This window comes from Paraburkholderia sp. SSBN10T, assembly GCF_056619545.1.
In genome coordinates this window covers 113,427-167,991 of sequence record NZ_JBWQQI010000012.1, presented here as the reverse complement: position 1 = coordinate 167,991, position 54,565 = coordinate 113,427, and the positions used below count along the sequence as shown (strand labels likewise).

The 54,565-nt window shown below is 63.7% G+C and carries 54 protein-coding genes, 1 other RNA gene and 2 pseudogenes (1 of these 57 running past the window's edge); 27 read left to right on the top strand and 30 right to left on the bottom strand.

What is annotated here, in order from left to right:
• From AC1ECK_RS19840 to AC1ECK_RS19830, 3 genes are all read right to left on the bottom strand, one after another.
• Positions 1-579, bottom strand: a complete 579-nt coding sequence (locus tag AC1ECK_RS19840; protein ID WP_480321862.1) for a YceI family protein — start codon at positions 577-579, stop codon at positions 1-3.
• A gap of 81 nt (positions 580-660) precedes the next feature.
• On the bottom strand, positions 661-1,224 hold the full coding sequence (locus AC1ECK_RS19835; protein WP_480321860.1) for a YceI family protein: 564 nt from the start codon (positions 1,222-1,224) through the stop codon (positions 661-663).
• Positions 1,225-1,232: 8 nt separating this feature from the next.
• On the bottom strand, positions 1,233-1,793 hold the full coding sequence (locus tag AC1ECK_RS19830) for a cytochrome b (protein ID WP_480321858.1): 561 nt from the start codon (positions 1,791-1,793) through the stop codon (positions 1,233-1,235).
• 299 nt (positions 1,794-2,092) lie between these two features.
• Here AC1ECK_RS19830 and AC1ECK_RS19825 point away from each other — a divergent pair, with 299 nt between their 5' ends.
• The 6 genes from AC1ECK_RS19825 (at position 2,093) to AC1ECK_RS19800 (ending at position 9,611) form a co-directional block, all read left to right on the top strand.
• Positions 2,093-2,800 carry a paraquat-inducible protein A gene (locus AC1ECK_RS19825; RefSeq protein WP_480321856.1) on the top strand — a complete coding sequence of 236 codons (708 nt, stop codon included), beginning with the start codon at positions 2,093-2,095 and terminating at the stop codon, positions 2,798-2,800.
• Between the two features lie 7 nt (positions 2,801-2,807).
• Positions 2,808-3,503 (top strand): paraquat-inducible protein A, encoded by a 696-nt coding sequence (locus AC1ECK_RS19820; protein WP_480321854.1) that lies wholly within the window; start codon positions 2,808-2,810, stop codon positions 3,501-3,503.
• On the top strand, positions 3,496-5,154 hold the full coding sequence (locus AC1ECK_RS19815) for a PqiB family protein (RefSeq protein ID WP_480321852.1): 1,659 nt from the start codon (positions 3,496-3,498) through the stop codon (positions 5,152-5,154). Before AC1ECK_RS19820 ends, AC1ECK_RS19815 begins: the two co-directional genes overlap by 8 nt.
• Positions 5,151-5,957 (top strand): PqiC family protein, encoded by an 807-nt coding sequence (locus tag AC1ECK_RS19810; RefSeq protein WP_480321850.1) that lies wholly within the window; start codon positions 5,151-5,153, stop codon positions 5,955-5,957. The genes AC1ECK_RS19815 and AC1ECK_RS19810 overlap by 4 nt, the downstream gene beginning before the upstream one ends.
• 196 nt (positions 5,958-6,153) lie before the next feature.
• Positions 6,154-8,253 (top strand): site-specific recombinase, encoded by a 2,100-nt coding sequence (locus AC1ECK_RS19805; RefSeq protein ID WP_480321848.1) that lies wholly within the window; start codon positions 6,154-6,156, stop codon positions 8,251-8,253.
• A 71-nt stretch (positions 8,254-8,324) separates the two neighbouring features.
• Entirely contained in the window at positions 8,325-9,611 is a 1,287-nt protein-coding gene (locus AC1ECK_RS19800; RefSeq protein WP_480321846.1) for a THUMP domain-containing class I SAM-dependent RNA methyltransferase, read from the top strand.
• Positions 9,612-9,669: 58 nt separating this feature from the next.
• Here AC1ECK_RS19800 and AC1ECK_RS19795 read toward each other — a convergent pair whose 3' ends face one another.
• The 3 genes from AC1ECK_RS19795 to AC1ECK_RS19785 are packed head-to-tail and all read right to left on the bottom strand — an operon-like array spanning position 9,670 to position 10,901.
• The gene (locus tag AC1ECK_RS19795; protein ID WP_480321844.1) at positions 9,670-10,116 is read right to left on the bottom strand and encodes an SRPBCC family protein; all 447 of its coding nucleotides are present in this window, start codon (positions 10,114-10,116) and stop codon (positions 9,670-9,672) included.
• Complete coding sequence (locus tag AC1ECK_RS19790; RefSeq protein ID WP_480321842.1) at positions 10,103-10,591, bottom strand: SRPBCC family protein; 489 nt, start codon at positions 10,589-10,591, stop codon at positions 10,103-10,105. Before AC1ECK_RS19790 ends, AC1ECK_RS19795 begins: the two co-directional genes overlap by 14 nt.
• Positions 10,584-10,901 (bottom strand): ArsR/SmtB family transcription factor, encoded by a 318-nt coding sequence (locus tag AC1ECK_RS19785; protein ID WP_480321840.1) that lies wholly within the window; start codon positions 10,899-10,901, stop codon positions 10,584-10,586. Before AC1ECK_RS19785 ends, AC1ECK_RS19790 begins: the two co-directional genes overlap by 8 nt.
• 202 nt (positions 10,902-11,103) lie before the next feature.
• On the opposite strand from AC1ECK_RS19785, the gene AC1ECK_RS19780 reads away from it, so the two are divergent.
• Both AC1ECK_RS19780 and AC1ECK_RS19775 read left to right on the top strand, forming a co-directional pair.
• The gene (locus AC1ECK_RS19780; RefSeq protein WP_480321838.1) at positions 11,104-11,490 is read left to right on the top strand and encodes a VOC family protein; all 387 of its coding nucleotides are present in this window, start codon (positions 11,104-11,106) and stop codon (positions 11,488-11,490) included.
• A 138-nt stretch (positions 11,491-11,628) separates the two neighbouring features.
• Positions 11,629-12,315, top strand: a complete 687-nt coding sequence (locus AC1ECK_RS19775; RefSeq protein ID WP_480321836.1) for a helix-turn-helix transcriptional regulator — start codon at positions 11,629-11,631, stop codon at positions 12,313-12,315.
• Positions 12,316-12,327: 12 nt separating this feature from the next.
• Here the strand turns inward: AC1ECK_RS19775 and AC1ECK_RS19770 are convergent, their stop codons facing one another.
• From AC1ECK_RS19770 to AC1ECK_RS19760, 3 genes are read right to left on the bottom strand one after another with little or no spacing between them, the layout of a single operon-like run.
• On the bottom strand, positions 12,328-13,782 hold the full coding sequence (locus AC1ECK_RS19770) for an NAD(P)(+) transhydrogenase (Re/Si-specific) subunit beta (protein ID WP_480321834.1): 1,455 nt from the start codon (positions 13,780-13,782) through the stop codon (positions 12,328-12,330).
• Positions 13,779-14,120 carry an NAD(P) transhydrogenase subunit alpha part 2 gene (locus AC1ECK_RS19765; RefSeq protein WP_480321832.1) on the bottom strand — a complete coding sequence of 114 codons (342 nt, stop codon included), beginning with the start codon at positions 14,118-14,120 and terminating at the stop codon, positions 13,779-13,781. Before AC1ECK_RS19765 ends, AC1ECK_RS19770 begins: the two co-directional genes overlap by 4 nt.
• Positions 14,121-14,147: 27 nt before the next feature.
• Complete coding sequence (locus AC1ECK_RS19760) at positions 14,148-15,290, bottom strand: Re/Si-specific NAD(P)(+) transhydrogenase subunit alpha (protein WP_480321830.1); 1,143 nt, start codon at positions 15,288-15,290, stop codon at positions 14,148-14,150.
• A 183-nt stretch (positions 15,291-15,473) separates the two neighbouring features.
• Here AC1ECK_RS19760 and AC1ECK_RS19755 point away from each other — a divergent pair, with 183 nt between their 5' ends.
• The 3 genes from AC1ECK_RS19755 (at position 15,474) to AC1ECK_RS19745 (ending at position 18,853) form a co-directional block, all read left to right on the top strand.
• Positions 15,474-16,004, top strand: a complete 531-nt coding sequence (locus AC1ECK_RS19755; protein ID WP_480321828.1) for an NUDIX hydrolase — start codon at positions 15,474-15,476, stop codon at positions 16,002-16,004.
• The gene (gene mnmA, locus AC1ECK_RS19750; RefSeq protein WP_480321826.1) at positions 16,001-17,152 is read left to right on the top strand and encodes a tRNA 2-thiouridine(34) synthase MnmA; all 1,152 of its coding nucleotides are present in this window, start codon (positions 16,001-16,003) and stop codon (positions 17,150-17,152) included. Before AC1ECK_RS19755 ends, mnmA begins: the two co-directional genes overlap by 4 nt.
• 90 nt (positions 17,153-17,242) lie before the next feature.
• The gene (locus AC1ECK_RS19745; RefSeq protein ID WP_480321824.1) at positions 17,243-18,853 is read left to right on the top strand and encodes an FMN-binding glutamate synthase family protein; all 1,611 of its coding nucleotides are present in this window, start codon (positions 17,243-17,245) and stop codon (positions 18,851-18,853) included.
• Between the two features lie 141 nt (positions 18,854-18,994).
• Here the strand turns inward: AC1ECK_RS19745 and AC1ECK_RS19740 are convergent, their stop codons facing one another.
• The gene (locus AC1ECK_RS19740; protein WP_480321822.1) at positions 18,995-19,609 is read right to left on the bottom strand and encodes a glutathione S-transferase family protein; all 615 of its coding nucleotides are present in this window, start codon (positions 19,607-19,609) and stop codon (positions 18,995-18,997) included.
• Between the two features lie 210 nt (positions 19,610-19,819).
• Here AC1ECK_RS19740 and AC1ECK_RS19735 point away from each other — a divergent pair, with 210 nt between their 5' ends.
• The 8 genes from AC1ECK_RS19735 to ruvB all read left to right on the top strand — a co-directional run bounded on the left by AC1ECK_RS19735 (position 19,820) and on the right by ruvB (position 28,138).
• Positions 19,820-21,229 carry an aminopeptidase P N-terminal domain-containing protein gene (locus tag AC1ECK_RS19735; protein ID WP_480321958.1) on the top strand — a complete coding sequence of 470 codons (1,410 nt, stop codon included), beginning with the start codon at positions 19,820-19,822 and terminating at the stop codon, positions 21,227-21,229.
• A 19-nt stretch (positions 21,230-21,248) separates the two neighbouring features.
• Entirely contained in the window at positions 21,249-22,487 is a 1,239-nt protein-coding gene (locus AC1ECK_RS19730) for a UbiH/UbiF/VisC/COQ6 family ubiquinone biosynthesis hydroxylase (RefSeq protein WP_480321820.1), read from the top strand.
• 276 nt (positions 22,488-22,763) lie between these two features.
• Complete coding sequence (dusB, locus tag AC1ECK_RS19725; RefSeq protein WP_480321818.1) at positions 22,764-23,828, top strand: tRNA dihydrouridine synthase DusB; 1,065 nt, start codon at positions 22,764-22,766, stop codon at positions 23,826-23,828.
• A complete protein-coding gene (locus tag AC1ECK_RS19720; RefSeq protein WP_007180440.1) occupies positions 23,825-24,058 on the top strand; it encodes a Fis family transcriptional regulator in 234 nt (77 codons plus the stop codon). Before dusB ends, AC1ECK_RS19720 begins: the two co-directional genes overlap by 4 nt.
• Before the next feature lie 56 nt (positions 24,059-24,114).
• Positions 24,115-25,680 (top strand): bifunctional phosphoribosylaminoimidazolecarboxamide formyltransferase/IMP cyclohydrolase, encoded by a 1,566-nt coding sequence (purH, locus tag AC1ECK_RS19715; protein ID WP_480321815.1) that lies wholly within the window; start codon positions 24,115-24,117, stop codon positions 25,678-25,680.
• A 173-nt stretch (positions 25,681-25,853) separates the two neighbouring features.
• A complete protein-coding gene (gene ruvC / locus AC1ECK_RS19710) occupies positions 25,854-26,396 on the top strand; it encodes a crossover junction endodeoxyribonuclease RuvC (RefSeq protein WP_480321813.1) in 543 nt (180 codons plus the stop codon).
• A 70-nt stretch (positions 26,397-26,466) separates the two neighbouring features.
• Positions 26,467-27,048 (top strand): Holliday junction branch migration protein RuvA, encoded by a 582-nt coding sequence (ruvA, locus tag AC1ECK_RS19705; RefSeq protein ID WP_137957079.1) that lies wholly within the window; start codon positions 26,467-26,469, stop codon positions 27,046-27,048.
• 25 nt (positions 27,049-27,073) lie between these two features.
• Positions 27,074-28,138 (top strand): Holliday junction branch migration DNA helicase RuvB, encoded by a 1,065-nt coding sequence (gene ruvB, locus AC1ECK_RS19700; RefSeq protein WP_480321811.1) that lies wholly within the window; start codon positions 27,074-27,076, stop codon positions 28,136-28,138.
• 104 nt (positions 28,139-28,242) lie between these two features.
• Here the strand turns inward: ruvB and AC1ECK_RS19695 are convergent, their stop codons facing one another.
• From AC1ECK_RS19695 to tyrS, 3 genes are all read right to left on the bottom strand, one after another.
• On the bottom strand, positions 28,243-28,917 hold the full coding sequence (locus AC1ECK_RS19695) for a histidine phosphatase family protein (protein WP_480321809.1): 675 nt from the start codon (positions 28,915-28,917) through the stop codon (positions 28,243-28,245).
• A 116-nt stretch (positions 28,918-29,033) separates the two neighbouring features.
• A complete protein-coding gene (dtd, locus tag AC1ECK_RS19690; protein WP_480321807.1) occupies positions 29,034-29,492 on the bottom strand; it encodes a D-aminoacyl-tRNA deacylase in 459 nt (152 codons plus the stop codon).
• A gap of 49 nt (positions 29,493-29,541) precedes the next feature.
• Entirely contained in the window at positions 29,542-30,789 is a 1,248-nt protein-coding gene (gene tyrS, locus AC1ECK_RS19685) for a tyrosine--tRNA ligase (protein WP_480321805.1), read from the bottom strand.
• 175 nt (positions 30,790-30,964) lie between these two features.
• Here tyrS and AC1ECK_RS19680 point away from each other — a divergent pair, with 175 nt between their 5' ends.
• Entirely contained in the window at positions 30,965-32,098 is a 1,134-nt protein-coding gene (locus tag AC1ECK_RS19680) for an anhydro-N-acetylmuramic acid kinase (RefSeq protein ID WP_480321803.1), read from the top strand.
• A gap of 161 nt (positions 32,099-32,259) precedes the next feature.
• On the opposite strand, the gene erpA is transcribed toward AC1ECK_RS19680, so the two are convergent.
• The 3 genes from erpA to rplM form a co-directional block, all read right to left on the bottom strand.
• A complete protein-coding gene (erpA, locus tag AC1ECK_RS19675) occupies positions 32,260-32,625 on the bottom strand; it encodes an iron-sulfur cluster insertion protein ErpA (protein ID WP_480321801.1) in 366 nt (121 codons plus the stop codon).
• A 238-nt stretch (positions 32,626-32,863) separates the two neighbouring features.
• Positions 32,864-33,256 carry a 30S ribosomal protein S9 gene (gene rpsI, locus AC1ECK_RS19670; RefSeq protein ID WP_480321799.1) on the bottom strand — a complete coding sequence of 131 codons (393 nt, stop codon included), beginning with the start codon at positions 33,254-33,256 and terminating at the stop codon, positions 32,864-32,866.
• Positions 33,257-33,267: 11 nt separating this feature from the next.
• On the bottom strand, positions 33,268-33,696 hold the full coding sequence (rplM, locus tag AC1ECK_RS19665; protein WP_090686673.1) for a 50S ribosomal protein L13: 429 nt from the start codon (positions 33,694-33,696) through the stop codon (positions 33,268-33,270).
• 648 nt (positions 33,697-34,344) lie between these two features.
• Here rplM and AC1ECK_RS19660 point away from each other — a divergent pair.
• On the top strand, positions 34,345-34,767 hold the full coding sequence (locus AC1ECK_RS19660; RefSeq protein ID WP_105509556.1) for an OsmC family protein: 423 nt from the start codon (positions 34,345-34,347) through the stop codon (positions 34,765-34,767).
• 90 nt (positions 34,768-34,857) lie between these two features.
• On the opposite strand, the gene rnpB is transcribed toward AC1ECK_RS19660, so the two are convergent.
• The 3 genes and pseudogenes from rnpB to pyrC form a co-directional block, all read right to left on the bottom strand.
• Positions 34,858-35,269: RNase P RNA component class A (gene rnpB, locus AC1ECK_RS19655), an RNA gene on the bottom strand.
• A 123-nt stretch (positions 35,270-35,392) separates the two neighbouring features.
• Positions 35,393-36,225: pseudogene (locus tag AC1ECK_RS19650) on the bottom strand (DUF3025 domain-containing protein).
• Between the two features lie 17 nt (positions 36,226-36,242).
• Positions 36,243-37,304 (bottom strand): dihydroorotase, encoded by a 1,062-nt coding sequence (gene pyrC, locus AC1ECK_RS19645; RefSeq protein WP_480321796.1) that lies wholly within the window; start codon positions 37,302-37,304, stop codon positions 36,243-36,245.
• Between the two features lie 174 nt (positions 37,305-37,478).
• On the opposite strand from pyrC, the gene AC1ECK_RS19640 reads away from it, so the two are divergent.
• A complete protein-coding gene (locus AC1ECK_RS19640) occupies positions 37,479-38,414 on the top strand; it encodes a class II glutamine amidotransferase (protein WP_480321794.1) in 936 nt (311 codons plus the stop codon).
• Between the two features lie 120 nt (positions 38,415-38,534).
• On the opposite strand, the gene AC1ECK_RS19635 is transcribed toward AC1ECK_RS19640, so the two are convergent.
• The 5 genes and pseudogenes from AC1ECK_RS19635 to AC1ECK_RS19615 form a co-directional block, all read right to left on the bottom strand.
• On the bottom strand, positions 38,535-39,260 hold the full coding sequence (locus AC1ECK_RS19635) for an amino acid ABC transporter ATP-binding protein (protein ID WP_480321792.1): 726 nt from the start codon (positions 39,258-39,260) through the stop codon (positions 38,535-38,537).
• Positions 39,257-39,397, bottom strand: a pseudogene (locus AC1ECK_RS19630) (amino acid ABC transporter permease); the annotation flags it as partial. The pseudogene AC1ECK_RS19630 and the gene AC1ECK_RS19635, both read right to left, overlap by 4 nt.
• Before the next feature lie 33 nt (positions 39,398-39,430).
• Positions 39,431-40,324, bottom strand: a complete 894-nt coding sequence (locus AC1ECK_RS19625) for a glutamate/aspartate ABC transporter substrate-binding protein (protein WP_480321790.1) — start codon at positions 40,322-40,324, stop codon at positions 39,431-39,433.
• A 258-nt stretch (positions 40,325-40,582) separates the two neighbouring features.
• Positions 40,583-41,887 carry a Glu/Leu/Phe/Val family dehydrogenase gene (locus AC1ECK_RS19620; RefSeq protein WP_480321788.1) on the bottom strand — a complete coding sequence of 435 codons (1,305 nt, stop codon included), beginning with the start codon at positions 41,885-41,887 and terminating at the stop codon, positions 40,583-40,585.
• A gap of 202 nt (positions 41,888-42,089) precedes the next feature.
• Positions 42,090-43,046, bottom strand: a complete 957-nt coding sequence (locus tag AC1ECK_RS19615; RefSeq protein WP_480321786.1) for a LysR family transcriptional regulator — start codon at positions 43,044-43,046, stop codon at positions 42,090-42,092.
• A 199-nt stretch (positions 43,047-43,245) separates the two neighbouring features.
• Between AC1ECK_RS19615 and purB the strand changes: the two genes are divergently transcribed.
• From purB to glnQ, 4 genes are all read left to right on the top strand, one after another.
• A complete protein-coding gene (purB, locus tag AC1ECK_RS19610) occupies positions 43,246-44,634 on the top strand; it encodes an adenylosuccinate lyase (RefSeq protein WP_480321783.1) in 1,389 nt (462 codons plus the stop codon).
• Between the two features lie 370 nt (positions 44,635-45,004).
• Positions 45,005-45,757, top strand: a complete 753-nt coding sequence (gene glnH / locus AC1ECK_RS19605; RefSeq protein ID WP_480321781.1) for a glutamine ABC transporter substrate-binding protein GlnH — start codon at positions 45,005-45,007, stop codon at positions 45,755-45,757.
• Between the two features lie 66 nt (positions 45,758-45,823).
• Positions 45,824-46,480 (top strand): glutamine ABC transporter permease GlnP, encoded by a 657-nt coding sequence (gene glnP, locus AC1ECK_RS19600; RefSeq protein WP_480321779.1) that lies wholly within the window; start codon positions 45,824-45,826, stop codon positions 46,478-46,480.
• Positions 46,477-47,205, top strand: coding sequence for a glutamine ABC transporter ATP-binding protein GlnQ (gene glnQ, locus AC1ECK_RS19595; protein WP_480321777.1), 729 nt, complete (start codon positions 46,477-46,479; stop codon positions 47,203-47,205). The genes glnP and glnQ overlap by 4 nt, the downstream gene beginning before the upstream one ends.
• Positions 47,206-47,282: 77 nt before the next feature.
• On the opposite strand, the gene AC1ECK_RS19590 is transcribed toward glnQ, so the two are convergent.
• The 4 genes from AC1ECK_RS19590 to edd form a co-directional block, all read right to left on the bottom strand.
• Positions 47,283-47,777 (bottom strand): gluconokinase, encoded by a 495-nt coding sequence (locus AC1ECK_RS19590; RefSeq protein ID WP_480321775.1) that lies wholly within the window; start codon positions 47,775-47,777, stop codon positions 47,283-47,285.
• Between the two features lie 10 nt (positions 47,778-47,787).
• Entirely contained in the window at positions 47,788-49,161 is a 1,374-nt protein-coding gene (locus tag AC1ECK_RS19585) for a GntP family permease (RefSeq protein ID WP_480321773.1), read from the bottom strand.
• Between the two features lie 427 nt (positions 49,162-49,588).
• The gene (gene eda, locus AC1ECK_RS19580) at positions 49,589-50,230 is read right to left on the bottom strand and encodes a bifunctional 4-hydroxy-2-oxoglutarate aldolase/2-dehydro-3-deoxy-phosphogluconate aldolase (protein ID WP_480321771.1); all 642 of its coding nucleotides are present in this window, start codon (positions 50,228-50,230) and stop codon (positions 49,589-49,591) included.
• Positions 50,231-50,232: 2 nt separating this feature from the next.
• On the bottom strand, positions 50,233-52,104 hold the full coding sequence (gene edd, locus AC1ECK_RS19575; protein ID WP_480321769.1) for a phosphogluconate dehydratase: 1,872 nt from the start codon (positions 52,102-52,104) through the stop codon (positions 50,233-50,235).
• 293 nt (positions 52,105-52,397) lie between these two features.
• Between edd and AC1ECK_RS19570 the strand changes: the two genes are divergently transcribed.
• On the top strand, positions 52,398-53,243 hold the full coding sequence (locus AC1ECK_RS19570) for a MurR/RpiR family transcriptional regulator (RefSeq protein ID WP_480321767.1): 846 nt from the start codon (positions 52,398-52,400) through the stop codon (positions 53,241-53,243).
• 136 nt (positions 53,244-53,379) lie between these two features.
• Here AC1ECK_RS19570 and AC1ECK_RS19565 read toward each other — a convergent pair whose 3' ends face one another.
• Together AC1ECK_RS19565 and AC1ECK_RS19560 are read right to left on the bottom strand one after the other, a co-directional pair.
• Entirely contained in the window at positions 53,380-53,796 is a 417-nt protein-coding gene (locus tag AC1ECK_RS19565) for a CopD family protein (RefSeq protein WP_480321765.1), read from the bottom strand.
• Positions 53,797-53,857: 61 nt separating this feature from the next.
• Positions 53,858-54,565, bottom strand: partial view of a glutamate-5-semialdehyde dehydrogenase gene (locus AC1ECK_RS19560; protein ID WP_480321763.1) — the 3' portion only. Its footprint extends 564 nt past the window's final position; the window shows 708 of its 1,272 coding nt (coding positions 565-1,272); the start codon falls outside the window, past its right edge — the gene reads right to left on this strand; it ends in the stop codon at positions 53,858-53,860.

Below are 54,565 nucleotides of genomic sequence, written 5' to 3'. Positions count from 1 at the left end.
TTATTGCTTGAGGCCTTCCGCCTGGATGTGCAGCTTGGTATCCATGCTGAATCCATACTTGCTGCCGAAATCCATGCCGTAATCCGCGCGGTCGAAATGGCCGCTGGCCTCCACGCCGCACACTTCGCGCTTGAGCAGCGGATGCGGCATGCACTTGAACGAGTCGATCGTCAGGTTCAGCGGTTTGGTCACGCCGTGCATCGTCAGGCTGCCGATCACTTCAACCGGCTTGTCGCCGTCGAACCTGATCTCCGTGCCTTTATAAGTGACCGACGGATACTTGGCGACATCGAAAAACGCGTCCGATTCCAGATGCTCGTCGAGCTTGGTATTGCCGGTCTGGATCGAAGCCGGGTCGACCGTCACCTCGACCGTGCCGGTTTTGGCGGCGCGGTCGAGCGTCACCGTACCCGAGCTTTTGGTGAACTTGCCGCGCCACACCGACAGGCCGTTCAGGTGATCCGCTTCGAAACTCGGATAGGTGTGGGTCGGATCGAGCAGATAGGTGTCGGCCGCAATTGCGTTGAACGAGACGGAAGCGCTCAGGGCGGCAGCGGCGATCAAAAGGGTTGTCTTCAAGTCAAGCTCCTTTGAGGAAAGCACCGCACGCCTCGCGCCGGTGCAGGTTCGCAGTGCGTATGGTGCGTTTGCGCAGTGCGTTTACTTGTGTGCAGCGACGATATGAAACTTGATGACGACATCGTCGGCCACCACCGAGGTGTCCTTCCACTCGCCGGTGCCGATCTCGAACTGCGAGCGTTTGATCGTCAGCGCTCCGTCGAAGGCCTGGCTCGCGCCCTGCTGCGTCAAGGTGACAGGCACGACCACGGTCTGCGACTTGCCCTTGATGGTCAGCTTGCCGGTCACCTTGAACTGGTTGCTGCCCGCCGGCGCAATCGCGCTCGACACGAAGGTGGCCTGCGGGAACGTCTTGGCATCGAACCAGTCTTTGCCGCGCACCTGGTCGTTGTAGCTCTCGTCGCCCAGATCGTAGCTGCCCACCTCGACGCTGAATTGCGCGCTGCCGTCGCCCGGTTTGGACGGGTCGAACTTCACGTCCGCGCTGAACTTGTTGAACTTGCCCTCGACCGGCACGTTCATCTGTTTGGACGTCGCCGTGATCGTGCTCTTCGTCAGGTCGACCTGGGCGAGCGCACTGCCCGCCGCACTCAGCGACGCGGCAGCAAACGCCGCCAGCATGTAGCGATAAAACGAAACTTTCATGTTGGTCCTTATTTGATGAAAGGGAGCATGCGCGACAGCAGGCCGTCGCGGTCCAACCATTGGTGCTTGAGCGCCGCTGCCACATGCAGCACGAACAGGGCGAGCAACGTGTAATTGAGCGTAATGTGGAGATTCTTCAGCAGGACCTTGAGCATCGGGTCGGGCGCGATCAGACGCGGCAGCGGCACGAGCCCCAGATACACCACCGGCACGTTGGCGGCCGAGCTATACAGGTAGCCGGACAGTGGAATCGCGATCATCAGCACATACAGCAGCAGGTGCGTGAGGTTGGCTGCGGCCCGTTGCCAGGGCGCCATGCGGCGCGGCAGCGGCGGCGCGCCGTGAGTGGCGCGCCACAGGATGCGCAGCAGCGACAGCCCGAACACCGTCACGCCGATCCATTTGTGCCAGGAAAAATAACGCAGTTTGGTGGGCGTAAAGCCGGGGATATCGGTCATCACCCAGCCAAGCGCGAAGCCGCAGACAATCAGCAGCGCGATCAGCCAGTGAAGCGCGATGGCCGTTCGGGTGTACGAGTCGCGCGCACCGAAGTTAGGTTTGGGTGCCATGAAAGGTCAACGCAAGCTGAGTGGTGAGCGGCGCATGCAGGCCGGGGAACCCTGCACGTATCGAGCAGGGCTGCTCTGGCCGCCGCCGCTCGCTGTCCGTCGATCAGGCCGGCCAGCAGCGCAGCACGCCAAGGCCGCCATGCTACCCCAAGCCGAAAAAGCCGGTTGGGGAGTTCGCTGGGGTGACCTAAGCGCGCATGGTGGCGAGCCTTTGGTACTATTGTTCCAGGCTTTCGCCCGACCTTACCGTGCAAGCCTGCGTTGCACGCCCCGCTCACGTCGTTTTGCGCTTCTGCCGTATGGAACATGACAACCTGATCGCGTGCCACGAGTGCGATACGCTTTTCCAGAAACCGCACCTCGCCGGCCGCCACCTCGTGGCGCGTTGCCCGCGCTGCGGCGCGACGCTCTATCAAGCCGTGTCGCGACGGCTGGACATCATCAGCGCGATGACCTTGGCCGCGCTCTTCACCTTCATGATCGCCCAGGGCTATCCGATTCTGGAACTGGACGCCAACGGCATTACCTCGCAAACCACCCTGTTCGGCGCGCTGGTGGCGCTATGGAACGAGGACATGCAGATCGTCGCGGTGATGGTGTTCTGCGCGACCACGCTGTTTCCGTTGACCGAGCTCGTCGCGCTGCTCTACGTGCTGATCCCGCTGCGCTCCGGTTACGTGCCGCCGGGCTTCAACCAGGTGCTGCGCGCCATCCAGTTCGTGCGGCCGTGGGGCATGATCGAGGTGTTCATGCTCGGCGTGCTGATCACCATCGTCAAGATGGTGAGTCTCGCCCGCGTGATCCCCGAAGCAGCACTGTTCGCCTTCGGCGCGCTGACCTTGATGTTCGCCGTGGTCGTCACTTTCGACCCGCGTACCTTGTGGGATCTCGCCGACGAGCTGAACGGACGGCGCGCGCGGCCCATGCCGCGCACCGCGGCCGACAGCGCCGCGGCAGCGGTCACGGCAAGCGCGGCCGGCCAGCCGGCCACGCCGCGTCAGGGATAAGCCCACGATGAAATACGTTACCGCGCTGCGCGCGGGCCTGGTTTCCTGTCACGCGTGCGGCCGCGTCGCCCCGCGTATCCGCTCGATCACCCCGCAGCACTGCGCGCGCTGCGGCGCCGTGCTGCACCGGCGCAATCCGGACAGTCTGATGCGCACGTGGGCGCTACTGATCGCGGCGGCATTACTGTATATTCCGGCCAATCTGCTGCCCGTGATGCACACGGCTTCGTTGCTCGGCTCGGAAGACGACACGATCATGAGCGGTGTCGTCTACTTCTGGACCTCCGGTGACTGGCCGCTCGCCGTGATCGTGTTTGTCGCCAGCATCATGGTGCCGATGCTCAAGCTCTCCGTGCTCGTGCTGCTCACCGTCACAGCCCAGCGCCGTTCGCACTGGCGCCCCACCCAGCGCATGAAGCTATACCGGATGGTGGAGCGGATCGGGCGCTGGTCGATGCTCGACGTGTTCGTCGTGACGCTGACGGTCGCGCTGGTGCGCTTCAAGTCGCTCGCCGTCATCACGGCCGGGCCCGGCGCGATCGCGTTCGGCTCGGTGGTGATTCTGACGATGCTGGCGTCGATGCAGTTCGATCCACGGCTCATCTGGGACAATGTCGAAGGCGAGGACAGCGTGGAATGTGCGAAGCGCGCGAGACGTACGAACGGCAAGACCCAACAATCCCAGGACTTAAAACATGACTAGCCCGCAAGGACCGACGCCCGCCCCCAGCGCGCCGCGCAACGATTCGAACGGACCCACGCTGCCACCCAATCTGCCTGATCCCGCGATCGAGCCGCGCAGCCACTGGCTGCCGTCGCTGGTCTGGGTGATTCCGCTGATCGCCGCGCTGATCGGTGTCGCACTCGTCATCAAGTCGGTAACCGAGAAAGGCCCGGAGATCACCATCAGCTTCAACGATGCGGAAGGGCTCGAGCCCGGCAAGACCGAGGTCAAGTACAAGGACGTCGACATCGGCGTCGTCAAAGCCATCAAGCTGTCGAAAGACCTCTCGCACGTGCTGATCCAGGTTCAGTTGACCAAGGAAGCCGAGAATTTTGCCGTCAAGGACACCCGCTTCTGGGTGGTGCGGCCGCGGGTCGGCGCAAGCGGCGTCTCGGGTCTGAGCACGCTGCTCTCGGGTGCGTATATCGGGGTAGACGCCGGCCGCTCGCAGGATAGCCAGAGGGATTTCGTCGGCCTCGAAACCCCGCCGCCGGTCACCGGTGGACAGAAGGGCCATCAGTTCACGCTGCACGGCGATTCGCTCGGCTCGCTCGATATCGGCTCGCCGGTCTTCTACCGGCGCGTGCAGGTGGGCCAGGTCGTCGGCTTCTCGCTCGACAAGGACGGCACCGGGGTGACGCTGCAGGTGTTCGTGTCGGCGCCGTACGACCAGTACGTCGGCCTCAACACGCGCTGGTGGCATGCCAGCGGCGTCGATCTGCGGCTCGATTCGGGCGGCTTCAAGCTGAACACGCAGTCGCTCGCGACGGTGCTGGTCGGCGGCCTGTCGTTCCAGTCGCCGCCGGGCCAGGCGGTCGGCTCGCAGGCGCCGAACAACATGACCTTCCGGCTCGGCTCGGATGAAGCCGATGCGATGCGCGAGCCGGACGGCGTGCCGCTGCGCGTGGTGATGAACTTCAACCAGTCGCTGCGTGGGCTGTCGGTCGGCGCGCCGGTCGATTTCCGCGGCATCGTGCTCGGTCAGGTGACCAATATCGGCATCGACTACGATCCGAAGACCCGCGACTTCACCATGCCGGTGACCATGAACCTGTACCCCGACCGCCTCGGCAAGCGCTTCCGCGAGAAGGCGCCGGCGCCGGGCACCGTAGCCGGTCAGCAACTGCTCCAGCGCCTGGTCCAGCACGGCCTGCGCGGCCAGTTGCGCACGGGCAACCTGATCACCAGCCAGTTGTATGTGGCGCTCGATATCTTCCCGAAAGCGGCGCCGGCGACGGTCGATGTCAACAGCGATCCGCTCGAGCTGCCGACGATCCCGAACACGCTCGACGAGTTGCAGTTGCAGGTGGCCGACATCGCCAGGAAACTCGATCAGGTGCCGTTCGACCAGATCGGTGCGAACCTGAACAACTCGCTGAAGAACGCCGACCAGTTGTTCACGCGCCTGAACACCGAAGTGGTGCCGCAGGCTCGCGATACGCTGCAGGCGGCCAAGCAAACCTTCGGCTCGGCCGAGGCGACGCTGCAGCAGGACTCGCCGCTGCAGTCCGACGTCCATCAGGCGCTGCAGGAGCTGACCCGCACGCTGCAGTCGTTGAATGCGCTGTCGGACTATCTGGAACGCCATCCGGAATCGCTGTTGCGCGGAAAACCAGGAGATCAACCATGATGTTTGCCCGGCTCCCCCGTGCGCCGCGCGGGCTTGCCCGCGCCGCCGCGTGCCTCGGCGTTGGCGCCGCACTGCTGGCGCTGGCGGCGTGCTCTTCTTCGCCGGCGAGCCGCTTCTACACGCTCGGCGCCGAGGCCGCACCGGCTACGGCGGCCACGGCGCGCAGCGCGGCAACGCCGGCGCTGCTGATCGAAGTCCCGCCGGTCGACGTGCCGTCCCAGGTCGCCAAAAACCAGTTGGTGGTACAGACCGGTCCGACCCAGGTGCAGGTGCTCGAACAGGAACGCTGGGCCTCGTTGCCCGGCGACGAGATCCGCCGCGCGCTGTCGTCCGATCTCACGCAGCAGTTGGGCACCATCGATGTGTACGGCACCGGATATCCGGAAGGCACGCCGGTGTATCGCGTCAGCGTGAACGTGCAGCGCTTCGAATCGTGGCCCGGTTCGCATGCGCTGATCGATGCGGTGTGGAGCGTGCGCGCCGTGCGCAGCGAAACCGTCATGACCTGCCGCAGCGTGATAAGCGAGCCGGTGACGGGCAGCTACGACGCGCTGGTCGAGGGGCACCGCCAGGCGGTGCAGCAGATCTCCACACAGATCGCCGCCGGCATCCAGGCGCTGGCTGCGGCCATGCCACGCGTGCCGGCCAGCGCGCCTGCCAAGAGCGCGTCCGGCGCGCAGGCGCGCACGGCGTCGCCGAAGGTGCCCTGCCCGCTGCCGATCGGACCAGGCGCGGCGCTCGATAGTACGGGTGCTGCGGCCACGGCCTCTGGCAGCCATGCCGGCGCCGGCACGAACGGCTGATTTACCGGCATGGCAGCGGCAGACGCGCTCCGTCCGTCTGCCGCGCTTCCTCTGTCCTTCTGCCAGCTTTCTGCAGCGGCTGCGCCGTCGTCTTCGACGCCCTATCCCATCCGGCCAGCTTGCCGGATCCTTTCCGTTTAGCGATCCTGAGCGCTTCAGGGCGCAGGATCACGCCTCTTCAGGCAACTAACACCTCATGTTTCGTTCCATCAAAACCTTCGTCAAGAAATGGCGCGCGTCACGCAACAGCGGGCATCAGCTCGACGCGCTGCTGGCGATCGCGGACCAGCAGGCGCCCTACGCGGAACGCAGCGAATGGCTGATCGAGCTGGCGCACTGGATTCATCGTGGCGGCACCGTGCAGGCGCTCGCGCAGGATCCGGTGGAAGACGACACGCGCCGCCTGGCCGAGCACACGCGTTTGCGCTATCTGCTGCATGTGCTGGACCGCAACCCGGCCTGGAAGGCCAACGTCGCCGGCATTCTGCGTGGGCTGCTGCGCGAGAGCGACGGCATCTCGTTGCTGTGCGACGCCGGCATGCCGGTGCACTCGGCCTTTTTCGGGGCGCTGTTCGAGCGCTTCGAGTCCTCACTGATTCCGCCCGCACCGAATCGCCGCGATCTCAGTGCAATCTTCACGCTGATGTTCACCTCGGAGCAGGACGCCGAGTGGATCGCCGCGCTCCCCACGGACCTGCTGGTGCGCATCCGCGATCTGTTCGCCTACGAGCTGGAGGCGAGCGACCCGCGCGAAGCCGCGCCGTTCTCGGTAGACCTGCTCGCGGCCCTGCACAACCTGACCTGCCAGATCAGCTCCACCGGGCTGTCGCAAACGGTGCGCAGCCGCCTGGGCGATACGGACGTGCGGGTTGCACTGGAGAAGCAGCCGTTCTACCGGCTCACCCGTGCCATGCTGGCGGTAGAGGCGGCCCACCAGGCGGTCGGGGAAGGCGCGGAGCCGGGCAAGCTGCTGCATGAGGTCAACTATCTGCGCGTGCTGCTCGACGAATGCCGCATGGCGACCGACAACGTCTTTGCCCACCTGTACCGCAACGGCGTGAGCGTCGACATCGTGTTCCAGGTGGAACGCATGCGTATGCGCATCCAGCGCGCCGAGCATCTGCTCGATGCGTGGATGGCGTCCGACGATCTGCATGCCGGCTCGCGCCTCGCCGCCGAACTGGTGAAAGCGAACCACGCGAGCCAGAGCGTCTCCCATCTGATGCGCAGCAATTTCTCGCTGCTGGCGCGCAAGGTGGTCGAATACAGCGCGGATACAGGCGAGCACTACATTGCCCGCGATCGCGCCGAGTACCTGAAAATGCTGCGCATGGCAGCGGGCGGTGGCCTCGTCACGGTGGTGACGGTATGCGTGAAGTTTGCGCTCACCGGCGCGCACCTGCAGTCGATGCTCGAGGGCCTGCTGGCCGGCATCAACTACGCGGCCAGCTTCCTGCTGATGCACTTCCTGCATTTCTCGCTCGCCACCAAGCAACCCGCCATGACGGCGCCGACCATCGCCCGCGAACTCGACGGCGCGGGCACGCCCGAAGGGGTCGACAGCTTCGTGACCTCGGTGATCGCGTTGATCCGCACCCAGGCGGCGGCCGTGTTCGGCAACGTGATGATGGTGTTTCCGGTCTGCCTGGGTGTGCAGTTGCTTTGGCACGCGGTCTTTCACGCGAACCTCATCTCCCCCGAAAAGGCCCATGCCACGCTGCATTCGTTCTCGCTTCTCGGACCGACCCCGCTCTTCGCGGCGCTCACCGGCGTGCTGTTGTGGTCGTCGAGCCTGCTCGCGGGCTGGGCCGACAACTGGTTCGTGCTGCATAAGGTAGCCGACGCGCTCACCTACAACCGCCGCTTGCGGATGACGCTGGGCGCCGCCGGCGCTGCGCGGCTGGCCACGTTCTGCCGCTCGAACGTGGCCGGCGTGGTGGGCAACCTCACGCTGGGCCTGATGCTCGGTCTCGTGCCCGCCATCCTCACCGCGTTCGCTTTCGCCTTCGAGGTCCGGCACGTGACGCTGAGCTCCGGCTCGATCGGCGTGGCGCTCGGCGTGCTCGGCAAGGGCGCGCTGGATCTGCCCGAGTTCTGGTGGGCAGTCGCCGGCACGTTCAGCATGGCCATCCTGAACGTCGCCGTCAGTTTCGCGCTGGCGTTTTATATGGCGGTGCGCTCGCGCGACCTGCGCCGCAACGACGTGCGCTCGCTGCGCGGGGCGGTCTGGCGGCGGATGTTCAAGCGCCCATTGGATCTGGTGTGGCCGGTGAGCCCGCCGCGCGAAGGGCACTGAACCCTGGCGCGCGGGCCGCACACCCCGACCGCGTACAATAGCGCCTTATTCAACGCCTCCCGGCAACCTCAATGTCATTCGATTTTTTCATTCCCTGCCCTCGCGGCCTCGAAGCCGCGCTTGCGGCCGAACTCGCCGAAATCGCCTCGCGCCACCTGAACGGTGCACCGTTCACGGCTGGTGCGCAGGTGCCGGGCGGCGTGCATTTCCGCGGCGGCTGGGCTGCCGGCATGGCGGCCAATCTGCACTCGCGCATCGCCAGCCGCGTGCTGCTGAAAATCGCCCACCGGCCGTATCGCAGCGAACAGGACATCTATGCCCTCGCGCTCGAGCAACGCTGGGAACAGTGGTTTTCCGCGCATGAGACGCTGCGCGTCGACGTCACGGCGATCAAATCGCCGCTGCGCAGCCTCGAATTCGCCACGCTGCGCGTCAAGGACGCGATCTGCGACCGTCTGCGCGAAGTGAGCGGCGCGCGTCCGAACATCGACACCAGCGCGCCGGACGTGCGCGTGTTTGCCTTCCTCACCGCGACCGACTGCACGCTGTACCTCGACACCTCGGGCGAGCCGCTCTTCAAGCGCGGCTGGCGTCTCGACAAGGGCGCGGCGCCGCTGCGCGAGAACCTCGCGGCCGGCATCCTGCGCCTGACCGGCTGGACCGCCGGCACCCCGCTCTACGATCCGATGTGCGGCAGCGGCACGTTCCTCGCGGAAGCCGCCCAGGTCGCGCTGAACATCGCGCCGGGCGTCGAACGCCGTTTCGGCTTCGAGAAGCTCAGGCAGTACGAGGCCAAAACCTGGCAGACGCTGAAAGCGGCTGCATTGGATGCGAAGCATGCCGCCCGTGCGTCGCGCGCCGATCTGCAGATTTTCGGCAGCGACATTTCGGGTGACATGCTGATCAAGGCGCGCGCCAACTTCGAGCGCGCCGGCCTGCCGGCGGTTTCGCTCAAGCAGCTCGACGCACGCGGCATGGCGCCGCCGTCGCCGGAGCCGGGCATTCTGGTCGCCAACCCGCCGTACGGCGAGCGGATCGAAGTGCGTGGCCGCAATGCACGCGGCGAGCTTCGCGAGACAGGGCGTGAAAGCCGCGACGACGACAGCTTCCGCCGGGCCCAGGAAGAGGCGCCGGACAGCGAATTCTTCAAGTCGCTCGGCGACGCGCTCAAGCAGCGTTTCACCGGCTGGCATGCGTTCATCCTTACTTCGGATCGCAAACTGCCGGGTCAGTTGCGGCTGCGCGAATCGACCAAGACGCCGTTGTTCAACGGCGCGCTCGAATGCCGACTGTTCCGCTTCGATCTGATTGCGGGCAGCGTGCGCCAGCGTCCGGCGAACGATACGCCGGCAGCTTGATGATGCTGTCTTGGGCGGGCGGCCGCTGCGTTAGCGCCGCATCGCCCCCGCTCACCCGCTAGCGAGTCCAGCGCTGCTTCGTCATCGGCAACGCATGACCGGTTTCCAGCAGCGACTTCAGACTCGACAATATCGCCGGCCAACCCTGCGCGATCCGCTTCACGGTCTCCGCGTCGTCAAGCTGATCGTGCGTGACGGTCAGACGCACCACGCCAAACACTTCTTCGAGCACGTAAGTCACCCGCGATTCACTGCCGCTGCCTGGCTTCGCCCAGGTCACGGCGAGCTTGCGCGGCGGATCGCACTCCAGCACCCGGCCGGCAACCGCGACGTCCGACGCGTCGTCATAGTGCTGATGCTCCCAGCGCGAGCCGGGCTGCCAGTCGGACACGTTGCGCGCGCGTCCCCAATAGTCCCTGGTCATCTCCGGGTCGCTCAGTGCGCCGAACACTTTTTCGAGCGGCGCATCGATGTAGATCACATAGACGAATTCAGGCTTGCTCATCGCTTTCCTTGCCTGGGTCCGGCGCCTTGTTTGCGACAACCAACTCTCCCGTTTCAAGCAACGACTTGAGGTTGGAGAGAATCAGCGGCCAGCCGCCGGAGACAGCTTCGATAAACTTCGAGCCGCTACGCTCCATGACGTGAGTGATCGTAAGTTTGACTGCGTCGCCCATCGTCTCGAGCACCATCGTGCAGCGTGAAAACCCTTCGGCCTTGAGTTCCGGCTTGAATTCGTTGCGCCATTTGATGACCAGACGCCTGGGCGGATCGACCTCGACGATCTCGCCGGTATCCGCAATCCGGCCATCGGCAAACCTGATTTGCCACGGCGAACCCACTTTCCAGTCGGTCTCCTGCTGTGCGCCGAACCAGTATTTCCTGTTGAATTCCGGACTCGTCAGCGCTGTCCATAGCTGCTCGGGCGTGGTGCGAATGTAGGTGACGTAGACGAATGTGGAAGCGGCTGCATCAGTCATGATCTTCTCCTTCTAAAGATCTCTTGAGGTCCGCGAGCGCGGTAAGGCGTGCGCGCTCGAACTTGCCGATCCAGCGCTCACTGATTTCATGAATCGGCACCGGATTGAGGTAATGCAATTTCTCGCGACCGTGCCGGACCGTGGCGACCAGGTTGGCCGCTTCCAGCAGCGCCAGATGCTTGCTGACGGCCTGGCGGCTCATGGCGAGACCCTCGCATAGTTCACCGAGTGCCTGTCCGTTGCGCGCGTACAGCAGATCGAGCAACTGGCGGCGCGTGGGGTCGGCGAGAGCCTTGAATACGGTATCCATGCAATTGGTGTCGTGGTGTGTTTTATTATGCAACCTTTTGGTTGCATGTCAAGATCATTCAGCAGAACCCGAAGGCTACTGACAGAACGTTGTCAGCAGCCCCGCCGCACACTCCTCATCACGCCAACCGGCGCATCACAAGGGCCACTCCGCGGTCACCCCGTGCGGCCCCGGACCTACCCACCGCCCCAAGGAGAGTGTCATGTCAGCAGCCGCAAACCACGTCGTTTCCTGGTTCGAAATTCCGTCCATCGACTTCGAGCGCGCCGTGCATTTCTACGAGACCGCGCTGGCCACCACGCTGCGGCGTGAAGATTTCGGCGACCAGCCGATCGGGATCTTCCCGTACACCGAACCGGCCACCGGCGGTTGTATCGTCCATAGCCCCACGGCGAAGCCTTCCGCAGACGGCGTGACCGTCTATCTGAACGCGCAGCCGAGCGTCGATGCCGTGCTCGCCCGCGTCGAGAAGGCTGGCGGCAAGGTGCAGGGACCCGTCATCGAGCTGCCGCAGGATATCGGCTATATCGGCTTCTTCATCGATACCGAAGGCAACCGCATCGGACTGCATGCGCCGAAGAACGGCTGACGCAGCGGCCCGCGCGCAGCGTGGTGCCTTTGTCGTGCCCCTCGTGCCCTTATTCGCGCGCATCGGCATCATGCAGCGCTATGATCGCGTGACTCCCCGATCGCGGGCCCGCCCGCTCCTTCCCACCAGACGCCCACGATGACGCGCCGTGCCGACCGCCTGTTCCAGATTGCCGAGCTGCTCCGCGGCCGACGCCTGACTACCGCGCAACAACTCGCTGACTGGCTGCATATCTCGCCGCGCACGGTCTACCGCGACGTGCGCGATCTGCAGCTATCCGGCGTGCCGATCGAAGGTGAAGCGGGCATTGGCTACCGTTTGAGCCGCTCGGCGAGCCTGCCGCCGCTCACCTTCACCGTCGACGAACTTGCCGCGCTCGCCGCCGGCGCGCGCATGCTCGAAACCTGGGGCGGCGCGAGCTTCGCCAAGGGCGCGCGCGGCGCGCTGGCGAAGATCGCCTCGGCGATGCCCGCCGACAAGCGCGCGACGCTCGAACGGCTGCCGATCTTCGCGCCGTCGTTTCATATCAAGGGGGAGTTCGCCGAAAAGGTCGACGCGCTGCACCTGGCGATAGACCGCAAGCGCGTCGTGAGTTTCGCGTATCGAGATCGCGTCGGCGCGCATACGGAGCGGCGCGTCTGGCCGCTGGGGCTGGTGTACTGGGGCGCGCGCTGGACCATCGGCGCGTGGTGCGAACTGCGTGAAGACTTCCGCAATTTCGACGTCGAACAGATTCGCGATCTGGAGGTGCTCGAGCCGTTCCCCGATCAGGAAGGAAGACGGCTCGCGGATTATCTGAGAAGCGTCGAAGTGAAGCAGAAGTGAGATAGGCCGGCGTCACTCCACCGACTTCACCATATCCTCGATCACCTTCTTCGCATCGCCGAACACCATCATGGTCTTGTCCATGTAGAACAGATCGTTGTCGAGCCCCGCATAGCCGGCCGCCATCGAACGCTTGTTGACGATCACGGTGCGCGCCTTATAGGCCTCGATGATCGGCATGCCCGCAATCGGCGACTTCGGATCGTTCTTGGCCGCCGGATTGACCACGTCGTTGGCGCCGAGCACCAGCACGACGTCGGTCTGGCCGAACTCGTTGTTGATGTCGTCCATCTCGTAGACGAGGTCGTACGGCACTTCGGCCTCCGCCAGCAGCACGTTCATATGCCCCGGCATGCGGCCCGCCACCGGGTGAATCGCGTAACGCACGTCGATACCCTTCTCGGTCAGCTTGTCGGTGAGTTCCTTCAGCGCATGCTGCGCGCGGGCCACGGCGAGGCCATAGCCCGGCACGATCACCACCGATTCCGCGTTGCCCAGCATGAACGAGGCATCCTCGGCCGAGCCCGACTTCACCGGCCGCTGCTCCTGCGCCCCGCCCGCGGCGGCCGCGCCCGGTTCCGCACCGAAGCCGCCCAGCAGCACGTTGAAGAACGAGCGGTTCATCGCATGGCACATGATGTACGAGAGGATCGCGCCCGACGAACCCACCAGCGAGCCGGCAATAATCAGCATCGGGTTATTCAGCGAGAAGCCGATGCCCGCCGCCGCCCAGCCCGAGTACGAATTGAGCATCGACACGACCACCGGCATGTCCGCGCCGCCGATCGGAATGATGATCAGCACGCCCAACGCGAACGCGATCAGCGTCATGATGATGAACGGCAGCCACGACTGCGTGAGAAAGAAGATCACGCCGAAGCCGATCATGCCGAGCGCCAGCATCAGGTTGATCAGATGCTGGCCCGCGTACACCACCGGCGCGCCCTGAAACAGGCGGAACTTGTACTTGCCCGAGAGCTTGCCGAAGGCGATCACCGAACCGGAGAACGTAATGGCGCCGACGAAGGTGCCGATGAACAGTTCGATGCGATTGCCGTAGGGCAGGAAACCCGGCACCGGATTGTCCGGGTCGACGAGGCCGAACGCCGACGGCTCCGAGACGACTGCATAGGCGATGCACACGGCGGCCAGACCGATCAGCGAGTGCATCGCCGCGACCAGCTCCGGCATCTTGGTCATCTCGACGCGCGCAGCGACGAACGCCCCCACCGCGCCGCCCACCACCAGCGCTGCGAACAGCAGGCCGAGCCCAAGCCCGAGGTTCGAGCCAAGGCCCGCGGCCTGCTTGAAGATCAGCGCGATGGTGGTGAGGATCGCAATCGCCATGCCGGCCATGCCGAAGGTATTGCCGATGCGCGCCGTCTTCGGATTCGACAGGCCCTTGAGCGCCTGAATGAAGCAGACCGAAGCAACGAGATAAAGCAGCGTGACGACGTTCAGGCTCATTGCTTACCTCCTTCGATGCGTGCCTGACCGGCAGCGGGCAGCTTCTTCGGCTCTTTCTTCTTGAACATTTCCAGCATTCGCCTTGTGACGAGAAAGCCGCCGAACACGTTGACCGCCGCCAGCGCGACAGCGAGCGTGCCGAAGAACTTGCCGGTGCCGCCCACCGTCAGGCCCACCGCGAGCATCGCGCCCACGATGACAATGGCCGAGATCGCATTGGTCACCGCCATCAGCGGCGTATGCAGCGCGGGCGTGACGTTCCAGACCACGTGGTAGCCCACGTAGATGGCCAGCACGAAGATGATCAGGTTGATGACCGTATGGTTGATGACTTCCATGACCGTTCTCCCAGGAAGTGATTCGCTTTATGCCTTGCGGGTCACTTCACCGTCGCGGGCCAGCAGCGTGGCCGCGACGATGTCGTCCGCGAGATCGATGTTGAGTGCGCCTTCCTTGTTGACGATCAGCTTCAGGAAGTCGAGCAGGTTGCGCGCGTAGAGCGAGGATGCGTCGGCGGCGACCATCGACGCCAGGTTCGTATAGCCGGCAATCTGCACGCCGTGTTTCGTCACGACCTTGTCCGTTTCGGTGAGCGGGCAGTTGCCGCCGCGCCGGCCTTCATGCTCGGGGCCGCGGCCGGCGGCGAGGTCGACCAGCACCGAGCCGGGTTTCATGGCCTGCACGGTTTCGACGGAGATCAGCGTCGGTGCGGGACGGCCCGGAATCAGTGCGGTCGAGATGACGATGTCGGCCTGTTTCGCGCGCTCGTGGACCAGCGCGCCCTGGCGCGCCAGCCAGCCTGGGGGCATCGGCCGCGCATAGCCGCCGACGCCTTGTGCGGCTTCGCGCTCCTCGTCGGTCTCGTACGGCACGTCGAGAAACTTGGCGCCGAGCGACTCGATCTGCTCCTTGACCGCCGGACGCACGTCGGAGGCCTCGATCACCGCGCCCAGGCGCTTGGCGGTCGCAATCGCCTGCAGGCCCGCCACGCCCGCGCCGAGGATCAGCACGCGCGCCGCTTTCACGGTGCCGGCGGCCGTCATCAGCATCGGCATGAAGCGTGGATACAGGTCAGCGGCGAGCAGCACCGCCTTGTAGCCGGCGATGTTGGCCTGCGAGGACAGCACGTCGAGGCTCTGCGCGCGGGTCGTGCGCGGCGCAGCTTCGAGCGCGAACGCAGTCACGCCCGCGGAGGCAAGCTTTGCCGCGTTGTCGGCGTTGAAAGGATCGAGCATGCCGACCAGCACCGCGCCGCGTTTGAGCAGCGGCAGTTCGGCTTCGGTCGGTGACTGGACTTTGAGAACGAGATCGGCGCCGAACGCGGTGGCCGCGTCGACGATCTCGGCGCCGGCTGCGCCAAAAGCTTCGTCAGGAAAGCTGGCGCCGGTGCCGGCGCCGCTCTGGATCGTGACCCGGTGGCCCTGCGATACGTATTTCCTGACCGTCTCGGGGGTGGCGGCGACGCGGGTTTCGTACGCTCGCGTCTCGGCTGGCACTCCGATGTGCATCGTTGAATCCTCCTCGGCCTTCCTGTTATTACGACAGAGCTGCCGACGAGGCACGCCGGCTTGCAATTGCAACGGCTACGACACCACTTTAACCGAAACCGGGGGGCTTACCGAAATCAGGGACAATCCGGGGGCGGCTCGCTTCCCGGCAGCCGCCGGCCATAGACGGTAAAATACCGCCCCATGAATCCGGAAACCTGGGCTGCGCACGTCACCGTGGCCGCCATCGTCGAGCGCGACGGACGCTTCCTCCTCGTCGAGGAACACACGGACGCCGGGCTGCGCCTCAATCAGCCCGCCGGCCATCTGGAGGCGGGCGAAACGCTCGCCGAAGCGGTCGTGCGCGAAACGCTCGAAGAGTCCGCGCATCCGTTCACGCCCGAGGCGCTGGTGGGCGTATACATGACGCATTTCGAGCGCCCGGCCCAAAGTGGCGCAGACGGCGCGGCGCAAGATTCGAGTGGTGTCACCTATCTGCGCTTCACGTATTGCGGCAGCAGCGGCACAGCCGATCCAGAGCGCGCGCTCGATCCCGATATCGTCCGCACGCTGTGGCTGAGCGCGGACGAGCTGCGCGCCTGCCCCGAGCGGCACCGTACGCCGCTCGTGATGCGCTGTATCGACGATTACCTCGCAGGCCGGCGTTTCCCGCTCGACTTCGTGCATACGCATTCGGTCGGGCCCACCCGATCAAGCAAGTCAGGCAACCCATGAGCAAGCAGAAAGTCGTAGTAGGCATGTCGGGCGGCGTCGATTCGTCGGTTACCGCATGGCTGCTCAAAGAGCAAGGTTACGACGTCGTCGGCCTTTTCATGAAGAACTGGGAAGACGACGACGACGGCGAGTACTGCTCGACGCGGCAGGACTGGATTGACGTCGTGTCGGTGGCCGATCTGATCGGCATCGATGTCGAAGCGGTCAACTTCGCCGCCGAATACAAGGACCGCGTGTTCGCCGAATTCCTGCGCGAATATTCGGCTGGCCGCACGCCGAACCCGGACGTGCTGTGTAACGCCGAAATCAAGTTCAAGGCCTTCCTCGATCACGCCATGTCGCTCGGCGCCGAAACCATTGCGACCGGCCACTACGCACGCGTGCGCGAAGTCGAAGGACGCTTCGAACTGCTGAAGGCGCTCGACCACACGAAGGACCAGTCGTACTTCCTGCACCGCCTCAATCAGGCGCAGTTGTCGAAGACGATGTTTCCGCTTGGCGAAATCCCCAAGACGAAGGTGCGCGAGATCGCCGAACAGATCGGCTTGCCGAACGCGAAGAAAAAAGATTCGACCGGCATCTGCTTTATCGGCGAGCGGCCTTTCCGCGATTTCCTGAACCGCTACCTGCCCACCAAGCCCGGGCCGATGAAAACGCCGGACGGCCAGGTGGTCGGCGAGCATATCGGTCTTGCGTTCTATACGTTCGGCCAGCGCAAGGGCATTGGACTCGGCGGCAGCAAGGAAGGCAGCGGCGAGCCGTGGTTCGTGGCGGGCAAGGACATTCCGTCGAATACGCTGTACGTCGCACAGGGTCACGATCATGCGTGGCTGCTGAGCCGCAAGCTGAGCGCGGGCAACACCAGTTGGGTGGCCGGCCACCCGCCCGCGGAAGACTTCGCGTGCGGCGCGAAAACCCGCTATCGGCAAGCCGATGCCGCCTGCACGTTCAGCACGGCGGGCGAGGCGGACGGCCACTTCGCGCTCCACTTCGAGGACGCGCAGTGGGCTGTCACACCGGGGCAATCGGCTGTGCTCTACGATGGCGACATTTGCCTCGGCGGCGGCGTCATCGAACACGCGGCTACCGCGCAGCCGGCCTCGGCCATGCGGCAGGCTCGAACCGCCGCGCTGCTGACGGCGCGGTAAGCAGTGCGGTCGGCAGCGTAGCAAGACCGCAGTAACACCGAGGCAACACAATAATCAGCGGCTAACCGCTCTCTCTGCAACGGAGTCCCCATGTTTTCTCGACGTTACCTGGCCATGTGGTGCGCGGTTGTGCTGTTCGTCGCCTGTGCGGCGCTCGCCGCCGCCCATCACCTGTCGTGGTTCTGGATTGTCATTCCCGCGCTGCTGGTAGCGCTCGGCGTGTTCGATCTGAACCAGAAGCGTCACGCGATCCTGCGCAACTATCCGTTGTGGGGCCACTTCCGTTTCATGTTCGAATTCATCCGGCCTGAGATCCGCCAGTATTTCGTCGAGGACGATACGGATGAAAAACCGTTCTCGCGCGCCCAGCGCAGCATCGTTTATCAGCGCGCCAAGAACGACGTCGACAGCCGCCCGTACGGCACCGAACTCGACGTGAAAGCAGTCGCGCACGAATGGATCAGCCACTCGCTCGCGCCGACCAAGCTCGACGGCCACGACTTCCGCGTGCTGGTCGGCCCGGATCGCAAGCAGCCCTACTCGATGTCGATCTTCAACGTTTCGGCAATGAGCTTCGGCTCGCTGTCGGCCAACGCCATCATGGCGCTCAATCTCGGCGCCAAAAAAGGCAACTTCGCGCACGACACCGGCGAAGGTTCGATGTCGAAATACCACCGCGAACATGGCGGCGACATCATCTGGGAAATCGCTTCGGGCTACTTCGGCTGCCGCAACGACGACGGCACCTTCAATGCCGACAAGTTTGCGAAGCAGGCGCAAGAGCCGCAGGTGAAGATGATCGAGGTGAAGCTCTCGCAAGGCGCGAAGCCAGGCCACGGCGGGGTGCTGCCGGCCGCCAAGATCACGCCGGAAATTGCCGAAACGCGCGGCGTGCCGATGGGCCGCGACTGCATTTCGCCCGCCACGCACTCCGAGTTTTCCACGCCACGCGGCCTGCTCGAATTCGTCGAACGCCTGCGCAACCTGTCGGGCGGCAAGCCGACCGGTTTCAAGCTGTGTATCGGCCATCCCTGGGAGTTCTTCGGCATCGCCAAGGCGATGCTGGAAACCGGCATCCTGCCGGACTTTATCGTCGTGGACGGCGCGGAAGGCGGCACGGGCGCAGCGCCGCTGGAATTCACCGACCACGTCGGCGTGCCGCTGCAGGAAGGACTGCTGCTCGTGCACAACACGCTGGTGGGCATCGGCCTGCGCCCGCGCATTCGCATTGGCGCAAGCGGCAAGATGATCACCGCGTTCGATATCACCAAGACGCTGGCGATCGGCGCCGACTGGGTCAACTCGGCACGCGGCTTCATGTTCGCGGTGGGTTGCATCCAGGCGCAGACCTGCCATACGGGCCGTTGCCCGACCGGCGTCGCGACCCAGGACCCGGTGCGCCAGCGTGCGCTCGTGGTGCCGGACAAGTCCGACCGCGTGCTCAACTTCCATCACAACACCTTGCACGCGCTGCAGGAAATCATTCAGGCTGCTGGCCTGAAGCATCCGGCCGAACTGCGCGCGCATCACATCGTGCGGCGGGTGTCGTCGCATGAGGTGAGCCTGATGTCGGATCTGCTCAAATACCTCGAGCCGAACGATCTGCTGAACGGCAACTACCGCTACTCGCTGTACGAGAAGTGGTGGCCGGTGGCGAGCGCTGAGTCGTTTGCGCCGAAGGTGGAACTTGCGGCGACCTGAAGCCCGGCTTCAGGTCGTGCTTGAAGCAGCGTTTCAGGAAGCGGCGTTCGAGGCACGGCCTGAGCGGACCGCCGCCGCGAGATAGATGCGGACGGAGGCGCCGGCCCCGGCAAAGGAGGACGGCGCCGCACGAGCCCGTACTTAGTTCTCCGGCACCGTATCGATAAACGACTGCCGCTGCGACAGCTTCTGGAAGTGCTTGTCGAGATTCGGATACGGCTCGCGCCAGTTCAGCTCCGGCATGCGGAAGTCGAGGTAGCCGAGCGCGCAGCCCACCGCGATATCGGCCAGCGTATAGCGATTGCCCGCGCACCACGGATTGCTGCCGAGCCCCTGCGACATCGCCACGAGGCCATCGTCGATCTTGCGCTGCTGGCGCGCCACCCAGCTCTCCGAGCGGTGTTCCTCGGTCCGTTGCGTGCCTTCGAGGCGAATCAGCACGGCGGCGTCCAGCATCCCGTCCGCGAGCGCTTCCCAGCAGCGCACTTCGACGCGCTCGCGTCCCGATGGCGGAATCAGCTTGCCGACCGGCGACAGCGTATCCACGTACTCGCAGATCACGCGCGAATCGAACACCGCCTCGCCGTCCTCCATCACGAGACACGGCACCTTGCCGATCGGATTGAAGGTATGGATGGTGGTCTCCGGCGCCCAGACGTTTTCGAGCACCAGCTTGTAGTCGATCTTCTTTTCGGCGAACACGATCCGCGCCTTGCGGACAAACGGGCTGCCGAACGAACCGATGAGTTTCATCATCACATTTGCCTTTTCTGGAATCCGGCGGAAGTATACGTTGCCTGACGGCTATTCAGACTGCCTCGCCCCATCTTCCGGAACAACGCCCGCTATACCTGTGGACGGATTGCAACATTGCCGCGTTCCGCGGGCCATCTATCCGGCCGGATGGCCTGGGCGCCCGGCGGATCCCCCCGAATGCGCACCCCAATTGGGCGCTACAATCTCACGATGAACCAGCCGAACGAACCCACTCTCGCCATCGACGTCTACCGCAAGCGCCGCGAGCGCGTGCTTGCCGCGCTTCGCGCGGCGGGCGGTGGCGTCGCCATCGTCCCCACCGCGCCGGAAGTGCTGCGCAACCGGGACGCCGACTATCCCTACCGGCACGACAGCTACTTCTACTACCTGACCGGCTTCACCGAGCCGCAGGGGCTGCTCGTGCTCGACGCCAGCGCGGGCGGGAACGGTCCGGCTTCGATCCTGTTCTGCCGCGCCAAGAACGCCGAGCGCGAGATCTGGGACGGCTTTCGCTTCGGCCCGGAGGCCGCCCGCGAGGCGTTCGGCTTCGACGCGGCGTTTGCCGTCGACGACATCGAAAGCCAGATGCCGCTGATTCTCGCCGACAAGCCGGCGCTGCACTACGCGCTCGGCAGCTCGGCCGGACTCGACGAACAGGTGCGCCGCTGGCTCGACGCGGTGCGCGCCAAAGGCCGCAGCGGCGTCGCCGCGCCGAGCGCCGCGCACGACCTGCTGCCGCTGCTAGACGAGATGCGCCTCTTCAAGGACAGCCACGAACTATCGATCATGCGCCGCGCCGGCGAGATCTCAGCGCTGGCGCATCGCCGCGCCATGGCCGCCTCCTGCGCCGGCGTGCGCGAGTACGAACTCGAGGCCGAACTGCTGTACACGTTCCGCAAGCACGGCGCGCAAGGGCCGGCATACGGCTCGATCGTCGCCGCCGGCGCCAATGCCTGCGTGCTGCACTACGCGGCAGGCAACACGATCGCACGGGACGGCGACCTGATCCTGATCGACGCCGCCTGCGAACTGGACGGCTACGCCTCCGACATCACCCGCACCTTCCCGGCGAACGGTCGCTTTACGACGGCCCAGCGCGAGCTGTACGACATCGTGCTGGCCGCTCAGGAAGCTGCGATCGCAGCCACCCGGCCCGGCGCCAGCTTCGACGACCCGCACAACGCGGCGCTGCGCGTGCTGTCGCAAGGGCTGCTCGACACCGGCATCGTCGACCGGGCGCTCTTCTCCTCGGTCGACGACGTGATCGCGGAGCGTGCCTACGCGCCGTTCTACATGCACCGCACCAGCCACTGGATCGGCATGGACGTGCACGACTGCGGCGACTACCGCGAACGCGGCGCGCCGCGCGACGCACAAGGCGCGCTGCCTGCGCGCACCTTGCATCCGGCGATGGCGCTGACGATCGAACCGGGCCTCTACATTCGCCCCGCGGAAAACGTCCCCGAGCGCTACTGGCACATCGGCATCCGTATCGAGGACGACGCCGTCGTCACGCCGGACGGCTGTGAACTGCTGACGCGCGGCGTGCCGGTCAAGGCCGACGAAATCGAAGCGCTGATGCAGCAAGCGCAGGCAGCAGGCGCTGCGCGTACCGCTTGACGGGACGGACCGCTCGCCCATGACCGACGTTTCCCAACCGGCCGGCGTGCCGCAGACTGACGCGCCAGACGCGCCTCACGCCGCCACGGCGCCGTTCGATTTCGACGTGACGATCGTCGGCGCCGGGCCGGTCGGACTCGCGCTGGCCGGTTGGCTCGCGCGCCGCAGCGCGACCCAGCGGCTCTCGATCGCGCTGATCGACGCGCGCAAGCCCGAAGACGCCCAGGGCGACCCGCGCGCAATCGCCGTTTCGCAGGGCAGCCGGATGATTCTGGAGCCGCTGCGCTGGCCGGCGGACGCCACCGCGATTCACCGCATTCACGTCTCGCAGCGCGGACATTTCGGCCGTACGCTGATCGACCACACCGAGCATGGCTTGCCCGCGCTCGGCTACGTCTTGCGCTACGGCTCGATCGTGCAGGCGCTCGCCGAAGCGGTACGGCCGACCTCGGTGCACTGGTTCCAGTCGAGCTCGGCGCAGGCGCCGGTCCAGCAACACGATAGCGTCACGCTGCCGGTGCAAACCGGAGAGGGCACGCGTCATCTGCGCACCCGCATTCTGGTCAGCGCCGAGGGTGGGCTGTTCCACGAGCAGCAGAAAAGCGGCAGCACCGGCGGCACGCGCGACTACGGCCAAACCGCGCTCGTCGGCATCGTCAGCGTCTCGGCGCCGCAGCCGCACGTCGCCTGGGAGCGCTTCACCGAACAGGGACCGATTGCGCTTCTGCCGACCGGAGGCGTGCGCGACGCCGATTACGCGCTCGTCTGGTGTTGCTCGCCGCAGGAAGCGGCACGCCGCACCCAGTTACCCGACGATGCGTTCCTGCGCGAGCTCGGCGCCGCGTTCGGCGACCGGATGGGACGCTTCACGCAGATCAAAGGCCGCGCCGCTTTCCCGCTCGGCCTGAATGCGCTCGATACGCTCGTCAAGGGGCGGATCGCGGCGATCGGCAATGCGGCGCAGACGCTGCATCCGGTGGCCGGTCAAGGGCTGAACCTTGGATTACGCGATGCGCACGCGCTCGCCGACGCGCTCTCGCAGCACGGCCCAACGCCACTCGCACTGGCCGCGTTCGCCGAACGCCGCGCACTCGACCGGCGCCTGACGATCCGCTCCACCGATACGCTCGCCCGCCTCTTCACGGTCGACTTTCCGGCCTTGGGCACGCTGCGCGGACTCGCGCTCACGGCGCTCGAATTCGTGCCGCCGGTCAAGACCGCGCTGGCACGGCAAATGATGTTCGGCCAGCGCCGCTAATCCGCCGCGGATCAGCGTTACGCGAAGTGACTGGATGAGCGTGCGCCGGGCCGGTGCATGGTCGAACCCTGCATCCGGTACGTCAGCGAACCCCGCAGCGCAGCGGGTAGTTCGTGTTTCGCGGGTCTATGAGCCCGCGCACTTTCATAGAAGATTTAATGGGTTACGACGGCCTCAAGTCGGGTGCCGACAATCCGTTAACGCTAAAATACAGGTTTTCCCTCGTGATTTACGACCGTCGCCATCCCACCGATGTGCGGCGGCTGCGCCCCTGCCATGCCCACTCTCGGCTCCCACAACCTGCGCAACAACCTGTTCGTCGCTCCCATGGCGGGCGTGACCGACCGGCCGTTCCGCCAGCTCTGCAAGCGGCTGGGCGCGGGCTATGCCGTGTCGGAAATGGTCGCGTCGAACGCGCAGTTGTGGAAAAGCGAGAAAACCATGCGCCGCGCCAATCACGCCGGCGAGGTCGAGCCGATCGCCGTGCAGATCGCCGGCGCGGATCCGGCCATGATGGCCGAGGCGGCGCGCTATAACGTCGCCAACGGCGCGCAGATCATCGACATCAACATGGGCTGCCCGGCCAAGAAGGTCTGCAACGTGGCCGCCGGTTCGGCGCTGCTGCAGAACGAGCCGCTCGTGCAGCGCATCGTCGAGGCCGTGGTGGGCGCGGTGGGCGTCGGCCCTGACGCGGTGCCCGTCACGCTGAAAATCCGCACTGGCTGGAACCGCGACAACAGGAACGCGCTGAGCGTGGCGCGGCTGGCCGAAAACGCCGGCATTGCGATGCTGACGGTGCACGGCCGCACCCGCGCCGACCTGTATCACGGCGACGCCGAATACGAAACCATCGCCGCGGTGAAGGCCGCGGTGCGCATCCCGGTGGTCGCCAACGGCGACATCACTTCGCCGCAAAAAGCGCGCGACGTGCTTGCCGCCACCGGCGCCGACGCCATCATGATCGGCCGCGCGGCGCAGGGGCGTCCGTGGCTGTTCCGCGAGATCGAGCATTTCCTGCAGACCGGCGAGCTGTTGCCGCCGCCGCGCATCGACGAGATCCAGCAGGTGATGAACGAGCATCTCGAAGATCACTACGCGTTCTACGGCGAATTTACGGGTGTGCGCACAGCGCGCAAGCACATCGGCTGGTACACTCGCGGCCTTTCTGGCGCCAATGTGTTCCGGCATCGCATGAATACGCTGGACACGACGCGCGAACAACTGCTCGCCGTTAACGAGTTCTTCGACGCCCAAAAGGCGCTCTCCGACCGCCTCGTCTACGTGGAAGAGGATGTCAACCCGAACGGCGAGCCGGACCATTCCGACCGACTAGCAGCATGAGCAAGAACAATATCGAACAATCAGTCCGCGACAGCCTGGGCATGTATTTCCAGGATCTCGACGGCTCCAATCCGCACGACGTCTACGACATGGTTATTTCGTGTGTCGAAAAACCGTTGCTCGAGGTGGTGCTCGAGCAGGCCGGCGGCAATCAGTCGCTGGCCGCCGAGTATCTCGGCATCAACCGCAATACGCTGCGCAAGAAGCTGCAACAGCACGGTTTGCTGTAGCTCATCGCCGTTTTCTGCGCCCTGCCACGTCCCTCTTCGGCTTCTCATTCTTCATCATGATCAAGCAAGCGCTCATCTCCGTTTCCGACAAGTCCGGCATCGTCGATTTCGCCAAATCGCTGTCGGACCTCGGCGTCAAGATCCTGTCCACCGGCGGCACCGCGAAACTGCTCGCGGACGCGGGCCTGTCCGTCACCGAAGTCGCCGACTACACGGGCTTCCCGGAAATGCTCGACGGGCGCGTGAAAACGCTGCATCCGAAAGTGCACGGCGGCATCCTCGCGCGCCGCGACCTGCCGGAACACATGGCCGCGCTTGAAAAGCACGACATCCCCACCATCGACCTGCTGGTCGTGAACCTGTATCCGTTCGTGCAGACGGTGGCGAAGGAAGAATGCTCGCTGGAAGACGCGATCGAGAACATCGATATCGGCGGTCCGACGATGCTGCGCTCCGCGGCGAAGAATCATCGCGACGTGACGGTGGTGGTGGACCCGGTCGACTACGCAACGGTGCTCGACGAAATGCGCGCGAACCGCAACACGGTGTCGTACAAGACCAACTTCCGTCTGGCCACCAAGGTTTTCGCGCACACCGCGCAGTACGACGGTGCGATCACGAACTACCTGACGAGCCTGACCGAAGAACTGCAGCATTCGTCGCGCAATACCTACCCGGCCACCTTCAACCTGGCCTTCGAGAAGGTGCAGGACCTGCGTTACGGCGAAAACCCGCACCAAAGCGCCGCGTTCTACCGCGACCTGGTGGTGCCGGCCGGCGCGCTGGCGGACTACGAGCAGTTGCAAGGCAAGGAACTCTCGTACAACAACATCGCCGATTCCGATGCTGCGTGGGAATGCGTAAAGACCTTCGAAGTGCCGGCCTGCGTGATCGTCAAGCACGCGAACCCGTGCGGCGTGGCAGTGGGTGCGGATGCGAACGAGGCGTATGCAAAAGCATTCCAGACCGATCCGACCTCGGCGTTCGGCGGCATCATCGCCTTCAACCGCGAAGTGGACGAAACAACCGCCCAGGCGGTCAGCAAGCAGTTCGTCGAAGTGCTGATCGCACCGTCGTTTAGCGCCGCCGCCCGCCAGGTGTTCGCGGCGAAGCAGAATGTGCGTCTGCTGGAAATCTCCCTGGGCGACGGTCACAACACCTTCGATCTGAAGCGCGTGGGCGGCGGCCTGCTGGTGCAATCGCTCGATTCGCGCAATGTGCAGCCGCGTGAGCTGCGCGTCGTCACGAAGCGTCATCCGACGCCGAAGGAAATGGACGATCTGCTGTTCGCATGGCGCGTGGCGAAGTACGTGAAGTCGAATGCCATCGTGTTCTGCGGCAACGGCATGACGCTCGGCGTCGGCGCAGGCCAGATGAGCCGTGTGGATTCGGCGCGGATTGCCAGCATCAAGGCGCAAAACGCAGGCTTGACGCTCGCCGGCTCGGCCGTGGCGTCGGATGCCTTCTTCCCGTTCCGCGACGGTCTCGACGTGGTGGTCAACGCAGGCGCGACCTGCGTGATCCAGCCGGGCGGCTCGATGCGCGACGATGAAGTGATCGCAGCGGCCGACGAGCACAACATCGCGATGGTGATGACCGGCGTGCGTCACTTCCGGCATTGATTCGGGGCTAGCCGGGCCGGTGCTTGCTTCCTTTGGAAGGATCGCGCCGGCTTGAGCAACCTGAATGAAACGGCCCGGCAGATTTCCCTGCCGGGCCGTTTCGTTTCGTCGCCCGGTGCGCCGTGCGTTCCGTTCGTTGTAGTATCGCAAGCACTTAGTTCGCAGCGCATCTCATGAGAATTCTCGGCATCGACCCCGGCTTGCGTGTGACCGGCTTCGGCGTGATCGACCAGAACGGTCATCAGCTCACCTACGTGGCAAGCGGGGTCATCAAGACCGCCGACGCCGATTTGCCGTCGCGCCTGGGCACGATCTTCGAGGGTATTTCGACGCTGATCCGTCAGCACGCCCCCGATCAATCCGCGATCGAGAAGGTGTTCGTGAACGTCAACCCGCAGTCCACGCTACTGCTCGGCCAGGCGCGCGGCGCTGCGATCTGCGGATTGGTGGCGGGCGGCGTGCCGGTGGCCGAATACACCGCGCTGCAGTTGAAGCAGGCTGTGGTGGGTTATGGCCGCGCCACCAAGGAACAGATGCAGCAGATGGTGGTGCGTCTCCTGAACCTCTCCGGCGTGCCCAGCACCGACGCCGCCGACGCCCTCGGCATGGCGATCTGCCATGCCCACGGCGGCAGCACGCTCAGCACGCTGGGCGGCATCGCCCCTTCACTCGCCAAAAAGGGGCTGCGGGTCCGGCGCGGGCGGCTGGTGGGCTAGTAGCCTTCGCCCCATCCGGACGCCCACGCGCTGCGCTACACTCGCCCTTTCTCTCGAGATTGAACCCGCCATGATCGGTCGCATTGCCGGCGTCCTGCTGGAAAAAAATCCGCCACACCTGCTCGTCGACTGCAACGGCGTGGGCTACGAAGTCGACGTGCCGATGAGCACGTTCTACAACCTGCCCTCGACCGGCGAACGGGTGGTGCTGCTCACCCAGATGATCGTGCGCGAAGACGCTCATCTGCTGTACGGCTTCGGCACCGCAGAAGAGCGCGCGACCTTCCGCGAACTGCTGAAGATCACCGGCATCGGCGCGCGCATGGCGCTTGCCGTACTCTCCGGGATGAGCGTCCACGAACTGGCGCAGACCGTCACGCTGCAGGACGCAGCGCGGCTGACGCGGGTGCCGGGCATCGGCAAGAAAACGGCCGAACGCCTGCTCCTCGAACTGAAGGGCAAGCTCGGCGCCGATCTGGGTTCGATGGCCGGCGCGGTGTCGGCCTCCGACCACGCCTCCGATATCCTCAACGCGCTGCTCGCCTTGGGTTACTCCGAAAAAGAAGCCTTGGCGGCCGTCAAGAACGTGCCGGCCGGCACCGGTGTGTCCGAAGGCATCAAGCTCGCCCTGAAGGCGCTCTCGAAGACTTGAAAGCGCCGCGCGGTACAATGCATCCATGATCGAAACCGACAAACTCGCCGCTGAGCGCATCATCGCCGCCACGCCCGTATCGCCGAACGAAGAAGCGTTCGAGCGGGCGTTGCGCCCGCGTCAGCTCGACGAGTACGTCGGGCAGGAAAAGGTGCGCGGCCAGCTTGAAATCTTCATCGAAGCCGCCAAGCGCCGCGCCGAATCGCTTGACCACGTGCTGCTGTTCGGCCCGCCGGGTCTCGGCAAAACCACGCTTGCGCACATCATTGCGCGGGAAATGGGCGTCAATCTTCGGCAAACGTCCGGGCCGGTGCTCGAACGCGCCGGCGACCTCGCGGCTCTGCTCACCAACCTCGAAAAGAACGACGTGCTGTTCATCGACGAGATTCACCGGCTTTCGCCGGTCGTCGAGGAAATCCTGTACCCGGCACTCGAGGATTATCAGATCGACATCATGATCGGCGAAGGGCCCGCCGCTCGCAGCGTCAAGCTCGATCTGCAGCCGTTTACGCTGGTCGGCGCCACCACGCGCGCGGGCATGCTGACCAATCCGCTGCGCGACCGCTTCGGCATTGTCTCGCGGCTCGAGTTTTACAACCCCGAGGAACTGGCACGCATCGTCACACGTTCGGCATCGCTGCTCCATGCGCAGATTCATCCGGATGGCGCGTTCGAGATCGCCAAACGTGCCCGCGGCACGCCGCGGATTGCCAACCGCCTGCTGCGCCGCGTGCGCGACTTCGCCGAGGTGAAAGCCGACGGCAACATCACCGCGAAGGTGGCGGATGCCGCGCTCAAGATGCTCGATGTGGACCCGGTCGGCTTCGACCTGATGGACCGCAAGCTGCTCGAAGCGATCCTGCACAAGTTCGACGGCGGCCCGGTGGGCGTGGACAATCTGGCGGCCGCCATTGGTGAAGAGCGCGATACGATTGAAGACGTGCTGGAGCCGTATCTGATCCAGCAAGGTTTTCTGCAGCGCACGCCGCGTGGCCGCGTCGCGACGCTGCTGACCTACCGTCACTTCGGTCTTGCCGCGCCGGACTCGTCGAGTCCTGTGTCCGGCCTGTGGGACTCGGGCACGTCCTGAGTCGAACACGCAGCGGGGTCTAGAAAAGCGCCCGCGCGGTATCCGGTCGAGAGCCGGTCGGCTAAAAAAGTCTGACGGCATTGCGCCCGTCGGACCCGCTCCGCTTAAAGCCCGGGTGTGGTGATCTTGCGCAGCGAGTCGTCCTCGCTCGGCGCATCCAGATGCGAGACATCGGCCCACGATTTCACCCTCGCCTTGCCGCCGCCATCGAACTCCACCAGATTGACGCTCGTATTGAGCAACGCATAGTCACGCGGTACTTCCAATGAGAGGTCGCGTGCAAACCGGTAGACGCAGTCAAGCACGCCGCCGTGCGCGACGCACGCTACTCGCCCGCCACGGTGTGCCGCGACGATCGGCGCAACCGCATCCATGACGCGATGGTAAAAGGCCCGCATCGACTCGCCTTCCGGCGGCGCGAAACCGGCATCGCGGGTTTGCCAGTGGTCGTATTCGTCCGGGTAGCGTTCGGCAATCTCGTCGCGGTCATAACCCTGGAAGGCGCCATACGAACGCTCGCGCAAGCCTTCGCGCAAGTTCAACGGCAAGCCCAGAACATCAGCGATCGGCTGTGCGGTCTGCTGCGCGCGCTGCAGATCGCTCGAATAGATGGCGTCGATCTTGCCGCCCTGCTGAGCCTCTTCGGCTAGCCGGCGTGCAAGACGCTCGGCCTGCTCGAGGCCGCTCGCGGCGAGCGGAATGTCGATGTGCCCCTGAATGCGCTTGATGCGGTTCCAGTCGGTCTCGCCGTGCCGGATAAAAAGAATCTGCGTGGACATAAGAAGGGAGTGGGCGTCGGTAGCCGGTTATGCCGAGCCGCTATTGTCGCAAAAGCGGCTGCCGGTCGTGCGGCGGTGAGTCGACGTCAGGCCAGCTCAGACCGCCTCAGACCGCTTCAGGGCTGCGTCTGCAGCCAGAACGTCACCGGCCCGTCGTTGACGAGCGAGACCTGCATATCCGCCCCGAATTCACCGGTTTCGACTATTGCGTGCCTCGTGCGGGCCGCTGCAACGAAGTAATCGAACAGGCGCTTGCCCTCGTCGGGCGGCGCCGCCGGCGTGAAACTCGGGCGCAGGCCGCTGTTGGTATCGGCAGCCAGCGTGAATTGCGACACCAGCAGCAGACCGCCGGCACGCCCGGCCCCGTCGAGGTTCTGCACGGAGAGGTTCATCTTGCCGGCCGCATCGCTGAACACCCGGTAGCCCAGCACCTTGGCGAGCAGCCGGTCGGCCGCCGCTTCGGTGTCGCCGCGCTCGGCGCACACCAGCGCCAGCAGTCCTGCTTCGATGGCGCCCGTGACACGCTCGCCGACGCGCACTTCCGCGCGCCGGACGCGTTGAATCAGCGCAATCACGCGCGGCGCTCCGGCAGAACGAGCATCAAACGCAGCATGCCTTGCCTCATCAGGCCGTCAACGTCACGCGCGCAAAGCGGCGCTTGCCGACCTGCACGACATAATCGCCGGCTTCGACCTTCAGGCCCTTGTCCGAAACAGTCGCGCCGTCGATCTTCACGCCGCCCTGTTCGATGTTGCGCAGCGCCTCGCTGGTCGACGGCACCAGATTCGCCTGCTTCAGCAACTGGCCGATCGCGAGCGGTGCGCCCGCCAGCGTCACCGCCGGAATATCGTCCGGCACGCCGCCCTTCGCGCGATAGTTGAAGTCTTCGAGCGCCCGCTCCGCGTCAGCCTGCGAATGGAAACGCGCAACGATTTCCTGGCCGAGCATCACCTTGAAATCGCGCGGATTGCGCCCCGCCTCGATTTCTTTCCTGAAGCCGGCGATTTCGTCCAGCTGACGGAACGACAGCAGTTCGAAGTAACGCCACATGAGGTCGTCGGAGATGCTCATCAGCTTGCCGAACATATCGGTCGGCTTTTCGCTGATACCGATGTAGTTGTTCTTGGACTTCGACATCTTCTCGACGCCGTCCAGCCCTTCGAGCAACGGCATGGTCAGGATGCACTGCTGTTCCTGGCCGTACTGCTTCTGCAGCTCGCGGCCCACCAGCAGATTGAATTTCTGGTCGGTGCCGCCGAGTTCGAGGTCGGCGTTCAGCGCGACCGAGTCGTAACCCTGCATCAACGGATACAGGAATTCGTGAATCGAAATCGGCAGACCGCCCTGATAACGCTTGGTGAAATCTTCGCGCTCGAGAATCCGCGCCACCGTGTAGCGCGAGGCCAGCTTGATCATGCCGTCGGCGCCGAGCGGCATCGACCATTCGCTGTTGTAGCGAATCTCGGTCTTCTCGCGATCCAGCACCAGCGCGGCCTGTTCGAAGTAGGTCTTGGCGTTCGACTCGATCTGCTCGCGCGTGAGCGGCGGACGAGTGGCGTTGCGGCCCGACGGGTCGCCGATCAGCGAGGTGAAATCGCCGATCAGGAAGATCACCGTATGGCCGAGATCCTGCAACTGGCGCATTTTGTTCAGCACGACGGTATGGCCGATGTGAATATCGGGCGCCGTCGGGTCGAGACCGAGCTTGATGCGCAGCGGCGTGCCAGTGGCCGCGCTCTTCGCGAGCTTCTGTGCGAACTCTTCCTCGATCAGCAGTTCGTCGACGCCGCGCTTGGTGACGGCGAGCGCGTGACGGACTTCATCGGTGATCGGGAAGGCGGGACTGGGCTTGGAGGTGGACTCGGTGCTCATGCTGGAACGTGGGTCGCAAAAAGAGAGATTGTCCCATAGATGCGCACCGCCGCGTCCGCCAAACGCGGCGGAGAGCCGCTGCCGTGTTCAGGCAGGTTTGGGGACTACCTCGTGAGCCGTTGCGCTGCTAATCTGCGAACACGGTTCACAACGAACGACTGACAGGAGCAGCAACGTGGCGCAAGACAGCACGGCGGACGGCGTCTATTTCGGATTGATGTCGGGTACCAGCATGGACGGCGTGGACGGCGTCGCCGTCGCATTCGCCAGGGGCAAGCAGCCGGTGGTGCTCGCGGAGGCCTTTGTCGGCTTCGCCGAGGGACTGCGCGAGGCGCTGTTCGGCTTGCAGCAGCCGGGCGAGAACGAGATCGAGCGCGAGGCGCTTGCCGCCAATGCGCTCGCGACGCGCTACACGGTGTGCTGCCACGAACTGCTGCGCGCGGGCAACCTGTCCGCCGGCGAGGTTCGGGCGATCGGTGTGCACGGCCAGACCGTGCGGCACCGTCCAGAGAAGGGGTATACGCGCCAGATCAACAATCCGGCGCTGCTGGCGGAAATGACCCACATCGACGTCATCGCGGACTTCCGCTGCCGCGACGTCGCCGCGGGCGGCCAGGGTGCGCCGCTGGTGCCGGCGTTCCACGCCACGGTGTTCGGGGCGCCGGGCGAAACCCGGGTGGTCTGCAACCTAGGCGGGATCAGCAACATCACGATTCTCAACGCCGCCGGCAGCGTGCGTGGCTTCGACTGTGGACCGGCCAATGCGCTACTCGACGAGTGGGCACAGCGGCACCTCGGCAAGCCCTATGACGAGAACGGGCACTTCGCAGCCGGCGGCCAGGTGGATCGGCCGCTGCTGCACGCGCTGCTGGACGAGCCGTTCTTCATCGAACAACCGCCGAAGAGCACCGGCCGCGACCTGTTTAATCCTGCCTGGCTCGACGCCAGGTTGCAGGCGTTCGCAGGCGTGGCGCCCGCCGACGTGCAGGCGACGCTCGTCGCCCTGACGGCTATCACGGTCGCGCGGGAGATCGAGCGGCACGCGTCGGATGCCCGCGCGGTCTACGTTTGCGGCGGCGGCGCACGCAATCCGGTATTGATGAAAGCGATCGAGGCGGCGCTCGAGGACAGCGGCGTGAGCGGCGTCCCGGTGCTGACCACCGAGGCGCTCGGCGTGCCGCCCCACCAGGTCGAGCCACTCGCCTTTGCCTGGCTGGCGATGCGTTGTGTGGCGCGCGAGCCGGGCAATCTGGCGAGCGTCACGGGCGCGGCGGGCGAGCGCGTGCTGGGCGCGATTTATCCGCGCTGAGAGACTCGAGGGAATGTAAACGAAGGCGCGGACGAACCGCGGCGGCGCCGCTTTGCCGCCGCGCGGGCCACGGATGGCGCCCTTGGCACAAAACAGACGCACCAAAGAAAAACGGGGCCGAAGCCCCGTTTCCGCGTACTACCTGACCAAACTTCGATCGCTTAGACCGAGAACGACGAGCCGCAACCGCAGGTGGTCGTGGCGTTCGGGTTCTTGATGACGAACTGGGCGCCGTTGATATCGTCCTTGTAGTCGATCTCAGCGCCGACCAGGTACTGGTAGCTCATCGAATCGATCAGCAACTGGACGCCGGCCTTGTTCATCACGGTGTCGTCTTCGTTGATGGCTTCGTCAAACGTAAAACCGTATTGAAAGCCCGAGCAGCCGCCACCCTGCACGAAAACGCGCAGTTTCAGCTCCGGGTTGCCTTCTTCGTCGATCAGTTGCTTGACCTTGTCAGCCGCTGCGTCGGTAAAAACGAAGGGGCTAGGCATCTCGGTCACAGGGGTGTCGGTGACTGCGTTCATTCGAACTCTCCAAAAAAGCTTCTAGCCGCTATTGTAGGGCTGATCTCAATATCGTGCCGAAGCCCACAAAATCAATGGGTTCTCTTCAGCAAAGGGGCCACGCGCAGGCGACCTGTGCGGCACAGCCGTCGGGCGGCACAACTGCGCACCACGCGCCAATATGAAAAAAGCCGCCAACGCGTACGCGCCAGCGGCTTTTGCAGCGGCCTGGCCGAAAGACCAGAGCGCACCGAAGCGATTAACGCTTCGAGAATTGCTTCCTGCGGCGTGCCTTGTGGAAGCCGACCTTCTTACGTTCGACTTCACGAGCATCACGCGTAACGAAGCCAGCCTTCGACAGTTCCGGCTTCAGCGTTGCGTCATAGTCCATCAGCGCGCGGGTGATGCCGTGGCGAACCGCACCGGCTTGACCCGTTTCACCGCCACCCGACACGTTGACCTTGATGTCGAACGTGACAGCGTGGTTCGTGAGTTCCAGCGGCTGGCGCACGATCATCAGCGACGTTTCGCGCGAGAAGTACTCAGCGATAGGCTTGCCGTTGACAACGATCTCGCCCTTGCCTGCCTTGATGAACACACGTGCAGTGGCGCTCTTGCGGCGGCCCGTGCCGTAATTCCAGTTACCGATCATGTGGGCTCCCCTTAGATCTCGAGCGCTTTCGGCTGTTGTGCCGAATGCGGATGCGTTGCTTCAGCGTAGACCTTCAGCTTCTTGATCATCGCGTAGCCGAGCGGGCCCTTCGGCAGCATGCCCTTGACCGCCTTCTCGAGCGCACGGCCCGGGAAGCGTTCTTGCATCTTGCCGAACGTCGTTTCATAAATACCGCCCGGGTAACCCGAGTGACGGTAGTACTTCTTGTCCGTGGTCTTGTTGCCCGTGACACGGAGCTTGCCGGCGTTGATAACGATGATGAAATCACCGGTGTCGACGTGCGGAGTGAATTCAGGCTTGTGCTTGCCGCGAAGACGGTGTGCCACTTCGCTGGCGACACGCCCGAGAACCTTATCCGTCGCGTCAATCACGTACCATTCGCGCGTAACCTCATGGGCCTTTGCGGAAAATGTCTTCATGATCGATCCAAAAATAATTGCTGCGCCCTGTGTTTTTTCCTGCTTGTAATGTGCGCATCGAGGCGCGTGCAGGCTCTCCCTGTTCTTCCTCCGCGGGCACGAATGCGGAAAAGCCTTGGATTATAAAGGAAATTCCGGTCTCAAGTCAAAATTTGAGACACCCAGCCGGACCGGCGGCCGCGGCGGCGCGCCGAAACGGTGGCGCAAGCGCCCGGCGGGCGAAAAAAAACCCGAACGAGCGGTTCGGGTTTAATCCACCAAAGGAGGAGGGTGGAGGAGACATGCGGAGGTTGCCGAACTGCGACAACCAATGGAACCGATTATATGAGCCGACCTTGTGCGACGCAAGAATATTTGCATTACGAAATGCAACGCCACAATGTGAAATTTCTTCAGACACCAGAAATCTGACGAAAATCCAATATAAATCAATGCCATAGGCCTGATCGAGGGCGCCTTCCCCAGCGAAAATCTAGAGTAAAACCCCTAACTTGATCAGGGCAATTCCTGATGCGTGCAGCATGCCGCACCGCAACACACAAGGCTTCAGCGAGCACAACGGCATGCCGGAGTGCCCTCGGGCGAACGCGCAGGCATCGGGCTACAATGCCATCTCGAATACAAAGCGATGCGAGCTGGGGTATAGGCATGGAATGCAAAGTAAGCTGGATGGGGCAAGACGGCATGGCGTTCGCCGCCGAAACGGGTAGCGGCCATCTCGTCGCCATGGACGGCGCACCGGAAGGCGGCGGCCGCAATCTGGCCCCACGGCCGATGGAAATGGTGCTGCTCGGCACCGGCGGCTGCACCGCGTACGACGTGGTGATGATTCTGAAGAAGAGCCGCCAGGAGATCGCCGGCTGCTCGGTGACGCTGAAGGCCGAACGGGCCAGCGAAGACCCGAAAGTGTTCACGAAGATCCACTTCCATTTCACCGTGACCGGCAAGAACCTGAATCCGGCCACCGTCGAACGGGCTATCAATCTGTCGCACGACAAGTACTGCTCGGCGTCGATCATGATCGCCAAGACCGCCGAACTGACGCACTCGTTCGATATCGTCGCGGGCTGAGCCGCGCGGCAACACGTAGCAGCAGCACCGAGCGGCAGCACAAAAAGGAAATGCCGGCATCCTCACGGATGCCGGCATTTTTCTATTCAGCGGCAAAGCAGGCCGATAAGCCGGATTCTGTGCACACGCCGCGCCGAAGCGCCGCGCGCGTGGCAGCCATTCCTCTAGGCGCGCCATTGCTGACGCGCTCAAGCTTCCTACCCGCAGACGTGACGGGGGCCCCGTCCTGCATCTCGAAGATGCTAGCCTGCCTACTTGGAATTGCTCCGGGTGGAGGTTACCGTGCCGGTCTGCCTCGCAGCAGCCGCGGTGCGCTCTTACCGCACCGTTTCACCCTTACCTGATCCCGGCTTGCGCCGGGCCATCGGCGGTTTGCTTTCTGTTGCCCTGTTCCGCGTGTTGCCACGGATGGCCGTTAGCCATCACCCTGCCCTGTGGAGTCCGGACTTTCCTCGCCCTCTTTGGCCGAAGCCGCAGAGGCCGCGACTGCCTGACCTACTTTGCTGGCGGCGATTTTAACACCTCTGGTCCAGCCGGCCGCGAGGGGCGATGAAACAGGCACGGAACGGCCCGGGGAACGGTGCGTCGCGCCGCGCGCCCTGGCTTGCCGGACGCGGCCGGCGGTCTAACGTGCGCGGCGCCCTGCGCGGAACACGGCGGGGTCGTCGTAGAAAGACGGCGCTTCGTTTTCCGGCCACCAGCCTGGAATACCCAGCACAGGAAGCGGCGCGAACAGACGACTCGTCAATTCCTGCGTGGACAGGAGTTCACCGCTGACCGCTTCGTCGAGCCACGCATCGCGCGCCGCCGTGGGCCACGAGAAATACTCGGACGGGACGTCGACAATCCACGTATGGCCGGTGCACGCCTTATACGGGGAAATCAGTTTTCCAGCAGCGCGTGACCGAAGCAGCGCACCTCGCAACGTGCCCCCCACGCCGCGCGATTGGCGATCAACAAAGTCGGCCAGCCGAAGCCACGTAGTGCGTTGCTGAGCACCGGATCAGCACAGGCGAACAGCAACGCGTTCTCGTCGAACAAGGTCAGCGCGTCCCGCACGCCGCCGCGCGTCGGGCCGACGCCCAGGGCGTCGATGGCCGTAGACTGCCGTGTGTTAAGCGCCGCCTTGATGCGTGGGAACGCGAACCAGACGGATGCGTTGAAGAAATCGTGCAGGTTATGGCGGGTCGGTACGCAGCCGGTTGCCGCGATGTGCGCTTCGTAGGCAGCGCCCTCCGGCAGATCTTCCTGGGCAATGAACGCGAGCCGTTGGCCACGGCCCGTGGTCTGGCAGGACTGCTGCGCATCGGCATTCATTTCGGCAAGCAGCGACGCGTAGCTGGTCAGCGCGGCCTGCTGCCAGCGCACGCCGCGCGCGGCAAACTGGGCAAACCACGGGAGCGACCAGTCGATGTCGGCAAACCCGCCCGGTTTGCGTGCCGCGTCTTGCGCCCCCACCCGCCTCTACTCCGGCCTCAGACCAGCCGCCAGCCGATCGTCTCGCCGCCGCGCAACGGCACGACCGGCGTATCGCCGACCGGCAGTTCCGCCGGCAGCGTCCACTGCTCGCGGCGCAACGTGACCTGCTCGCTAGCGCGCGGCAGACCGTAGAAGTCCGCGCCGAAGAAGCTCGCGAAACCTTCGAGCTTGTCGAGCGCGCCGGCCTGGTCGAACGCTTCCGCGTACAGTTCGAGCGCATGCAGCGCCGTGTAGCAACCGGCACAACCGCATGCGTGCTCCTTCAGCCCCTTCGGATGCGGCGCGCTATCCGTGCCGAGGAAGAAGCGCGGATTGCCCGAGGTTGCCGCCTCGACCAGCGCGACGCGGTGCGTCTCGCGCTTGAGGACCGGCAGGCAGTAGTAATGCGGACGAATGCCGCCCTGGAAGATCGCGTTGCGGTTGTACAGCAGATGGTGCGCGGTGATCGTCGCACCCAGCAGTCCCGGCGCCACGCCGGCTTCGCGGATATAGTCCACCGCGTCTTTGGTCGTGATGTGTTCGAACACGACCTTCAGCGCCGGAAACGCGCGGCGCAACGGCGTCATCACGCGGTCGATGAACACCTTCTCGCGGTCGAACAGGTCGATCGAAGCATCGGTCACTTCGCCGTGCACGAGCAACGGCATGCCGGTCTCTTGCATGACCTCGAGCGTCTTCGCACACTTCATGAGGTCCGTGACGCCCGCGTCCGAATTGGTCGTGGCGCCCGCCGGATAAAGCTTGACCCCATGCACGAAGCCGCTTTCGCGCGCACGGCGGATCTCGTCGGGCGGCGTGTTGTCGGTGAGGTACAGCGTCATCAGCGGCTCGAACTTCACGCCGGCCGGAATCGCGGCGACGATGCGCTCGCGGTAGGCCTGCGCCATTGCCTTGGTGGTGACCGGCGGCTTCAGGTTCGGCATGATGATCGCGCGACCGAACTGGCGCGCGGTGTGCGGCAGGACCGCTGCCAGCATCGCGCCGTCGCGCACATGCAGGTGCCAGTCGTCGGGGCGGGCGAGCGTCAGGGAATCGAGGGAAGCAGTGGAAGCAGTCATGGCGTGAAGTTGACCAACCCGGCGGCGCCGCAGCAGCGGCATTGACGTGGACAAACCGCAACGTTGCGGCATATACATAGGTCAATTTAGCTATTTGACGCGCCTGGCTCGGTGATATGCTTGGAAATCATCATTGTAACGGGTTGCCCCGTTAAGACGCTCCGCTTCAGCACCATGTGCCAACTTCTCGGAATGAACTGCGCCGCGCCGACGGACGTCACGTTCTCGTTCACCGGCTTTGCGGCGCGCGGCGGCGTCACCGATCATCACGCCGACGGTTGGGGAATCGCCTTCTTCGAAGACAAGGCTTGCCGCCTCTTCATCGACCATCAATCGTCGGCAACCTCGCCGATCGCGGAGATGGTCAAGCGCTACCCGATCAAGTCGAAGAACACCATTGCGCACATTCGCAAGGCGACCCAAGGGCACATCCTGCTGGAGAACTGCCATCCGTTCATGCGCGAACTGTGGGGCCGTCACTGGATCTTTGCGCACAACGGCGACCTGAAAGACTATTCGCCGTTTCTGACCGGCGTCTACCAGCCGGTCGGCACCACCGATAGCGAGCTCGCCTTCTGCGCGTTGCTGCAAGGTCTGCGTAAGGCGTTCCCCAGCACGCAACCGCCGCTCGACGAACTGTTTGCCGTGCTCGGCACGCTCACGCGCGAGATCACGCAGTTCGGCGTGTTCAACTTTTTGATGTCCAACGGTCAGGCGCTGTTCGCGCATTGCTCGACCAACCTGCACTACATCGTGCGCCGCTGGCCGTTTTCGACCGCGCATCTCGTCGATGCGGACGTGTCGATCGATTTCGCCAAGTACACCACGCCTGAAGACCGCGTCGCCGTGATCGCCACCCAGCCGCTGACCGACAACGAAGTGTGGACCGCGTTCAAGCCCGGCGACCTGCTGATGTTCCAGCATGGCGAAGTGGTCGGCCGGGTGAATGTGCCGGTGCCGCCATGCGTGCTCGAGAAGCTGCGCAATCCGGCTCTGGATGCGTCGGCCTCGGCATCGATGGCGACCGCGTCGATTCATCCTGCGCCGCAGCCCGAGTCCGTCACGCTCGACCTCGAAGCGGCAGACGACGCCGCAGCGTTTGAGTCCTGACGGACGGACTGACGCTGCAAGCCGCACGGCCGTGAAAGCGCTCGCCTGATATGAAAAAGCCGCTCCGAGAGCGGCTTTTTCTTGTCCCTCGCGCGCGGCGCCGCAACTGCGGCACCCCGCTCAGTGCAGAATCTTCGCCAGAAAATCCTTCGCCCGATCCGACTTTGGATTGGCAAAGAAATCTTCCTTGCGATCGTCTTCGACGATCAGCCCCTTGTCCATAAAGATCACGCGGTGCGCGACCTTTTTAGCGAAGCCCATTTCGTGCGTGACGCACATCATCGTCATGCCTTCCTGCGCGAGCTCGACCATCACGTCGAGCACTTCGTTGATCATTTCCGGGTCGAGCGCCGAGGTGGGTTCGTCGAACAGCATCGCGATCGGATCCATCGAGAGCGCGCGGGCGATCGCCACGCGCTGCTGCTGACCGCCGGACAGTTGCCCCGGAAACTTGTCCGCGTGCGCCCGCAGCCCGACGCGATCCAGCAGCTTGAGTGCCTTTATCGTCGCTTCGTCCTTCGAGCGGCCCAGCACCTTGATCTGCGCGAGCGTCAGATTTTCCGTGATCGACAGATGCGGGAACAGCTCGAAGTGCTGGAACACCATGCCGACTTTCGCGCGCAGCTTCGACAGGTTGGTCTTCTTGTCGCCGACCGATTGACCGTCGATGGTGATCTCGCCTTTCTGGAACGGTTCGAGCCCGTTGACCGTCTTGATCAGGGTCGATTTTCCCGAGCCCGACGGACCGCACACCACCACCACTTCACCCTTTTTGACTTCCGTCGAGCAGTCGGTCAGCACCTGGAACTGGCCATACCACTTCGAAACGTTCTTGATAGAAATCATCTTGCAACCTTTTTCTGAAGACCTTTGACGAGGCTCGCCGCGATCACGCAGACCACGAAATAACACGCGCCTGCGAACAGTACCATTTCGACATTCGTGCCGTCACGGTCGCCAATATTCGTGGCGGTGCGCAAGAAGCCGGTGAAGCGCGTCCGGTACGCATAGCCCCGCTAGTCAATTGCCTTGTCATTCGGGCTCTTGAAGAGCGCCTTGATGTCGTCGTTTTCGGGAAAGTTCAGGTTCAAGCCTTTCGGCGGAATCGGCGATTCGAACCACTTCCTGTAGATCTGATCGGCTGTCCCCGACGTTTCTACCTTCGCGATTGCGTCGTCAACCACTTTCTTGAACTCCGGATCGTTCTTGCGCATCATGCAGCCATACGCTTCACGCGACTGTGCCGCCCCGACAATCACGAATTCGCCCGGATTGCTCGACTTCGCTCGCTCGCCGGCGAGCAGCGCGTCGTCCATCATGAACGCGGCGGCACGGCCGTTGGCGAGCGTCAGGAACGACTCGCCGTGGTCTCGCGCGCTGATGATGTTCATACCCATGCGCTTTTCCTGGTTCATCTTGCGCAAGAGACGCTCCGAGGTCGTGCCGGCCGTCGTCACCACAGTCTTGCCTTTGAGATTCGGCCAATCCTTGATGCCGGAATCTTTCCTGGTCATCAGACGGGTTCCGATCACGAAGATCGTGTTCGAAAACGCGACCTGTTGCTCGCGCTCGACGTTGTTGGTGGTCGAGCCGCATTCGAGGTCGACAGTGCCGTTTTGTACGAGCGGGATGCGATTTTGCGGCGTGACCGGATTCAGCCTGATCTTCAGGTCAGACATATTGAGCTTCTGCTTGATCGCATCCACGATGTTCATCATGAATTCGTGCGAGTAACCAATGACATTCTGCTGGTTGTCGTAGTACGAGAACGGAATCGACGATTCGCGATAGCCCAGGGTAATGACGCCCGTATCCTTGATCTTTTTCAGTGTACCGGCTTCCTGCGCATGCGCGCCAACTGCACACAGTCCGAGCGTCGCGACCAGCAGCGCAGCATTCCTGACCTTCATTGATGATCTCCTGACTCTGGTCCCATGCACAGCTCGGCAAAGAACCTGTGCCTGCTCAGAACTGTAACTGAATTGAAAATACTACCGCAGCACAAGTGCTGACAGGGTACCTTGCCAGGCCCTTGGCGCACACCTATTCGCGCATGCGAATCCAATGCGTCAATAAAAAAACGGGCAACATCGTTACGATGCCGCCCGCCGAGGAGATCCGCGGTCCTGCGGACCGCGCTAACCACAAGGGAAACTGAAACTACCCGATCACGGATACAGACCGCGCAGTTGGCGCGCTTCGAGGATGCGCTTACAAGCGACGATAAACGCTGCCGTACGCACCGAGACCTTCTGTTCGCTCGACACTTGCCACACAGCAGCAAACGCTTCGCGCATCACGCGCTCGAGACGCTGGTTGATCTCGTCTTCGGTCCAGAAGAAGCTCGAGAAGTCCTGCACCCATTCGAAGTACGACACGGTCACGCCGCCGGCGTTCGCCACCACGTCCGGGATCACGAGGATGCCCTTGTCGTGCAGGATGTCGTCCGCAGCCGTCGTGGTCGGGCCGTTCGCGCCTTCAACGACGATCTTCGTCTTGATCTTGCCGGCGTTCTTTTCGGTAATCTGGTTTTCCAGGGCGGCCGGAATCAGGATGTCCGATTCGACGGTCCAGAAATCTTCGCTCGCAATCGCGTCCGCTTCCGCGAAACCGCCCACGCCACCGTGCTTGGCCACGTGCTCGAGCAGCGCAACAGCGTCGATACCCGTCGACTTGAAAATCGTGCCCGTGTGGTCCTGCACTGCGACGAGCTTCGAGCCGGCTTCCTGGAACAGGCGTGCCGCGATGCCGCCCACGTTACCGAAACCTTGCACGGCGATGCGTGCGCCTTCGATGTCGACACCAATACGGCGCGCTGCTTCCGAGGCCACCACGAACACGCCGCGGCCGGTCGCTTCGCGGCGGCCGAGCGAACCGCCGAGCGTGATCGGCTTGCCGGTCACGACGCCCGTCGCCGTTTGGCCCTGGTTCATCGAGTACGTGTCCATCATCCACGCCATGATCTGCTCGTTCGTGTTCACGTCCGGCGCGGGGATGTCGGTGTTCGGTCCGATGATGATGCCGATTTCGCTGGTGTAGCGGCGCGTGACGCGCTCGAGCTCACCACGCGAGAGCGTGCGCGGATCGACGCGGATACCGCCCTTCGCGCCGCCGTACGGCACGTTCACGGCTGCGTTCTTGACCGACATCCATGCGGACAGCGCCATCACTTCCGACAGCGTCACGTCCTGGTGGTAACGCACACCGCCCTTGCCAGGACCGCGCGACACATTGTGCTGCACGCGATAGCCTTCGAAGTGAGCCACGGTGCCGTTATCGAGTTCGATAGGCACGTCGACCACGAGAATGCGCTTCGGACGCTTGAGGGTTTCGAGCCAGCGCGACAGTGAGCCGAGATACGGTGCGACGCGGTCGACCTGGCGCAGGTAGTTGCCCCACGGGCCAAGGTTGTCGCTATTCAGATAGGACGGGACGGATTGCAACGGCGATGCGGACTGCGGTTGGGATGACATGAACGCTCCAAGCGTTTTGACCGAATGACGCCATTGTCGAAAAAGGCCAATTTGAAATCCAATGCCGTTTGCTCATCCCGTTATGTCTTTCGTGCATAACGTTGAAATTCCGCAAAAAGCTGTCGCACAAGGCGCAAGAATACGCCGGCGCGGCGCAGGATGAGGCGCCGCGCATCGTGCGCCCGACGCGCTTGCGACCAGCTTACGACGCACCTTGAGCAAGCTCGCCGGTGACCGTGTCCCACAGCTTGCGCACCAGCACCTGGCGCGGATCGTCGCCCTGCGCCGCGAGCTTGTCGCGATACAGGCGGATCTCCATGGTCAGCGTGAACTGCCCTTCCGTCGCGCCGCGCGCTGCGCGATCGAGACGGATCAGCTTGCCGTCGGCCACCGCATCTTCGACCGCGCTATGCGGCAGGAAAGCGATGCCATGGCCCGCCAGCGCCATCGCCTTGAGGCCCTCGGCCATGTCCGTTTCATAGAGACGGTCGAGCGACAGACGGGCCGGCGCATTGGCGATGATGACTTCGGTCATGCGGCCGAGATACGCGTTCGGCGTGTACGACAGATAGGGCACGGGTTCGTCGGGCGTGCCCGGTAAGCTGTAGCGCGGACGCCCCGCGCGGCCCGGCGCCGAGAACGGGCTGATCGGCTCGATGCCGAGCGTGAGCATGTCGTAGCGAGCCGGATCGAGCGCGACAGGATGGCTCGGATGGTGGTAGCCCATCACCAGATCGCAGCCGCCTTCCACCAGTGAGAGCACTGCATCGTGCACGTTCAACGCGCGCAGGCGGGTATGCACGGGACCCAACTGCGCCTCGATGCGTTGTAGCCAGCGCGGAAAGTAGGTGAGCGAGAGCGTGTGCGGCACCGCGAACTCGATCGTCGCAGCGGGCGTCGCCGTATGCCCGCGCAACAGCGTACGCGCCTCGTGGAACTGCGAGAGCATCGCCAGCGCCTGCTCGTAGAACACCTGGCCGGCGGCCGTGAGCCGCGTCGGATAAACGGAACGGTCGATCAGTTCCGTGCCGAGCCAGGCTTCCAGCGCCTGAATGCGGCGCGAGAAGGCAGGCTGCGTGACGTGACGCAATCCCGCGGAACGGCTAAAGCTGCGGGTTTCCGCAAGCGAAACGAAGTCTTCGAGCCATTTCAGTTCCATGCGGAGCGTGCGGCCGGCGGGAGAGGAGAAGTCAGCATTCTAGCGGGGCGGTGTCCGAGCCGCGAGGTCCATGGCCTCGACATCCTACCGGCGCGGTCCGTCCGCCTACCCGGCCGAATCAGGGGCAGGCCCCACCCGGTGGTAAAATTGCGGATTCCCTCCGTTTCCGATCCGCTCACCGAGCGCTCACGCCTCCATCATGTCCGACACCAGTCCCGATACCCTGTTCGCGCTGACCGCGCTCTCCCCGCTCGACGGCCGCTATGCGTCGAAAACCGAAGCCCTGCGCGAATGGCTCTCGGAAGCCGCGTTCATGCGTCATCGCGTGACGGTCGAAATCCATTGGCTGATTGCGCTGTCGCACACCGGTTTCGCCGAAGTGCCGCGGTTCTCCGAAGCGTCCGAACAATTCCTGCTGCAACTGGCCGAGCGCTTCACCGCGCACGACGCCGCGCGCATCAAGGAAATCGAGCGCGTCACGAATCATGACGTGAAGGCGGTCGAATACTGGCTCAAGGAATCGGTGAAGGGTCAACCGGAACTGGAGCGCGCAAGCGAGTTCATCCACTTCGCCTGCACCTCGGAAGACATCAACAACACCTCGCACGGCCTGATGCTGGCCGGCGCCCGCGAGCACGTGATCGTGCCGGCGCTGCGCTCGGTGCATGCGCGCCTCGTCGCGCTGGCGCACGCGCAAGCCGCGCAGCCGCTGCTCTCGCGCACGCACGGCCAGCCCGCCAGCCCGACCACGCTCGGCAAGGAAATCGCCAACGTCGCGGCGCGTCTCGCGCGTGCGATCGAGCGTATCGAGAAGGTCGAACTGCTCGGCAAGATGAACGGCGCAGTGGGCAACTTCAACGCGCATCTGTCCGCGTATCCCGACTTCGACTGGGAAGCGTTCTCGCGCCAAGTGGTCGAGCAGCGCCTGAAGCTCACGTTCAACCCGTACACGATCCAGATCGAACCGCACGACTATATGGCCGAGCTGTTCGACGCCGTGTCGCGCGCCAACACGATCCTGCTGGATCTGGACCGCGACGTGTGGGGCTACATCTCGCTCGGCTACTTCAAGCAGCGCCTGAAGGCCGGCGAAATCGGCTCGTCGACGATGCCGCACAAGGTCAACCCGATCGACTTCGAAAACTCGGAAGGCAACCTCGGTCTGGCGAATGCCACGCTGCGCCATCTGGCCGACAAGCTGCCCATCTCGCGTTGGCAACGCGACCTGACCGACTCGACGGTGCTGCGCAATATCGGCGTCGCGTTCGGTTACTCGCTGCTCGCCTACGACGCGCTGATCCGCGGTCTGGACAAGCTCGAAGTGAACCCGCTGCGTCTGAACGAAGACCTCGACAACTGCTGGGAAGTGCTGGCTGAGCCGGTGCAGACGGTGATGCGCCGCTACGGCATCGAAAACCCGTACGAGCAGTTGAAGGAACTCACGCGCGGCAAGGGCATTACGCGCGAGGCGCTGCAGACGTTTATCGGCGGGTTGAATATTCCCGCCGATGCGAAGGAGCGTCTGCTGGCGATGACGCCGGCTTCATATGTAGGTAAGGCGATCGAGCTGGCGAAGCGGATCGCCTAAGCCGAACCGCACCCACGAAGGTTAGCCTGGGCGCAAGAAGTACCCGCCCGGCAGCGAATGCCGTTCAGTTCAAAACTGAACGGCATTTTTGTTTCTGCAGCCGGCCGTGTGTCCAGGCACGCCGAAGCGCCGACTGTCCGGCCTGATCGAGCGCAAACCGCGCGCTTCATCTGGCGCGTCGCTCCCAGGTATTTCCCTCCCATCCGCAAATTTTCTGTTGACAACATTTTTGGTGTAATAACATCCGTCATGACAACACATGTTGCAATTAACATTAATCGCGCACCGCATGTTGTATTGCAGGCAAGTGCGTTGTCGCCAGTCCCCCGTATCGTGGCGGGGGTATCGCCCATCACTGCGGAGAAAACCCATGGGACGTCGTTCCTTTCTGATGTCTGTCGTTGCAATCGCAATGCTCGGCACAAGCATCGCCCACGCGCAAAACAAAGAGCTGATCGTCGGCACCGACACCTCGTTCATGCCGTTCGAATTCAAGCAAGGTGACAAATACGTCGGCTTCGACCTCGACCTGTGGGCCGAAATCGCGAAAGACCAGGGCTGGACCTACAAGATCCAGCCGATGGATTTCAGTGGCCTGATTCCGGCACTGCAGACCCAGAACATCGATGTCGCCCTCTCCGGCATGACCATCAAGGAAGAGCGCAAGAAAGTCATCGATTTCTCAAGCCCGTACTACGACAGCGGACTCGCTGCGATGGTGCAGACCGGCAACACGAGCATCAAGTCGATCGACGACCTGAACGGCAAGGTCATCGCGGCCAAGACCGGCACCGCGACGATCGACTGGATCAAGGCTCACCTGAAGCCCAAGGAAATCCGCCAGTTCCCGAACATCGACGAAGCCTATCTGGCACTGGAAGCCGGACGCGTCGACGCGGCGATGCACGATACGCCGAACGTCCAGTATTTCGTGAACACGGAAGGCAAGGGCAAAGTGAAGGTCGCCGGCGACCCGGTCAGCGGTGACAAATACGGCATCGGCTTTCCGAAGGGAAGCCCGCTGGTAGCGAAGGTCGACGCAGAACTGATCAAGCTCAAGGCAGACGGGCGCTACGCCACGCTTTACAAGAAGTGGTTCGGCTCCGAGCCGCCCAAGTCGTAATCGTCTGGAAACGGTTGCGCGGCAGCCGCGGCTGTCGCGCAACCAACGAAACAACAGGAGCGATTTGTGGAATTCGATTGGTCAGTGATCTGGACGGCGCTTCCTGACTTGCTGGAAGGCGTAAAGCTAACCGTATTCATTGCGTTTGTAGGACTCCTTGGCGGATTTATCGTCGGCATGATCGCCGGGATGTTTCGCGCCTACGGGCCTATTGCCCTCAACGTCCTCGCTCAGGTCTATATCGAGCTGATTCGAGGCACGCCCATTGTCGTGCAGGTGATGTTTCTCTATTTCGCCCTGCCCCTGCTCGCCCATATCCGCATCGACGGACTGACCGCCGCCATCATCGCGATCACGGTCAATTCCGGCGCCTATCTTGCCGAAGTCGTACGCGGCGCGCTGTTGTCGATCCCCAAGGGGCTTATGGAAGCCGGCCTGGCGATGGGGCTGTCCATGCCACGCGTGCTGCTGAAAATCGTCGGACCGCTCGCCTTCCGCCGGCTCATTCCACCGCTTGGCAATCAATGCATCGTCAGCCTTAAAGACACATCGCTATTCATCGTGATCGGCGTGGGCGAGCTGACACGCCAAGGGCAAGAAATCATCGCCGGAAATTTTCGCGCAGTGGAAATCTGGACCGCCGTCGCCCTCATCTACCTGGTTCTGACGGGGGTGATGACGATCACACTGCGTCTCGTTGAAAAGAGGATGCGCATACTATGAGCATGGTCGAATTTCAGAGCGTCTCGAAGAGCTTTGGCCACGTGCCGGTCCTGAAGGACATCGACCTGCGTATCGACAGCGGTGAGGTCGTTGTCGTAGTGGGCCCGTCGGGGTCGGGAAAATCCACGATGCTTCGTTGCATCAACGCGCTCGAGAAGATCACTAGTGGAGAGCTGCTGGTCGACGGCCAGAGCGTCAAGGGCAACGCTTCGGTCATTCGCAGCATTCGCCTGGAAGCAGGAATGGTTTTCCAGCAGTTCAATCTGTTCCCGCAGATGACAGCGCTCGAGAACGTCATGTTCGGTCCCATCCAAGTGCGCGGCTCGTCGCGCGCCGAGGCGCGTGATCAGGCCATGGCGCTGCTCGACAAGGTCGGTCTCGAATCGCGCGCCAATCACTATCCGTCCGAGTTGTCCGGTGGTCAACAGCAACGTGTGGCGATTGCGCGGGCGCTTGCGATCAAGCCTAAGCTGATGCTCTTCGATGAGCCAACTTCTGCACTGGACCCGGAACTGCGCCACGAAGTACTGAAGGTGATGCAGGATCTCGCCAGTGAAGGCATGACGATGATCGTCGTGACGCATGAAATCGGCTTCGCCAAACGCGTGGGCACGCGTCTGCTGTTCATGGACCAAGGCGGGATTGCCGAGGATGGACAGCCTGGCGAGCTGATCGACAATCCACCTACGCAACGGTTGCGGGATTTCCTGAAACACGTGTCGTGAAAAAAATCCCCCTTGGCGTCGGCGGACACCAAGGGGGATCGACGCGACGAATGTCTTGTCTTGCTAGCCGCCGATCGTCAGCGACTCTTCATCTGCCGCAAAACCTCATCGACTATCTGCTCCGGCGTCAACTCGATACTGACCGTAATCGCCTCATCCGCGCCCGGCTCCTCCAGTGTATCCAACTGGCTTTGCAACAACGAAGGATCGAAGAAATGCCCGGTGCGTGTCTGCAAGCGCTCGTGCAGCACTTCGTACGAGCCCTTCAGATAGACAAACACCACGTCCTTATCGCCGCCGCGCAGGACGTCGCGATACGAACGCTTCAGCGATGAGCACGTAAACACCGCCGTCTCGCCCGCATGCTGCTTTTCCTCGATTGCGGCCCGAATCGTCTTGAGCCACGGCCAGCGGTCTTCGTCGGTGAGCGGAATGCCGTGATGCATCTTTTCCTTATTGGCCGCGCTATGAAATGCGTCGCCGTCCGTGAAGCTGCATTGCAGGCGCTCTGCCAGCATCTCGCCAATCCGCGTCTTGCCGGCGCCGGACACGCCCATTGCGATCAGAATCATTCAATACTCCTTACACGACCGTCGCGAGCGCGAAAGTCAAAGCCAAACCCAATACGGAAATGATGGTTTCGCAGAGCGACCACGTCTTGAACGTCTGTCCCACCGTCATTCCGAAGTACTCCTTGATCAGCCAGAAACCGCCGTCGTTGACGTGCGAGAAAATCAGCGAGCCCGAGCCGGTGGCGAGCACGAGCAATTCCGGACTCACCTGCACGCCGCTGGCTGCCGCGATCGGCGCGACGATGCCGCACGCGGTCGTCATGGCGACCGTCGCCGAGCCGGTGGCAAGACGGATCAGCGCCGCCACCATCCAGCCGAACAGCAGCGGCGACAGATGCGCCGAGGTCGCCACATTGACGATCTCTTTGGAAATGCCGCTGTCCATCAACACGCGGCCAAAGCCGCCGCCGGCGCCGACGATCAGCGTAATGCCCGCGATCGGCGCGAGGCAGTCGCCGCAGAATTTCTGGATCTGGGCGCGATTGAAGCCGCGCTGGGCGCCGAAAGTCCAGAAGCTGACCAGCACGGCGATCAGCAACGCCACATCCGAGTTGCCGACGAAATGCAGCAGACTATTCGGCAAGGTCTTCGGCGTAAACACCAGATCCGCCCAACTGCCGATCAGCATCAGGATGACGGGCAGCAGGATGGTGAACAAGGTAATGCCGAAGCCCGGCAGCTCACGCGTTTTGCCCGCGTCGTTGCTCGCCTGCGCCGATCCGAGGAACTGCGCAGCCAGCGGATTGTTCTCGGGCAGCTTGATATAACGGCTGACGAGCAAGGCGAACAGCGGACCGGCGACGATCGCCGTCGGCACGCCGACGATCAACCCATAAGCGATAGTCTTGCCGATGTCCGCGTGATACGCCTGCACGGCGAGCATCGCGGCCGGGTGCGGCGGAATCAGGCCGTGTACGACTGAAAGACCCGCGACCATCGGCAAGCCGACCAGCAGCAGCGATTTGTTAGTCCGCTTGGCGACGTTGAACGCAATCGGAATCAGCAGCACGAAGCCGACTTCGAAGAACACCGGCAAGCCGACGATGATCGCCACGACCATCATCGCCCAGTGAATATGCTTCTCGCCGAAGCGATCGATCAAGGTGGTGGCAATCCGTTCCGCGCCGCCCGACTCGGCCATCATCTTGCCGAGCATCGTGCCGAGGCCAACCACGATTGCAATGTGGCCAAGCGTATTGCCGTTGCCGGTTTCGAACGATTTGACGATCGTGTCCATCGGCATGCCGGACGCAAGTCCGAGCAGCAGCGAGACGATGATCAGGACGAGGAACGGATAGACCTTGTAGCGCGTGATCAACAGGATCAGCGCGGCGATGGCGATCACCGCGTAAATCAGCAGCAAGCTGCCATGGCTAGCTCCCATGGAGCGCCTCCTTTTGCATTGTTGGTGATGAGTGCCCCAAACCTGCCGCTTCGCGCCAGCCCCGAGGAGGCAATCCCCCGAGGGGACTTCCTCCGGGGCGGAAAACCTGGGGCGGCCCAGCGCTTTCTGACGCGCTGCGAACGCAAGCTGCGGAGCCTTTCGCGCTGCCCGTCTCTACGCCTCACGCGAAACCGGACTCTGCCGGCAAGCGCGGACGCTGAATTTTACTGTTTGTTTGCGTGATGGGCGCGCGAAACGCCCAACGCAGATAAAAAGGGAGCCTCGCTATCACGACCTGGACGGGCGCAACAGCGAAGCTCCTTTGGATGCAGTCTGACCCTTGACACAGCTTATCCGGGCCATCAGCCACTTACGCGGACGCCGACTGCACAGCCGCCGGCGTCGCGCAGATCAACCTTGCGCGAACTCAATGGGCCGGCGCAGCGAGTTCGCTGGCGGCACGCGCGAGACGCGTGATCTCATCCCAGTTCTGCGCCACCAGCGCAGCCTTCGGCGTGAGCCACGAGCCGCCCACGCAGACGACGTTCGGCAGTGCGAGGAAATTAGGGGCGGTTTCCGCGGAGATGCCGCCGGTGGGGCAGAACTTCAGTGCCGGGAACGGACCGTGAAACGCCTGCAGCATCGGTATGCCGCCGGCTTGCTGCGCCGGGAAGAACTTGACGATTTCATAGCCCAGCTCCAGCGCGACGATGATGTCGCTCGGCGTCATCACGCCCGGCAGCAGGGGCAGACCGGCATCCTGCGCGGCCTTGTGCATGTCCTTCGTGAGGCCCGGCGAGACGCCGAACTGCGCACCCGCCTTCTTCGCCTGCGCGCAGTGCTCGGGCTTCGTGATCGTGCCCACGCCGACGACGATGTCTTCCGCCAGTTGGCTAGCGCGTTCGATGGCTTCGAGACCTGCCGCGGTACGCAGCGTGATTTCCAGCACTTTTACGCCGCCCGCATGCAGTGCGCGCGACACCTTCTCGCCCTGCTCCACCGAGTCGAACGCCAGCACCGGAATCACCGGGCCGAGGCGCACGATGTCGCTTACTTTCTTCGTCGTCATAGTCAGACTCCTTGTTTCTGCAGCGCGTGGCTTGCGTGAACTTCACCCACCATCGGGCCAAATACCGAAGCGCCCAGTTCCGCCGGCGCAGCGGCCGCGCGGAAGACGCCAAACAGTTCGCGGCCGAAGCCGACTTCGTTTTCCGCCTGGTGCTGCGGCACGGCTTCCGGCCGCGCCGCCCATTCGGCCGCATCGATTTCGATGTCGAGCACACCTGCTTCGGCGTCGATCACCAGCATATCGCCGGTATGCACCTTGCCGATCGGCCCTTGCAGCAATGCTTCAGGCGAGATGTGAATCACGGCCGGCACCTTGCCCGAGGCCCCCGACATGCGCCCATCCGTGACGAGCGCGACGTGGAAACCTTGATCCTGCAACACGCCGAGCAACGGCGTCAAACGGTGCAGTTCGGGCATGCCATTTGCGCGAGCGCCCTGGAAGCGCACCACCGCCACGAAATCGCGCTTCAGTTCGCCGTTGTCGAACGCTTCCTGCACCGCTTCCTGCGAATCGAACACGATCGCCGGCGCTCTCACCTTGCGATGCTGCGCCGCAACCGCCGAGATCTTGATGACACCGCGCCCCAGCTTGCCCTGCATCAGGCGCAGGCCGCCGTCCGGCTGGAACGGCTCCTTGATGCCGCGCAGCACGGCCGTTTCCTGGCTCTCCGTCACGCCCGGCACCCAGGTCAGCTTGCCGTCGAGCAGCTTGGGCTCTTCGGTGTAGTGATGAAGGCCCTTGCCTGCCACCGTGGTGACGTCTTCGTGAAGCAAGCCGCCTTCCAGCAGATTGCGAACCAGAAACGCCACGCCACCCGCGGCGTGGAAGTGGTTCACGTCGGCTTTGCCGTTCGGATAGATCTTCGCCAGCAGCGGCACGCTTTGCGACAACTGGTCAAAATCGTCCCAGTCGATCACGATGCCCGCCGCCCGCGCAATCGCCACGAGGTGCAGCGTGTGATTGGTCGAACCGCCCGTTGCGAGCAACGCGACGATGCCGTTGACGATCGCTTTCTCGTCGATCACATGGCCGATCGGCGTGTAATTGCCGCGTTCCACGGTCAGGTCGAGCACGCGGCGCGCGGCTTGCGCGGTGAGCGCATCGCGCAACGGCGTGTGCGGATGCACGAACGCCGAGCCCGGCAGATGCAGGCCCATCACTTCCATCAGCATCTGATTGCTGTTCGCCGTGCCGTAGAACGTGCAGGTGCCGTGGCTGTGGTACGCAGCCGCTTCCGCTTCGAGGAGCGCGCCGCGATCGCACTGACCGGTGGCGAACTGCTGGCGGATCTTCGCCTTGTCGTCATTGCCGAGGCCGCTCGTCATCGGGCCGGCCGGAACGAAGATCGTCGGCAGGTGGCCGAATTGCAGCGCGCCGATCAGGAGGCCCGGCACGATCTTGTCGCAGATGCCGAGGCACAGCGCCGCGTCGAACATGTTGTGCGTGAGTGCGACCGCCGTGCCCATCGCGATCGCCTCGCGCGAGAACAGCGACAGTTCCATCCCCGCGTTGCCTTGCGTGACGCCGTCGCACATCGCCGGCACGCCGCCTGCGAATTGCGCGACCCCGCCGTTTTCACGCGCAGCCTGCTTGATGATGTCGGGGAAATTCTTGTACGGCGCGTGCGCGGACAGCATCTCGTTGTACGACGACACGATACCGATGTTCGGCTCGCGGATCTGCTTGATCACGAGCTTGTCGTTGCCCTCGAGGCCGGCAAAGCCGTGCGCGAGGTTCGCGCACGACAGCGCGCCGCGTGCCGGAAACTTGCCTTGTGCTTTATCGATGCGGGCCAGGTAGGCTGCGCGGGTAGGCTTGCTGCGTTCGATCACGCGCTGCGTGACCTTGAGCAATTGAGAATGCGGGGAAACCATCGAAGCTCCTTCGTCGCTGGCTGAGGCGAACAGGCGCGCAGGGCCAGGTGGGGATCGCGGGGACGTCGGACCAAGCCGACGACAAGAGTTTAGTAGAAAAACTACACGATCGCAACGTCGACAACCCCAACATTTACGCCACCTGCGATTCGCCGCAACGCACCATCTGGCGCCATCTCCAGCCGAAACAGACTTAACCTAGGGAATACACCTACAGAAAGATATGTAGTTTTTGTACATCTCCGGCAATCAGCTATAGTCCACGCATTCTTCAGCATAGTGCGAGTTTTCCAATGATGCTGTCCCAGGTGGAAGAGATGCGTGACCAGTTGCGCCCTTCCGAGCGCAAGCTGGCCGACTACGTGATCGAAGCGCCGCGCGAGGTGCTCGATCTGTCGATGAACGAGGTGGCGGCCCGTGCCGGCGTGAGCCAGCCGACCATTGCGCGGTTCTGCCACGCGCTCGGCTTCTCGGGCTTCCGGGAGTTCAAGATCCGTCTCGCGCAAGGCATCGCGGCGGAAGTGCCCGCCGTCTACCGCGACGTTCGGCCCGACGAGCCCACCCCGGGCGTGGCCGCCAAGGTGTTCGACCGGACCATCGGCGCGCTGATCCAGGTGCGCAACAACCTGTCGTCGGACAGCGTCGCGGCCGCGATCGAGCTGCTGTCCGCGGCACGGCGGATCGAGTTCTACGGCGCGGGCGGCTCCGGCATCGCCGCGCTCGACGTGCAGCACAAGTTCTTTCGTCTGGGCATGCCGAGCGTCGCGTATTCGGATCCGCATACGTTCCTGATGTCGGCGGCGCTGCTCGGTGAAGGCGATGTGGTGGTGGCGATTTCGAATACCGGGCGCACGCGCGATATCGTCGATGCGGCGAAGTCGGCCCTGGCAGCCGGCGCCAAGGTGATTGCGATTACGCACGGCAACTCGCCGCTCGCGCGGCTTGCGACAGTGGGCCTGTTTGCAAACGTCGACGAGGATACGGATATTTTTTCGCCGATGACTTCGCGCGTCTCGCATCTGGCGATTGGCGACATTCTGGCGGTGGGAGTCGCGCTGAGCCGCGGGCCGGAGCTGATCGGCAAGCTCGCGCAGGCGAAGGACGTGATCAACCGCAGACGGATCGATCCAGGCGCGTAACGGGACGGGCCACACAAAAACGACGGGCTCCCCGAAGAGAGCCCGCATCTATTGCACTACCGTGCTGACAAAACCTGCCTCACCCAAAGCGCCCCAACCGCAGCGCCTTGCGTGACCGTCGGCCTACTGCTGTTCGTCAAAACGGCTTGATCACGACCAAAGCGACCGCCGCCAGCATCCCCAGCACGGGCAGTTCATTGAACATCCGATACCACTTATGCGAGCGCCGGTTCTCGCCGCGCTCGAACGCGGCCAGCAGCCGGCCGCAATACCAGTGATAGACGATCAGCAGCACGACGACCGTCAGCTTCGCGTGCATCCAGCCCTGGCCGCGCCCGATGCCGATCACCAGCCACAACCATAGCCCGCACGCGAGCGCAGGCACGGCGATCATCGTCATGAAGCGATAGAGCTTGCGCGCCATGAGAAGCAGGCGCGCCGTGGCCGCGGGTTCCGTCTCCATGGCCAGATTAACGAAGATGCGCGGCAGATAGAAGAGGCCGGCAAACCAGGAAGCAATCAAAATGATGTGAAACGTTTTTACCCAAAGCATCGGCAGCTCTCGTGCGACTTGTTCGCGTTATTGTTGGCCGTCAGGTGACGCGGCAAAGGAATTACTGCCGCCCTTCACCGTGCCCCAGCACCACGTACTTCAGCGACGTGAGCCCTTCCAGCCCCACCGGCCCGCGCGCATGCAGCTTGTCGTTCGAAATGCCGATTTCCGCGCCGAGACCGAATTCGAAGCCGTCCGCAAAACGCGTCGATGCGTTGACCATCACGCTCGCTGAATCGACTTCGCGCAGGAAGCGCATCGCGCGGTCGTGGTCTTCGGTGACGATCGCATCGGTGTGCTGCGAGCTGTACGTGTTGATGTGCTCCATCGCCGCGTCGATGCCGTCCACCACCTTGATAGCCAGCACCGGCGCCAGATATTCGGTGCGCCAGTCTTCTTCGGTGGCCTCGACGAGCGGCCCCACGCCCGCATCCGACAACACGGCGCGCGCCGCAGGGTCGACGCGCAATTCCACGTCCTTGCTGCGGTACAGCTTACCCAACGCCGGCAGCACTTCGGCCGCAATGCCGCGCGCCACCAGCAGCGTCTCCATCGTGTTGCAGGTGCCGTAGCGGTGCGTCTTGGCGTTGTCGCAGACGGTCAGCGCCTTGGTCAGATCCGCGCGGTCGTCCACGTAGACGTGGCAGATACCGTCGAGGTGCTTGATCATCGGCACGCGCGCTTCTTCCATCAGACGCGCAATCAGGCTCTTGCCGCCGCGCGGAACGATCACGTCCACGTACTCGGTCATTGTGATCAGCACGCCCAC

Excerpts from the sequence above, each read along its gene's own strand:
- AC1ECK_RS19835 (WP_480321860.1), bottom strand. The coding sequence starts at position 1,224 with ATGAAAGTTTCGTTTTATCGCTACATGCTGGCGGCGTTTGCTGCCGCG.
- AC1ECK_RS19830 (WP_480321858.1), bottom strand. The coding sequence starts at position 1,793 with ATGGCACCCAAACCTAACTTCGGTGCGCGCGACTCGTACACCCGAACG.
- AC1ECK_RS19825 (WP_480321856.1), top strand. The coding sequence starts at position 2,093 with ATGGAACATGACAACCTGATCGCGTGCCACGAGTGCGATACGCTTTTC.
- AC1ECK_RS19820 (WP_480321854.1), top strand. The coding sequence starts at position 2,808 with ATGAAATACGTTACCGCGCTGCGCGCGGGCCTGGTTTCCTGTCACGCG.
- AC1ECK_RS19815 (WP_480321852.1), top strand. The coding sequence starts at position 3,496 with ATGACTAGCCCGCAAGGACCGACGCCCGCCCCCAGCGCGCCGCGCAAC.
- AC1ECK_RS19810 (WP_480321850.1), top strand. The coding sequence starts at position 5,151 with ATGATGTTTGCCCGGCTCCCCCGTGCGCCGCGCGGGCTTGCCCGCGCC.
- AC1ECK_RS19805 (WP_480321848.1), top strand. The coding sequence starts at position 6,154 with ATGTTTCGTTCCATCAAAACCTTCGTCAAGAAATGGCGCGCGTCACGC.
- AC1ECK_RS19800 (WP_480321846.1), top strand. The coding sequence starts at position 8,325 with ATGTCATTCGATTTTTTCATTCCCTGCCCTCGCGGCCTCGAAGCCGCG.
- AC1ECK_RS19795 (WP_480321844.1), bottom strand. The coding sequence starts at position 10,116 with ATGAGCAAGCCTGAATTCGTCTATGTGATCTACATCGATGCGCCGCTC.
- AC1ECK_RS19790 (WP_480321842.1), bottom strand. The coding sequence starts at position 10,591 with ATGACTGATGCAGCCGCTTCCACATTCGTCTACGTCACCTACATTCGC.
- AC1ECK_RS19785 (WP_480321840.1), bottom strand. The coding sequence starts at position 10,901 with ATGGATACCGTATTCAAGGCTCTCGCCGACCCCACGCGCCGCCAGTTG.
- AC1ECK_RS19780 (WP_480321838.1), top strand. The coding sequence starts at position 11,104 with ATGTCAGCAGCCGCAAACCACGTCGTTTCCTGGTTCGAAATTCCGTCC.
- AC1ECK_RS19775 (WP_480321836.1), top strand. The coding sequence starts at position 11,629 with ATGACGCGCCGTGCCGACCGCCTGTTCCAGATTGCCGAGCTGCTCCGC.
- AC1ECK_RS19770 (WP_480321834.1), bottom strand. The coding sequence starts at position 13,782 with ATGAGCCTGAACGTCGTCACGCTGCTTTATCTCGTTGCTTCGGTCTGC.
- AC1ECK_RS19765 (WP_480321832.1), bottom strand. The coding sequence starts at position 14,120 with ATGGAAGTCATCAACCATACGGTCATCAACCTGATCATCTTCGTGCTG.
- AC1ECK_RS19760 (WP_480321830.1), bottom strand. The coding sequence starts at position 15,290 with ATGCACATCGGAGTGCCAGCCGAGACGCGAGCGTACGAAACCCGCGTC.
- AC1ECK_RS19755 (WP_480321828.1), top strand. The coding sequence starts at position 15,474 with ATGAATCCGGAAACCTGGGCTGCGCACGTCACCGTGGCCGCCATCGTC.
- mnmA (WP_480321826.1), top strand. The coding sequence starts at position 16,001 with ATGAGCAAGCAGAAAGTCGTAGTAGGCATGTCGGGCGGCGTCGATTCG.
- AC1ECK_RS19745 (WP_480321824.1), top strand. The coding sequence starts at position 17,243 with ATGTTTTCTCGACGTTACCTGGCCATGTGGTGCGCGGTTGTGCTGTTC.
- AC1ECK_RS19740 (WP_480321822.1), bottom strand. The coding sequence starts at position 19,609 with ATGATGAAACTCATCGGTTCGTTCGGCAGCCCGTTTGTCCGCAAGGCG.
- AC1ECK_RS19735 (WP_480321958.1), top strand. The coding sequence starts at position 19,820 with ATGAACCAGCCGAACGAACCCACTCTCGCCATCGACGTCTACCGCAAG.
- AC1ECK_RS19730 (WP_480321820.1), top strand. The coding sequence starts at position 21,249 with ATGACCGACGTTTCCCAACCGGCCGGCGTGCCGCAGACTGACGCGCCA.
- dusB (WP_480321818.1), top strand. The coding sequence starts at position 22,764 with ATGCCCACTCTCGGCTCCCACAACCTGCGCAACAACCTGTTCGTCGCT.
- AC1ECK_RS19720 (WP_007180440.1), top strand. The coding sequence starts at position 23,825 with ATGAGCAAGAACAATATCGAACAATCAGTCCGCGACAGCCTGGGCATG.
- purH (WP_480321815.1), top strand. The coding sequence starts at position 24,115 with ATGATCAAGCAAGCGCTCATCTCCGTTTCCGACAAGTCCGGCATCGTC.
- ruvC (WP_480321813.1), top strand. The coding sequence starts at position 25,854 with ATGAGAATTCTCGGCATCGACCCCGGCTTGCGTGTGACCGGCTTCGGC.
- ruvA (WP_137957079.1), top strand. The coding sequence starts at position 26,467 with ATGATCGGTCGCATTGCCGGCGTCCTGCTGGAAAAAAATCCGCCACAC.
- ruvB (WP_480321811.1), top strand. The coding sequence starts at position 27,074 with ATGATCGAAACCGACAAACTCGCCGCTGAGCGCATCATCGCCGCCACG.
- AC1ECK_RS19695 (WP_480321809.1), bottom strand. The coding sequence starts at position 28,917 with ATGTCCACGCAGATTCTTTTTATCCGGCACGGCGAGACCGACTGGAAC.
- tyrS (WP_480321805.1), bottom strand. The coding sequence starts at position 30,789 with ATGAGCACCGAGTCCACCTCCAAGCCCAGTCCCGCCTTCCCGATCACC.
- erpA (WP_480321801.1), bottom strand. The coding sequence starts at position 32,625 with ATGAACGCAGTCACCGACACCCCTGTGACCGAGATGCCTAGCCCCTTC.
- rpsI (WP_480321799.1), bottom strand. The coding sequence starts at position 33,256 with ATGATCGGTAACTGGAATTACGGCACGGGCCGCCGCAAGAGCGCCACT.
- rplM (WP_090686673.1), bottom strand. The coding sequence starts at position 33,696 with ATGAAGACATTTTCCGCAAAGGCCCATGAGGTTACGCGCGAATGGTAC.
- AC1ECK_RS19660 (WP_105509556.1), top strand. The coding sequence starts at position 34,345 with ATGGAATGCAAAGTAAGCTGGATGGGGCAAGACGGCATGGCGTTCGCC.
- pyrC (WP_480321796.1), bottom strand. The coding sequence starts at position 37,304 with ATGACTGCTTCCACTGCTTCCCTCGATTCCCTGACGCTCGCCCGCCCC.
- AC1ECK_RS19640 (WP_480321794.1), top strand. The coding sequence starts at position 37,479 with ATGTGCCAACTTCTCGGAATGAACTGCGCCGCGCCGACGGACGTCACG.
- AC1ECK_RS19635 (WP_480321792.1), bottom strand. The coding sequence starts at position 39,260 with ATGATTTCTATCAAGAACGTTTCGAAGTGGTATGGCCAGTTCCAGGTG.
- AC1ECK_RS19625 (WP_480321790.1), bottom strand. The coding sequence starts at position 40,324 with ATGAAGGTCAGGAATGCTGCGCTGCTGGTCGCGACGCTCGGACTGTGT.
- AC1ECK_RS19620 (WP_480321788.1), bottom strand. The coding sequence starts at position 41,887 with ATGTCATCCCAACCGCAGTCCGCATCGCCGTTGCAATCCGTCCCGTCC.
- AC1ECK_RS19615 (WP_480321786.1), bottom strand. The coding sequence starts at position 43,046 with ATGGAACTGAAATGGCTCGAAGACTTCGTTTCGCTTGCGGAAACCCGC.
- purB (WP_480321783.1), top strand. The coding sequence starts at position 43,246 with ATGTCCGACACCAGTCCCGATACCCTGTTCGCGCTGACCGCGCTCTCC.
- glnH (WP_480321781.1), top strand. The coding sequence starts at position 45,005 with ATGGGACGTCGTTCCTTTCTGATGTCTGTCGTTGCAATCGCAATGCTC.
- glnQ (WP_480321777.1), top strand. The coding sequence starts at position 46,477 with ATGAGCATGGTCGAATTTCAGAGCGTCTCGAAGAGCTTTGGCCACGTG.
- AC1ECK_RS19590 (WP_480321775.1), bottom strand. The coding sequence starts at position 47,777 with ATGATTCTGATCGCAATGGGCGTGTCCGGCGCCGGCAAGACGCGGATT.
- AC1ECK_RS19585 (WP_480321773.1), bottom strand. The coding sequence starts at position 49,161 with ATGGGAGCTAGCCATGGCAGCTTGCTGCTGATTTACGCGGTGATCGCC.
- eda (WP_480321771.1), bottom strand. The coding sequence starts at position 50,230 with ATGACGACGAAGAAAGTAAGCGACATCGTGCGCCTCGGCCCGGTGATT.
- edd (WP_480321769.1), bottom strand. The coding sequence starts at position 52,104 with ATGGTTTCCCCGCATTCTCAATTGCTCAAGGTCACGCAGCGCGTGATC.
- AC1ECK_RS19570 (WP_480321767.1), top strand. The coding sequence starts at position 52,398 with ATGATGCTGTCCCAGGTGGAAGAGATGCGTGACCAGTTGCGCCCTTCC.
- AC1ECK_RS19565 (WP_480321765.1), bottom strand. The coding sequence starts at position 53,796 with ATGCTTTGGGTAAAAACGTTTCACATCATTTTGATTGCTTCCTGGTTT.